The 45740-nt window shown below is 53.2% G+C and carries 40 protein-coding genes and 1 pseudogene; 22 read left to right on the forward strand and 19 right to left on the reverse strand.

Going from position 1 to position 45740, the window contains the following annotated elements:
• Positions 1-173: 173 nt before the first annotated feature.
• The 5 genes from rpsF to KQJ19_RS10000 all read left to right on the forward strand — a co-directional run bounded on the left by rpsF (position 174) and on the right by KQJ19_RS10000 (position 2680).
• On the forward strand, positions 174-569 hold the full coding sequence (gene rpsF / locus KQJ19_RS09980; protein ID WP_016151433.1) for a 30S ribosomal protein S6: 396 nt from the start codon (positions 174-176) through the stop codon (positions 567-569).
• Between the two features lie 6 nt (positions 570-575).
• Entirely contained in the window at positions 576-890 is a 315-nt protein-coding gene (gene priB / locus KQJ19_RS09985) for a primosomal replication protein N (protein ID WP_003025674.1), read from the forward strand.
• Positions 891-894: 4 nt separating this feature from the next.
• Positions 895-1122, forward strand: coding sequence for a 30S ribosomal protein S18 (rpsR, locus tag KQJ19_RS09990; protein ID WP_000135199.1), 228 nt, complete (start codon positions 895-897; stop codon positions 1120-1122).
• 41 nt (positions 1123-1163) lie between these two features.
• Positions 1164-1613, forward strand: coding sequence for a 50S ribosomal protein L9 (rplI, locus tag KQJ19_RS09995; RefSeq protein ID WP_003025676.1), 450 nt, complete (start codon positions 1164-1166; stop codon positions 1611-1613).
• Between the two features lie 143 nt (positions 1614-1756).
• Positions 1757-2680, forward strand: a complete 924-nt coding sequence (locus KQJ19_RS10000; protein ID WP_016151434.1) for a DMT family transporter — start codon at positions 1757-1759, stop codon at positions 2678-2680.
• A 54-nt stretch (positions 2681-2734) separates the two neighbouring features.
• On the opposite strand, the gene KQJ19_RS10005 is transcribed toward KQJ19_RS10000, so the two are convergent.
• A complete protein-coding gene (locus KQJ19_RS10005) occupies positions 2735-3364 on the reverse strand; it encodes an OapA family protein (RefSeq protein ID WP_216403611.1) in 630 nt (209 codons plus the stop codon).
• Between the two features lie 219 nt (positions 3365-3583).
• Between KQJ19_RS10005 and fklB the strand changes: the two genes are divergently transcribed.
• Both fklB and cycA read left to right on the forward strand, forming a co-directional pair.
• A complete protein-coding gene (gene fklB / locus KQJ19_RS10010) occupies positions 3584-4204 on the forward strand; it encodes an FKBP-type peptidyl-prolyl cis-trans isomerase (protein WP_003025685.1) in 621 nt (206 codons plus the stop codon).
• 309 nt (positions 4205-4513) lie between these two features.
• Positions 4514-5923, forward strand: a complete 1410-nt coding sequence (gene cycA, locus KQJ19_RS10015) for a D-serine/D-alanine/glycine transporter (protein ID WP_016151437.1) — start codon at positions 4514-4516, stop codon at positions 5921-5923.
• 80 nt (positions 5924-6003) lie between these two features.
• Here cycA and ytfE read toward each other — a convergent pair whose 3' ends face one another.
• Positions 6004-6666 carry an iron-sulfur cluster repair protein YtfE gene (gene ytfE / locus KQJ19_RS10020; RefSeq protein WP_003025690.1) on the reverse strand — a complete coding sequence of 221 codons (663 nt, stop codon included), beginning with the start codon at positions 6664-6666 and terminating at the stop codon, positions 6004-6006.
• Positions 6667-6910: 244 nt separating this feature from the next.
• Here ytfE and KQJ19_RS10025 point away from each other — a divergent pair, with 244 nt between their 5' ends.
• Positions 6911-8464 carry a methyl-accepting chemotaxis protein gene (locus KQJ19_RS10025; RefSeq protein WP_047499980.1) on the forward strand — a complete coding sequence of 518 codons (1554 nt, stop codon included), beginning with the start codon at positions 6911-6913 and terminating at the stop codon, positions 8462-8464.
• Positions 8465-8527: 63 nt separating this feature from the next.
• Here KQJ19_RS10025 and KQJ19_RS10030 read toward each other — a convergent pair whose 3' ends face one another.
• From KQJ19_RS10030 to KQJ19_RS10040, 3 genes are all read right to left on the reverse strand, one after another.
• Entirely contained in the window at positions 8528-9493 is a 966-nt protein-coding gene (locus KQJ19_RS10030) for a DMT family transporter (RefSeq protein WP_016151440.1), read from the reverse strand.
• Positions 9494-9569: 76 nt separating this feature from the next.
• Complete coding sequence (locus KQJ19_RS10035) at positions 9570-10394, reverse strand: AraC family transcriptional regulator (protein WP_216403612.1); 825 nt, start codon at positions 10392-10394, stop codon at positions 9570-9572.
• A gap of 81 nt (positions 10395-10475) precedes the next feature.
• Positions 10476-11324, reverse strand: a complete 849-nt coding sequence (locus KQJ19_RS10040) for an SDR family oxidoreductase (RefSeq protein ID WP_016155524.1) — start codon at positions 11322-11324, stop codon at positions 10476-10478.
• Between the two features lie 85 nt (positions 11325-11409).
• On the opposite strand from KQJ19_RS10040, the gene KQJ19_RS10045 reads away from it, so the two are divergent.
• Positions 11410-11814: a helix-turn-helix domain-containing protein gene (locus KQJ19_RS10045; protein WP_047358571.1), complete on the forward strand. Its 405-nt coding sequence runs from the start codon at positions 11410-11412 to the stop codon at positions 11812-11814.
• A gap of 48 nt (positions 11815-11862) precedes the next feature.
• Here KQJ19_RS10045 and cpdB read toward each other — a convergent pair whose 3' ends face one another.
• Positions 11863-13806 (reverse strand): 2',3'-cyclic-nucleotide 2'-phosphodiesterase, encoded by a 1944-nt coding sequence (cpdB, locus tag KQJ19_RS10050; RefSeq protein ID WP_216403613.1) that lies wholly within the window; start codon positions 13804-13806, stop codon positions 11863-11865.
• Positions 13807-13993: 187 nt separating this feature from the next.
• On the opposite strand from cpdB, the gene cysQ reads away from it, so the two are divergent.
• On the forward strand, positions 13994-14734 hold the full coding sequence (cysQ, locus tag KQJ19_RS10055; RefSeq protein ID WP_016151445.1) for a 3'(2'),5'-bisphosphate nucleotidase CysQ: 741 nt from the start codon (positions 13994-13996) through the stop codon (positions 14732-14734).
• On the opposite strand, the gene KQJ19_RS10060 is transcribed toward cysQ, so the two are convergent.
• A complete protein-coding gene (locus KQJ19_RS10060; RefSeq protein ID WP_016151446.1) occupies positions 14724-15281 on the reverse strand; it encodes a YtfJ family protein in 558 nt (185 codons plus the stop codon). The genes cysQ and KQJ19_RS10060 overlap by 11 nt on opposite strands.
• 327 nt (positions 15282-15608) lie before the next feature.
• Between KQJ19_RS10060 and KQJ19_RS10065 the strand changes: the two genes are divergently transcribed.
• On the forward strand, positions 15609-15815 hold the full coding sequence (locus KQJ19_RS10065) for a DUF1107 domain-containing protein (protein ID WP_003025710.1): 207 nt from the start codon (positions 15609-15611) through the stop codon (positions 15813-15815).
• Positions 15816-15882: 67 nt separating this feature from the next.
• Here KQJ19_RS10065 and KQJ19_RS10070 read toward each other — a convergent pair whose 3' ends face one another.
• The 7 genes from KQJ19_RS10070 to KQJ19_RS10100 form a co-directional block, all read right to left on the reverse strand.
• Complete coding sequence (locus tag KQJ19_RS10070) at positions 15883-17223, reverse strand: hemolysin family protein (RefSeq protein ID WP_003830418.1); 1341 nt, start codon at positions 17221-17223, stop codon at positions 15883-15885.
• Between the two features lie 145 nt (positions 17224-17368).
• A complete protein-coding gene (locus KQJ19_RS10075) occupies positions 17369-18439 on the reverse strand; it encodes a 1,4-beta-xylanase (protein ID WP_200108325.1) in 1071 nt (356 codons plus the stop codon).
• A gap of 10 nt (positions 18440-18449) precedes the next feature.
• Positions 18450-19994 carry an MFS transporter gene (locus tag KQJ19_RS10080; RefSeq protein WP_049283040.1) on the reverse strand — a complete coding sequence of 515 codons (1545 nt, stop codon included), beginning with the start codon at positions 19992-19994 and terminating at the stop codon, positions 18450-18452.
• Positions 19995-20074: 80 nt separating this feature from the next.
• A complete protein-coding gene (locus KQJ19_RS10085; RefSeq protein ID WP_049283039.1) occupies positions 20075-21097 on the reverse strand; it encodes a Gfo/Idh/MocA family oxidoreductase in 1023 nt (340 codons plus the stop codon).
• A gap of 11 nt (positions 21098-21108) precedes the next feature.
• Complete coding sequence (locus KQJ19_RS10090; protein ID WP_049283038.1) at positions 21109-22176, reverse strand: Gfo/Idh/MocA family oxidoreductase; 1068 nt, start codon at positions 22174-22176, stop codon at positions 21109-21111.
• Positions 22173-23357 carry a Gfo/Idh/MocA family oxidoreductase gene (locus tag KQJ19_RS10095; protein WP_216403614.1) on the reverse strand — a complete coding sequence of 395 codons (1185 nt, stop codon included), beginning with the start codon at positions 23355-23357 and terminating at the stop codon, positions 22173-22175. Before KQJ19_RS10095 ends, KQJ19_RS10090 begins: the two co-directional genes overlap by 4 nt.
• Before the next feature lie 16 nt (positions 23358-23373).
• Positions 23374-24528 (reverse strand): Gfo/Idh/MocA family oxidoreductase, encoded by a 1155-nt coding sequence (locus tag KQJ19_RS10100; RefSeq protein ID WP_216403615.1) that lies wholly within the window; start codon positions 24526-24528, stop codon positions 23374-23376.
• A gap of 190 nt (positions 24529-24718) precedes the next feature.
• Here KQJ19_RS10100 and KQJ19_RS10105 point away from each other — a divergent pair, with 190 nt between their 5' ends.
• Positions 24719-25774 (forward strand): LacI family DNA-binding transcriptional regulator, encoded by a 1056-nt coding sequence (locus KQJ19_RS10105; protein ID WP_047499954.1) that lies wholly within the window; start codon positions 24719-24721, stop codon positions 25772-25774.
• 7 nt (positions 25775-25781) lie between these two features.
• On the opposite strand, the gene msrA is transcribed toward KQJ19_RS10105, so the two are convergent.
• Positions 25782-26420, reverse strand: a complete 639-nt coding sequence (gene msrA, locus KQJ19_RS10110) for a peptide-methionine (S)-S-oxide reductase MsrA (RefSeq protein WP_047499953.1) — start codon at positions 26418-26420, stop codon at positions 25782-25784.
• A gap of 212 nt (positions 26421-26632) precedes the next feature.
• Here msrA and tamA point away from each other — a divergent pair, with 212 nt between their 5' ends.
• From tamA to KQJ19_RS10125, 3 genes are read left to right on the forward strand one after another with little or no spacing between them, the layout of a single operon-like run.
• Complete coding sequence (gene tamA / locus KQJ19_RS10115) at positions 26633-28366, forward strand: autotransporter assembly complex protein TamA (RefSeq protein ID WP_016155528.1); 1734 nt, start codon at positions 26633-26635, stop codon at positions 28364-28366.
• Positions 28363-32139, forward strand: a complete 3777-nt coding sequence (tamB, locus tag KQJ19_RS10120) for an autotransporter assembly complex protein TamB (protein WP_216403616.1) — start codon at positions 28363-28365, stop codon at positions 32137-32139. Before tamA ends, tamB begins: the two co-directional genes overlap by 4 nt.
• Positions 32140-32141: 2 nt before the next feature.
• A complete protein-coding gene (locus tag KQJ19_RS10125; RefSeq protein ID WP_016151451.1) occupies positions 32142-32486 on the forward strand; it encodes a gamma-glutamylcyclotransferase in 345 nt (114 codons plus the stop codon).
• A gap of 42 nt (positions 32487-32528) precedes the next feature.
• Here KQJ19_RS10125 and KQJ19_RS10130 read toward each other — a convergent pair whose 3' ends face one another.
• The 3 genes from KQJ19_RS10130 to ppa form a co-directional block, all read right to left on the reverse strand.
• Positions 32529-34538, reverse strand: a complete 2010-nt coding sequence (locus KQJ19_RS10130; protein WP_016155530.1) for a TonB-dependent receptor — start codon at positions 34536-34538, stop codon at positions 32529-32531.
• Positions 34539-34621: 83 nt separating this feature from the next.
• Complete coding sequence (locus KQJ19_RS10135) at positions 34622-35692, reverse strand: YncE family protein (protein ID WP_049283032.1); 1071 nt, start codon at positions 35690-35692, stop codon at positions 34622-34624.
• A 199-nt stretch (positions 35693-35891) separates the two neighbouring features.
• Entirely contained in the window at positions 35892-36419 is a 528-nt protein-coding gene (ppa, locus tag KQJ19_RS10140) for an inorganic diphosphatase (protein ID WP_003025726.1), read from the reverse strand.
• A 309-nt stretch (positions 36420-36728) separates the two neighbouring features.
• Here ppa and ytfQ point away from each other — a divergent pair, with 309 nt between their 5' ends.
• The 5 genes from ytfQ to KQJ19_RS10165 all read left to right on the forward strand — a co-directional run bounded on the left by ytfQ (position 36729) and on the right by KQJ19_RS10165 (position 42513).
• Positions 36729-37685 (forward strand): galactofuranose ABC transporter substrate-binding protein YtfQ, encoded by a 957-nt coding sequence (gene ytfQ, locus KQJ19_RS10145; RefSeq protein ID WP_016155532.1) that lies wholly within the window; start codon positions 36729-36731, stop codon positions 37683-37685.
• 85 nt (positions 37686-37770) lie between these two features.
• Positions 37771-39273, forward strand: a complete 1503-nt coding sequence (gene ytfR, locus KQJ19_RS10150) for a galactofuranose ABC transporter, ATP-binding protein YtfR (RefSeq protein WP_216403617.1) — start codon at positions 37771-37773, stop codon at positions 39271-39273.
• Between the two features lie 13 nt (positions 39274-39286).
• Positions 39287-40309 (forward strand): galactofuranose ABC transporter, ATP-binding protein YtfT, encoded by a 1023-nt coding sequence (ytfT, locus tag KQJ19_RS10155; protein ID WP_216403618.1) that lies wholly within the window; start codon positions 39287-39289, stop codon positions 40307-40309.
• Positions 40296-41297, forward strand: a complete 1002-nt coding sequence (gene yjfF / locus KQJ19_RS10160; RefSeq protein ID WP_016151457.1) for a galactofuranose ABC transporter, permease protein YjfF — start codon at positions 40296-40298, stop codon at positions 41295-41297. The genes ytfT and yjfF overlap by 14 nt, the downstream gene beginning before the upstream one ends.
• 103 nt (positions 41298-41400) lie before the next feature.
• Positions 41401-42513, forward strand: a complete 1113-nt coding sequence (locus tag KQJ19_RS10165) for a methyl-accepting chemotaxis protein (RefSeq protein ID WP_016155535.1) — start codon at positions 41401-41403, stop codon at positions 42511-42513.
• Positions 42514-42564: 51 nt separating this feature from the next.
• On the opposite strand, the gene fbp is transcribed toward KQJ19_RS10165, so the two are convergent.
• Positions 42565-43563, reverse strand: coding sequence for a class 1 fructose-bisphosphatase (fbp, locus tag KQJ19_RS10170; RefSeq protein ID WP_016151459.1), 999 nt, complete (start codon positions 43561-43563; stop codon positions 42565-42567).
• Between the two features lie 175 nt (positions 43564-43738).
• On the opposite strand from fbp, the gene mpl reads away from it, so the two are divergent.
• Complete coding sequence (mpl, locus tag KQJ19_RS10175; protein ID WP_016151460.1) at positions 43739-45115, forward strand: UDP-N-acetylmuramate:L-alanyl-gamma-D-glutamyl-meso-diaminopimelate ligase; 1377 nt, start codon at positions 43739-43741, stop codon at positions 45113-45115.
• A 287-nt stretch (positions 45116-45402) separates the two neighbouring features.
• A pseudogene (locus KQJ19_RS10180) lies at positions 45403-45740 on the forward strand (MurR/RpiR family transcriptional regulator); the annotation flags it as partial.

Consider the following 45740-nt stretch of genomic DNA (forward strand, 5'->3'; position numbering starts at 1 on the left):
TGGATATGTATTAATGGCGACATGATAAATAATCGTACAATTACCTTGAGTTTAGTGGCAGGCGCCAGTATTATGACGCGTCAATTTTTCAGCCGACCTTTAACACGTTCCTTGCCTCCCCGGGCCTCGGCTGACCCAGACAGGAGGCTGAATAATCCGTAAGGAGCAATTCGATGCGTCATTACGAAATCGTTTTTATGGTCCATCCTGACCAGAGCGAACAGGTTCCGGGTATGATCGAACGCTACACTGCTGCCATCACTGGTGCAGAAGGCACGATCCACCGTCTGGAAGACTGGGGCCGCCGTCAGCTGGCTTACCCGATCAACAAACTGCACAAAGCTCACTACGTTCTGCTGAACGTTGAAGCGCCGCAGGAAGTGATCGATGAGCTGGAAACTACCTTCCGCTTCAACGATGCCGTTATCCGCAGCATGGTTATGCGTACTAAACACGCTGTTACCGAAGCATCTCCGATGGTTAAAGCGAAAGACGAGCGTCGTGAACGTCGCGATGATTTCGCTAACGAAACCGCAGATGATGCTGAAGCTGGGGATTCTGAAGAGTAATTTCTGATGACCAACCGTCTGGCGTTGTCCGGCACCGTGTGCAGGGCTCCCCTTCGAAAGGTCAGTCCATCAGGAATTCCTCATTGCCAGTTCGTGCTTGAGCATCGTTCTGTGCAGGAGGAAGCCGGGTTTCACCGGCAGGCGTGGTGCCAAATGCCCGTTATTATTAGCGGACACGAAAACCAGGCCATTACTCACAGTATAACGGTCGGTAGCGCAGTGACCGTTCAGGGGTTCATCTCTTGCCACAAGGCAAAGAACGGCCTGAGCAAAATGGTTCTGCATGCCGAGCAGATTGAATTGATAGATTCTGGAGACTAGCCATATGGCACGTTATTTCCGTCGTCGCAAGTTCTGCCGTTTCACCGCGGAAGGCGTTCAAGAGATCGACTATAAAGATATCGCTACGCTGAAAAACTACATCACCGAAAGCGGTAAGATTGTCCCAAGCCGTATCACCGGTACCCGTGCAAAATACCAGCGTCAGCTGGCTCGCGCTATCAAACGCGCTCGCTACCTGTCCCTGCTGCCGTACACTGATCGTCATCAGTAATCGGTCACGGTCCATTAATACGACTTTGAGAGGATAAGGTAATGCAAGTTATTCTGCTTGATAAAGTAGCAAACCTGGGTAGCCTGGGTGATCAGGTTAACGTTAAAGCGGGCTATGCTCGTAACTTCCTGGTACCACAGGGTAAAGCTGTTCCTGCTACCAAGAAAAACGTTGAATTTTTCGAAGCGCGTCGCGCTGAGCTGGAAGCTAAACTGGCTGACGTTCTGTCCGCTGCTGAAGCTCGTGCTGAGAAAATCAACGCACTGGAAACCGTAACCATCGCGTCTAAAGCTGGCGACGAAGGTAAACTGTTCGGTTCCATCGGTACTCGCGACATCGCTGACGCTGTAACTGCAGCTGGCGTTGAAGTAGCTAAGAGCGAAGTTCGTCTGCCGAACGGCGTTCTGCGTACCACTGGTGAGCACGAAGTGAGCTTCCAGGTTCACAGCGAAGTGTTTGCTAAGCTGACTGTAAACGTAGTTGCAGAATAAGTTTTTATTCTGATTACCGCGTAAAAGCGCCGGCCTTGTGTCGGCGTTTTGCTTTTCTGTTCCCTCCGCTTTTCGCTCTGGCTATTCTTTATCCTTTTCGGGATAATCATAAAAATAAAACATTATTTCAAAGTGGTGATGGAATGGAACCAACGCACCAACCTCTGTTTGCGCGTAAAAATGTTGTCTACCTGAGCGCAGCGTTCTGCTGCCTGCTGTGGGGGAGCGCCTATCCGGCGATCAAAAGCGGATATGAGATCTTCCAGATTGCCACGGATGACATTCCTTCAAAAATTGTCTTTGCCGGCTATCGCTTCCTGTTTGCTGGATTATTGCTGCTATTGCTGGCGGTGGCGCAGCGTAAACCGATTGGCCGGTTAAGCCCGCGTCAGTACGGTCAGCTCACGCTGTTGGGACTGACGCAAACCTCGCTGCAATACATCTTCTTCTATATTGGCTTGGCGTTCACGACGGGTGTAAAAGGGTCGATCATGAACGCGACCGGCACCTTCTTCAGCGTGCTGCTGGCCCATTTTATCTATCAGAACGACAAGCTGAGCTACAACAAAGTGCTGGGCTGTATCCTGGGCTTTACCGGCGTAATGGTGGTGAACTTTAGCAGCGGACTGGATTTTAACTTCAGCCTGTTAGGGGACGGTTCAGTGGTGATGGCGGCCTTTATTCTTTCTGCCGCCACGTTATACGGTAAACGCATTTCTCAGACGGTAGACCCGACGGTAATGACAGGATATCAGTTGGGTGTCGGCGGTCTGGCGCTGGTTATCGGCGGCTACGCTTTTGGTGGCACGCTGACCGTACACGGCGCGTCTTCAGTGGCGATTCTGGGCTACCTGACGTTACTCTCTTCGGTCGCTTTTGCGTTATGGAGTATTCTGCTCAAGCATAACCGCGTGGGGATGATTGCGCCGTTTAACTTCCTGATCCCGGTTTCGGGGGCGGTTCTGTCGGCGATATTCCTCGGCGAAAACATTCTCGAATGGAAATATGCGCTGGCGCTGGTGCTGGTCTGTTCCGGGATCTGGTGGGTGAACAAGGTGAAGCGCTGACGCTTCACCTTGATGTCTGATGCGCTGTGTTTATCAGGTCTACAGGTGTGCTGGTTAACGGGCGCGAATAAAACTGCCGTTAGGTTGTCGAGTAAACAGTACCTGCTGACCATTACCGGTATCAATGGTTAATCCCGTTACCACGCCGTTGGCATTCTGCCTGATTTGTACCATCTGGCCGTCTTTCAGGTTGCTCAGCGGTTTTCCGGCACCTTCAACCTGCGCCATTGCGTATACATCGGTTGGCGGGAGGTTATGGTCACGGAATACCTGCGCCAGCGTTTTGCCCGAGTCTACGCGATAGGAGCGCCACTGCTGCTCAATTCCACTATCCTGTTGGAAAGGTTGCGTCTGCGGCTGCGCGTCTGGTTCTCCTTCCTGGATTGGCTCTGGGGCAAGCGGAGCGACCTGGCCCGGATCGTTTTGCGGGGCGACCAACTGTGCCTGCAGTTGAGCTTCGGTCGGCGGCTGCGACTGTGACTGTAAATCCAGCTGGGCAGTACGCGTAACCACAGGGGCATCGCTGGTGTCACTGGAGGGCAGCAGGAAGCCTATCACCAGCACGATAGCAGCAATTATAATGCCGCGTCGGTGCATAGGCGGTAGCGGATCCATAATGCGAAAATTGTCCGGTGCATGCCAGATTTTCGCCAGGGTTGGTTTTAATTCAAAGCGCCCGGGCATGGCTTTCCTCCTGCTCCGCGTCTCGTTCCTCGATCATAGAGTATAGATGGCTAATGCTATGATGTTCGTCATATTACCCGCTTTCGTGACGTCAACGCGGGGTATTCCTATTGTTTATGTTTCCTCGCGATTTGTCATCTGTTCCCGAGACAAAGTTTTACCGGATGCGGCATGGCTGATATGCTGCCCGCTACTTTACATCCGATGAAAGGAAATATGATGGCTAACCCGACTTTTGACACTATCGAAGCGCAAGCAAGCTACGGCATTGGTTTGCAGGTAGGACAACAGCTGAGTGAATCCGGACTGGAAGGACTGTTGCCTGAAGCGCTGGTAGCGGGTATCGCTGACGCGCTGGAAGGTAAGCACCCGGCAGTGCCGGTTGATGTTGTGCATCGCGCACTGCGTGAAATCCACGAACGCGCTGATGCAGTACGTCGCGAGCGTTTCCAGGCTATGGCGGCTGATGGCGTCAAATATCTGGAAGAAAACCGTGAGAAAGAGGGTGTGAACAGCACTGAATCCGGTTTGCAGTTCCGTGTTCTGACTCAGGGCGAAGGTGCTATTCCTGCGCGTACTGACCGCGTTCGCGTGCACTACACCGGTAAACTGATCGACGGTACCGTGTTTGACAGCTCTGTCGCACGCGGCGAACCGGCTGAATTCCCGGTTAACGGCGTGATCCCTGGCTGGATTGAAGCGCTGACCCTGATGCCGGTAGGTTCCAAATGGGAACTGACTATTCCTCAGGAACTGGCTTACGGCGAGCGTGGCGCTGGCGCGTCCATTCCTCCGTTCAGCACACTGGTGTTCGACGTTGAGCTGCTTGAGATCCTGTAAGCAGTGACTTCTGTTCCCTCCGAGGCCGGGGGGAACAAAAAAATAGCGTGAAAAGCTATAGTTACGTGGTTGTCGATATTTTATTTTGCAAATGCCTCGTTAGCGTGTATTTTTGTGAGCTGATTCGCGCTATCAGAGTGATATGACACTCACTTTAAACATTAAATTAACATTATATCTAAATCTTAGTATTCATCCCGCCAATTCTTACCTAATATCGATGAGTCCTGATAATCAGGAACGTCGTATCATAGACACACTAAAGGCCGTAGAGCCTGAACAACACAGACAGGTACAGGAAGAAAAAACATGGTAGATCAGGTAAAAGTCGACGCCGCTGAAGAGGCTTCGTCTGAACAGTCGCTACGGCGCAATCTCACAAACCGTCATATTCAACTTATTGCCATTGGTGGTGCTATTGGTACCGGCCTGTTTATGGGCTCTGGTAAAACCATCAGCCTCGCCGGACCGTCGATCATCTTTGTGTATATGATCATCGGTTTTATGCTGTTTTTCGTGATGCGTGCAATGGGTGAATTGCTGCTCTCGAATCTGGAGTACAAATCTTTTAGTGATTTCGCCTCTGATCTGCTCGGGCCATGGGCCGGGTATTTTACCGGCTGGACTTACTGGTTCTGCTGGGTTGTTACCGGGATGGCAGACGTTGTCGCCATTACGGCGTATGCGCAATTCTGGTTCCCCGAACTTTCAGACTGGGTCGCCTCGCTGGCGGTGATCGTGCTGCTGCTGAGCCTCAACCTTGCCACTGTAAAAATGTTCGGTGAGATGGAGTTCTGGTTTGCGATGATCAAAATCGTCGCCATCATCGGCCTGATTGTCGTTGGTCTGGTGATGGTGTTGACGCACTTCCAGTCGCCAACCGGCGTTCAGGCATCGTTCACGCATCTGTGGAATGACGGTGGCTGGTTCCCGAAAGGTCTGAGCGGCTTCTTTGCTGGCTTCCAGATAGCCGTGTTCGCGTTTGTGGGTATTGAGCTGGTGGGAACGACCGCTGCAGAAACCAAGGACCCAGAGAAATCTCTGCCGCGCGCCATTAACTCGATTCCGATCCGTATCATCATGTTCTACGTTTTTGCACTGATCGTGATTATGTCCGTAACACCGTGGAGCTCGGTAGTGCCAACCAAGAGCCCATTCGTTGAACTGTTTGTGCTGGTCGGTCTGCCTGCCGCGGCGAGCCTGATCAACTTTGTGGTGCTGACTTCAGCTGCTTCTTCCGCAAACAGTGGCGTGTTCTCTACCAGCCGTATGCTGTTCGGCCTGGCACAGGAAGGCGTAGCGCCTAAAGCATTTGCCAAACTGTCTAAACGCGCAGTTCCGGCGAAAGGTTTAACCTTCTCCTGTATCTGTCTGCTGGGCGGCGTGGTGATGCTTTACGTGAACCCGAGCGTGATTGGCGCGTTCACCATGATCACTACCGTGTCGGCGATTCTGTTCATGTTCGTCTGGACCATCATTCTTTGCTCGTACCTGGTGTACCGCAAGCAGCGTCCGCACCTGCATGAAAAATCAATCTACAAGATGCCGCTAGGCAAGCTGATGTGCTGGGTATGTATGGCGTTCTTCGTCTTCGTACTGGTACTGCTGACGCTGGAAGATGATACCCGCCAGGCGCTGATCGTGACGCCGCTGTGGTTCATCGCGCTGGGTCTGGGTTGGTTGTTTATCGGTAAGAAACGTATGGCTGGTATGCGTTAATTTTAGTGCCCGGTAGCGCGATGCTTACCGGGCCTGAATTCCGTAGGCCGGATACGCGTTAGCGCTATCCGGCGATATCTTTACTCCCCGGCGAGAGCTCGCGGGAACAATACATTATTTTCCAGACTGATGTGTTCCATCAAGTCGTCGATCATCTCGTTAATGCCGTTATACATGGCTTTCCAGGTGGTGCAGGCTTCTGGCGGCGGCGTCACGTTATGGGTGATGTGTTTGATCACTTCGACCAGTTCACCGGCATCGTCATGTTCGCTTTCCATCACGCTGATTGGTCCCATCGCCTGGCTACCCATGCCCTGTTTGATCATCGGGAACAGGATCTGCTCTTCTTTCATCATGTGGCTGGACAGCTCTTCATGCAGCATGGTCAGGTTTTTCGCCAGACCGCGTGGTACGTTCGGTTTATCTGCGTGAACGCGTTCAACTTTCGTGGCCTGCAGGATCAGTTCCGGTAGCTGTTCGCGGTGTCTGTCGTGATAACGCACGATGATATGATCGATGATTTCAGCCAGTGCCACGGTACGCCAGTCTTTCTCCAGCGGCTGTTCAGCCAACTGCGCGAGCTGTGCCTCAATAACGTCTAAATCCAGCTCTTTACGCGCAGCAGCGCGTGCCAGCGTTTGCTTACCGCCGCAGCAGTAATCCATATCGTATTTACGAAACAGGGCCGAAGCGCGAGGAATAGAGAGCGCCAGTTCACCTAAAGGTTGATCGCGATAAGACATTGCCGTTACCTCATTCTCAATAATATAAGATGTATTTTAAATGCAACTTATGGCGAAGGATATAACCCTTTCGGGGTGGGGTGTTTTGTGAGGAATGTCACGAAAATTTCTTGTTTCGTTAAGGTGCTGAATCTTATTAGAAAGGAGAGGGATGGCGAAAAAAGCCGCGCGACAGGATTAAATAAGCGCACGCCGCTGCCGATAGTTAGACCTCAGACAATACCTGCATAATAAAAGGCTACAGATGTTTAAACGAATCAAAGTGATAACCCTACTTATCACCGTGTTACTCGCCCTGGGCGCGATGCAGCTCATCTCCGCGGGCGTCTTTATTGGCGCGCTCAATAACGATAAGCAAAACTTTAACGTCTCTCAGCTTTCCAGCCAGAACGTGGCCGAGTTTACCGATGCGTGGATTAGCCTGAACCAGGCTCGCGTCACGCTCAACCGGGGCATGTTGCGTTTACAGGGAACGATGGCCAGCGAGATTAACGGCGGTCAGTTGAAGGAACTGGTGAACACGGCAAATCGCCTGTTGGCCGAATCGAAAGAGCATTACGATAAATACTACGCCCTGCCGGAAACGCCGGGGCTTGATGAACATCTGGCCGATCGACTGGAAGAGCAGTACGGCATCTATTCTGCGACGCTGGCTAAAATGAACGCGCTGCTGGCTGAAGGTAAGCTGGAAGAGATGTTCAAGCAGAATGCCGAGCAAAAGCAAACGGCCATGCAGGAAGTCTATCGGGAATGGCGTAGCGCGCAAACGGCGCTGGCCACTGCCGGGGTGCAGGACAATGAGAGTGATTACCAGAAGATAATCTGGATGCTGTCTGCCGTGATGCTGATTGTCGTCACCGTGATTATCGCCAGCTGGCTGGCGATGCAGCGAGTGCTGCTCAAGCCTCTCCACGAAGTGATGGAGCATATTCGCCACATTGCTGCGGGTGATTTGACGCACAGCATCAACGCCGATGGCAGCAATGAGATGGCGCTGCTGGCAGTCAACGTTCGCGACATGCAGCAGGCGCTGGCGAACACAGTCAGCGTGGTGCGTGACGGGGCTGACACCATCTATACCGGCGCAGGTGAAATTGCCGCCGGCAGTAACGATCTCTCTTCACGTACCGAGCAGCAGGCCGCCTCTCTGGAAGAGACTGCTGCCAGCATGGAACAACTCACCGCTACCGTGAAGCAGAACGCGGATAACGCGCGTCAGGCGACCAGTCTGGCAAAAAATGCCTCACAGACGGCGCAGAAAGGCGGAACCGTGGTTGATGGCGTGGTGCGTACGATGGATGAAATTGCCACCAGTTCCAGCAAAATCGCGCAAATTACCAATGTTATCGACGGCATTGCCTTCCAGACTAATATTCTGGCGCTGAACGCGGCAGTAGAAGCGGCGCGTGCGGGCGAGCAGGGGCGCGGGTTTGCCGTGGTCGCTGGCGAGGTCCGTACACTGGCACAGCGTAGCGCTCAGGCGGCGAAAGAGATTAAGGCGCTGATTGATGACTCGGGGAATCGGGTAAATGCTGGTACGGCGCTGGTGCATGAAGCGGGTGAAACGATGGCGGAAATTGTGAGCGCCGTGACCCGTGTGACCGACATCATGGGCGAGATAGCCTCGGCCTCTGATGAACAGAGCCGGGGTATCGATCAGGTAGGTCAGGCGGTTGCCGAGATGGATCGCGTGACGCAGCAAAACGCCTCGCTGGTGGAGGAGTCCGCTTCCGCCGCCGCCGCGCTCGAAGAGCAGGCAGCACGACTGAATCAGACCGTAGCGGTGTTTAAAGTTTAACGTCTACTCCGGCCTACAAAATAATACCTTGTAGGTCGGATTAGCGCAGCGCCGTCCGGGCCATTATGATTGTGGAACCACGACGACGCTTGGTTTCTGTGGTTTGGCTCTGACGGCTATCACCACCCCAACAATCAGCAGCGCAATGCCGCTTACCGTCAGCAGCGGCGGGAATTCCTGGCGCAGGATAAAGGTGTACACCAGGCCAGCCAGCGTTTCGAAGACAATCAGCGGGCCGAGGATCACCGTCGGCAATTTTTGGCTGGCGACGTTCCAGCACAGTGCGCCAACCCACGAACACAATACCGCAATCGCTATCATCAGGCCGATAAACACGCCCGGACGCGGGCCGAAGGGCAGGGCAAAGTCCGGCGTTTGCCCGTTCAGCCACAGGCAGGCTGCAATATAACCGAGCAGAGAAACAGGCAACGTTACCAGTGCCTGGGCCGTCGCCCACATCATCGGGTGCTTATCTGGATTCTCGCGCAGCCAGCGGGCATTACGCAGCGCATACCACGCCCAACACACTACCGAGATCAGCGCCAGCGCGATTCCAGAACCATAACGCCAGCCGCTAAAGTCGGGTAAGCCTTGATTCAGCTCCGAGATATTCACGCACAGCAGACCGATACCAATCAGCACCAGCGCAGGCGACAGACGCCACCATGATAATTTGCCGTCGCGCTGGCTGTAGAGCAGGTTAGCGAAGACCGGGATCACAACCGGCAATGTACCAATAATCATCGTTGAAACCGGCGCGCCAGTGCGCTGGATAGCGCTTGCCAGGCAAACGTAATAAATCAGATTACCCATCATCGTTAACGCCAGCGCAGTGACCCAGTCTTTGCGCGTCAACTGACGCAAGCGCACACGCCCCAGCCAGGCAATCGGCAACGCTATTAGCCCCAGCGCCAGATAGCGCCCCATCGACTGCAATACCGCCGGATATTCCGGTACGATCAGCGGCCCAACAAAAATTAATCCCCACATTAGCCCAGCCAGCAGGGCATACAACACGCCGCTAATCATTTTTGACATCCACATCGCTTAACAATAAGTCGAGTGTAGGCAGGAAAAATGCAGCCGTATTGTATGAGATTGCTGTTCAACGCCGGACGACTTGTTTCTGATAACGTACCGGCGTAATACCATAGCGATGGGTAAACGCGCGGGTGAGATGCGACTGGTCGGTGAGGCCGGTTGCGGCAGCGACCTCCGCGGCTGGCATTCCGTGAGTGAGAAAACCTTTGGCTCGCCACAGGCGGATCGCCATCAGCATCTGGTGCGGCGTGACGTGGAAATGAGATTTAAACTGGCGCTGAAAATGCCAGGGGCTCAGCGCTGCAACCCGCGCCAGTTCGTCGAGCGTGACCGGGTGCATATAATTATCGTGCAAATACTCGCGTACCCGCTCAAAGCGATGCGATCCCTCCAGTAATACCGGCGCATGGCGGGCCAGCGGCTGGAACGTGTCGATCAGATCGAGTAATAGCCCTTTTTGCGCCAGCGGATCCTCAGTGTTCCACAGGCCATGGATCAGCGAGCAGATCTGGCGCGAGCGTAGCGGATCGTGACGCGTTACGTCATGAAACCACCAGTGGCGGATCCCGGTGACTTCTTCCAGAAGCTCTGGCTCAAGATAGATCATCCGATAGCGCCAGCCGTCGGCGGTTTCCGCTTCGCCGGTATGTAGCTCATCGGGATTCATGGTGACGACGGAATGGGCGGGGGCCACGTACTGCGTGCCGCGATAGCGAAAACGTTCGGCTCCGGCTTCTATCGCGCCAATACCAAACGCTTCATGGGTGTGGGGTTCAAAGGCGTAACGCGAGATGTGCGCATGATACAGCTCAACGCCCGGCACCTGTGCCAGATGGCGAAAGCGAGCGCTGTCTTTCTCATCAATAAACTGCTCAGGTACACCTTGCACGTCTTCTCTCCCCACGCATCATCATGTCATTATCAGAGAGGATGCGCGGGGATGCCACCACAATTAACCAATTTTTAACACTTACACGATGCCTTTGACGCTGTCTGCCAGCGACGTGGTTGGGCGACCAATCAGTTTGCTCAGCGTATGGCTGTCGTCGAAGAGGCCACCTTTAGAGGCACCAACGTCTGAGTCAGCCAGCATGTCCGCCAGTCCGGCAGGCAGACCAACACTTTTCAGCGCGGCGGCAAAATCAGCTTCGCTCAGATTTTGATACACCACTTTTTTACCGCTCTGTTTTGCCAGTTCGGCCGCCAGCTGGCTCAGGGTCCAACCTGCGTCGCCCGCCAGTTCATAGATTTTACCGGCATGACCGTCTTCACTGATGACGCGCGCAGCGGCAGCGGCATAGTCGGCACGGGTCGCCGAGGCGATTTTGCCTTCTCCCGCCGCCCCAATAAACACGCCGTGTTCCAGTGCGGCTGGTGCGCTGGCGAGATAGTTTTCGGTGTACCAACCGTTACGCAGCAGCGCGTACGCGATACCGGATTCAGCCAGCATCTTCTCGGTTGCGACATGCTCATCAGCCAGCCCCAGCGGGGAGCGATCGGCGTGCAGCAGGCTGGTGTAGGCGATAAATTTCACGTGGGCCGCTTTCGCCGCGTTAATCACGTTGCGATGCTGCGGGGCACGTTGTCCCACTTCGCTGGAGGAGATTAGCAGTAACTTGTCTATCCCCTGTAAGGCCGTGGTAAAGGCAGCTTCATCACTGTAATCCGCCTGCCGAACGGTAATGCCCTGCTGGCTAAGCGCCGTCGCTTTAGCAGGATTACGCACAATAGCCACAATCTGGCTGGCAGGAACGGTTTTCAGTAGCGTTTCAATAACGTGTTGGCCCAGTTGGCCAGTGGCACCAGTAATCGCGATCATAGGATAACTCCTTTGGTATTGGTCTTGTGTTTAATCACATTAACACCTAAACTTACTTTTAGTAAGTACGTACAAAAAGGTTAGTATGAAAATGACAGCTTTGACGCTCTCCCAGCAATTACGTGATGGCAATTTGTTTGCCGAGCAGTGTCCCTCCCGCGAGGTGTTAAAACACGTCACCAGCCGCTGGGGTGTATTGATTCTGGTGGCGCTGCGCGACGGTACGCACCGCTTCAGCGATTTGCGCCGTAAGATGGGCGGCGTCAGTGAAAAAATGCTGGCGCAATCCCTGCAGGCCTTAGAACAGGACGGGTTTATCAATCGGGTGTCATATCCGGTGGTACCGCCGCATGTGGAGTATAGCCTGACACCGTTGGGTGAGCAGGTGAGCGAAAAAGTCGCAGCGCTGGCGGACTGGATAGAGGTGAATTTGCCGCAGGTTTTGGCAAATCATACCGTTAAGAACGAAGACGTCCCGGCATCGACGTAAACGACCCGGTCGGGCTTGCCGGATGGCGCAGTGCCACCCGGCGTGGTCTTACTTACTCAAATCCAACTGATAAATGGCGAAGCCGATGTCATCGGTAGCGACTTTCTTCAGTGGATACTGGCCTTTCTCTTTGATAAACGTAGCGGCTTTATCAGACGGTGATGTTTCAAAGCGAATATCCAGTTGTGTCTCGCTGTGAATCGGCGCCAGACGCCAGTTGTTATCTGCCGCTGGATGAATTTCGCCTGCGCTCTTTGTCTGGGAACCTATCCATGCTGCCAGCACCGAGCGGTTTTCATCTGGTGATGCAAACGCGATGTGGCTGTCGCCGGTCCCGGCAAACTTACCGCCGTAGGCGCGGTAGTTGTTGGTCGCGACGAGGAAGATTGCGTTCGGATCGATCGGTTTGCCGTTAAAGGTCAGATTTTTAATACGCTCCGCTTGCGGGTTAATCGTCTGGCATTCACCGTCATAGCGAGCGGGTTGTGAAACATCAATCTGATAATTCACGCCGTCAATCACGTCGAAGTTATAGGTACGGAAGCCATCCCAGTTAATTAACGACTGTGGTTTGCTGCTGTGGATATCAATCTGATTAAACTGCCCGGCGGAACATTCCAGCCACTCTTTCACCTCTTTACCGCTGGCTTTCACCACGACCAGGGTATTGGGATAGAGATACAAATCAGCGGCGTTACGGAAGGTAAGCTGACCTTTTTCGACTTCGACAAAGCTGGCCGGATCGTTCTTGCGTCCACCGACTTTAAACGGCGCAGCGGCGGAAAGTACCGGTAGTTTTGCCAGGTCCGGATCGCCCTGGATAAAATGTTCCACATAGGCTTTCTGCGCGTTATTCACCACCTGCACGGTCGGGTCGTCCTGAACCAGCGCCAGATAGCTGTACATGTTGTCGGCAGATTTACCGATTGGCTTGCTGACAAACTCACGCGTGGCATCGTGATCGGCTTTTAGGATCTCAACGATTTTTTGGTCTTCGCCAGCCAGTGATTTTTTGGCCGCGGCGTCATAAATCGGGCGCGCCTGCGCTTTCCCCTGCGTAACCTGCCATTTACCGCTATCGTTATTCAGCACTAAATCTACTACGCCCAGGTGATCGCCCCACATGCCCGGCATCACCGCAGGAACGCCATTGAGCGTACCTGTTGTGATATCTGCGCCTTTGATGTTGGCAAAGTCTTTCCCCGGGAAAACGGCGTGAGCGTGACCAAACATAATGGCATCCACGCCCGGAACTTCACTGAGGTAGTAAACGGAGTTTTCCGCCATCGCCTGGTATGGGTCGGCAGAAAGCCCGGAGTGAGCAACCACCACCACGACATCGGCACCTTTGGCTCGCATTTCCGGCACGTATTTACGTGCGGTTTCCGTAATGTCATTCACGGTCACTTTGCCGCTGAGGTTGGCTTTATCCCAGGTCATGATCTGCGGCGGCACAAAACCGATATAGCCAATTTTCAGCGTCTGCTTGTTTCCTTCCTGATCGACAACCTCAGTCTCTTTGATCAGATAAGGAGTAAACAGCGGCTTTTTGGTCTTAACGTCGATGATATTGGCGTTAACGTAAGGGAACTTCGCCCCGGCTAGCGCGTTGTGCAGATACTCAAGACCGTAGTTAAATTCATGGTTGCCAAGGTTACCCACTGCGTAATCCAGCGTATTCAGTGCCTTATATACCGGATGCGTTTCGCCCGCTTTCAGCCCCTTGGCCGCCATATAATCCCCGAGCGGGCTGCCCTGAATCAGATCACCGTTATCAACCAGCACGCTGTTTTTGACTTCACCACGTGCTGCGTTGATCAGGCTTGCCGTACGAACCAGGCCAAATTTTTCAGTCGGCGTATCTTTGTAATAATCGAAATCCATCATATTGCTATGTAAATCAGTGGTTTCCATTATGCGCAGATCGACGGTCGCGGCATTGACGCTGGCTGCAATCAGCGTGGCCAGAAACGTTGCACTAAACTTAATCATCAGGGGCATCCTTTTAAGATCTAAGCCACAAAAGAAAATGTATATAAATCTTCTTGCTTACAGAACTGTGAATCATGACATGAATATAGCGTTTAAAACCGCAGACGCTATCACAGTTGGCGGATCCTTTGGCGATCGGGTATAAGTAAAACAACGAGTTAACACCACGACAGAAACGAGGTGGAGAATGTTAGAACATGTATGCCAGCTTGCACGGAATGCGGGCGATGCCATTATGCAGGTCTACGATGGAATCAAACCGATGGAGATTACCAGCAAGCAGGACGATTCTCCGGTCACGGCGGCGGATATCGCCGCGCATACGGTGATCCTCGAAGGATTACTGGCGCTGACGCCGGATATTCCGGTCCTGTCTGAAGAAGCGCCTCCTGGCTGGGATGTTCGCCAGCACTGGCAGCGCTACTGGCTGGTAGACCCGCTGGACGGTACCAAAGAGTTCATTAAGCGTAACGGTGAATTCACCGTCAATATTGCGCTTATCGAGCAAGGAAAGCCGGTACTGGGCGTGGTTTACGCGCCGGTGATGAAAGTGATGTACAGCGCGGCAGAAGGTAAAGCGTGGAAAGAAGAGTGCGGCGTGCGCAAACAAATCCATGTTCGCGACGCGCGTCCGCCGTTGGTGGTGATTAGCCGCTCGCATGCTGACAATGAGTTAAAAGAGTATCTGCAACAGTTGGGTGAGCACCAGACCACGTCGATTGGCTCATCGCTGAAGTTCTGCCTGGTGGCGGAAGGGCAGGCACAGCTGTACCCACGTTTTGGGCCAACTAACGTATGGGACACCGCCGCTGGCCACGCTGTTGCCGCCGCAGCCGGGGCGCACGTTCACGACTGGCAGGGGAAATCTCTGGATTACACCCCACGTGAATCATTCCTCAACCCCGGCTTTCGCGTCGCTATTTACTGAGTAATTTGTGCAGCAGGGCAATAACCTGCTGCACCTCTTCCTGCGTCAACGCACCATCTTTTGCCCACTGAACGCGTCCGTCCTTATCAAGTACGGCGATAGCGGAGCTCTCTTCATCCAGTTGCCAGGCTTTACGCGCAATGCCATTGCTGTCGACAATAAATTGTGACCACGGGTAGAGCTTCTTATTGCTCTCCAGACTGCTGCGCACAAACATACCGGAGCCAGGAATAGCGTCATCGGTGTTGACGATCGTGGTGGTCTGGTATTTGTCGTGCGGCAGGTTGGCCGCCTTGATTGCCTCGATCAGCGTAGCATTTTTCTCTTTGGCGGAGGTGCGTCCGGCAATGTGTTGCACAATTCGCACTTTCCCTGGCAGCTGCGCGCTATTCCAGCTTTTGTAGCTAAACTTATCGTTATCGAGAATCAGTTCGCCACGATCGGCGATCCCCACCGGCGGTACGCGCTGGTTAGTCTCAAACGAATGCGCACAGGCAATCATCGGCAGCAGCAGGCACGATAGCGCCAGCAGTTTTTGTAAGGTCATAGGTTTTCCTTCTTTCTTTATTTTGCAGGTGATCCGACCACTTGGGTCTGGAATTTAATCATATGTGCGATTGATGCTTTTTCCCGCAAGCGCGATGCCAGTTTGCGGACGGGCGCACAAATCCTGCGAAAAATGAAGGCTTATACTGAAGACAGCGAAGCGTTGAAAAGATAATTCTGAATATTTGTAACCTGAAGGTAAATAAACTTATACACGCTGGAAACATGAGCGAGATAGTCTATAGTCATAGGGCATTAAAATTTGCGCCTGAGGATTGTCGGACCGATTGTGGTACCGCAAAGGCGTAATGCTCAGCAGGAGACAACAATGAAAATTTTCCAACGATACAACCCGCTGCAGGTGGCGAAGTACGTGAAGATCCTGTTTCGTGGACGGTTATATATCAAGGATGTAGGCGCTTTTGAATTTGATAAGGGTAAGATTCTTATCCCAAAAGTGAAGGACAAACTGCATTTTTCCGTGATGTCCGAAGTTAACCGTCAGGTCTTGCGTCTGCAAACTGAGATGGCTTGATCAAAGTGCTATGCGGTAGTTAAAAAAACGGCTCCTGGATGGGAGCCGTTGATGTTTCTGCAGGACGCTAAGACGCCTTTGCCTCTTCTTTTGCATCCGGCAGTTTCGGTACCAGTACGGTAGGTTTACTGTCCAGACGCGTCACCAGCAGCTGATCAATCTTGTAGTTATCGATATCCACCACTTCAAATTTGTAGCCTGAATACTTCACCGAGTCGGTGCGTTTCGGGATTTTACGCAGCATGAACATCATAAAGCCGCCGATGGTTTCATAGTTGCCGGACTGCGGGAACTCATCGATATCCAGGACGCGCATAACGTCATCAATCGGCGTACCGCCATCGACTAACCATGAGTTTTCATCGCGCGCCACGATCTGCTCTTCCAGACCCTGACCGACTAAATCGCCCATCAGCGTAGTCATAACGTCGTTGAGCGTGATAATCCCCACCACCAGCGCGTACTCGTTCATGATGACGGCAAAGTCTTCGCCTGCGGTTTTGAAGCTTTCCAGCGCTTCAGAGAGCGTCAGCGTATCCGGCACAATCAGCGTATTGCGGATCTGTACGCCACTGTTCAGCGCCATGCTTTGGTTCGCCAGTACGCGGTTGAGGAGATCCTTTGAATCGACATAGCCAATGATGTGGTCGATATCTTCGTTACACACCAGGAATTTGGAGTGTGGGTGTTCCGCCACCTTGTTCTTCAGGCTTTGCTCATCTTCGTGGAGATCGAACCAGATAATATTCTCGCGCGAGGTCATGGAAGACGGTACGGTACGGGATTCCAGTTCGAACACATTTTCAATCAGCTCATGTTCCTGCTTACGCAGAACCCCTGCCAACGCACCCGCTTCGACCACGGCGTAAATATCGTCCGAGGTGATGTCGTCTTTACGCACCATCGGGATCTTAAACAGACGGAAGATGTTATTTGCCAGACCGTTAAAGAACCACACCAGCGGGCGGAAGACGAGCAGGCAGAAGCGCATCGGGTTGATGATACGCAAAGCCACAGCTTCTGGCGCAATCATACCGATGCGTTTCGGAGTTAAATCCGCGAACAGGATGAACAGGCCAGTAACCAGCGAGAACGACAGAATAAAACTTAACTGTTCGGACAGCTCTGGAGTGAAGTACTTCGAGAAAAGGCTGTAAAACGCCGGGGAGAATGCCGCATCACCGACAATACCACCGAGAATAGCGACCGCGTTAAGGCCAATTTGCACGACGGTAAAAAACATGCCGGGGTTTTCCTGCATCTTCAAAACACGTTGTGCGTTTACGTTGCCTTCATCGGCAAGCAGTTTAAGTTTTATTTTGCGTGATGCAGCAAGCGAGATCTCGGATATCGAGAAAAACGCACTCACGGCGATCAGGCAGAGAATGACTAAAATACTGTTTAACATATCTTATCCGACCGTTAAGGCCAGATCCTCGGAAGGGAGAAGTTGATAAATCCATGTGAAAACCGGCTCGTGGCGTTGAGCCGGTAAATTCAGAAGCTAGTATAGCGTAAGGTACTGTAAAGTCGCCAGAGGAGCTTTTTTGGCCTTATTCTGCGGGGTTAAGCCTACGTACCATCTGCATCTCACTTTCGCTATAAGGCGAACCATCCGGCTTCAGCACATCATGAAACCATAGCGATGCCGTCGCTTCGTCAAGCGGGATATCCGGCCACGGCAACCAGGTTTGCGTTTTCCCTTGTACCAACCCCCAGTGAAAGCTGGAAACGCGCTGGGCGCTAAACAGCGGTAGCTGCTCTTCTATTCGGCTATCAACATGGCGTGCCAGCCATTCGGTACAAAAGAGCGGCCTGCCAAATTCGGCCAACTGCGACAGAAGAGACAACTGGCCTGGGGTATCGACGTAGGCATGGTAGCTAATCACATCGGAAAGCCGCAGCGCGGCGATATCAACAGGATGCGTAAACGCATTCCCGCACGCAGTGCGATCGTCAATATGCCAGGCCGCTACGGTCAACGGTTGAGACGGTGACTCCTGCCGTGCCCAGCCAAACAGATGGGTCATCAAGGTTAAGGCGTAAATTTCCAGCCTATCGTCATAGTGGGTAAATTCGCCAGTATGACAAAAAATCCCGCCGTTGCCTGGCTCATTATATAAATCCCAGACGCTGATACGTGAGTCATGGCGAAAGTAACGGATGATATCTCTGACGTAGGCTTCAATTTGCGGCCAACAGCGTCGGTCCAGCACGCAGGCACGGCCTGGGCTACCCGCTGCCTGGCTATTGTGAACGCCGGGAACTGGGGCCTTTTGCTGGCCGATAACGGGCTCATCACCGGAAAAAGCGCAGTCGTCGAGCAGCGTCAGCATCACTTTTATGCCGTGGCTACGGGCAATGTTCAGGAAGAGATCAATGCGCTCGAGCAGCCCATCGCGGTCATGCTGCCAGACGGTAAACGGTAAATTTGTTCGTAGCTGGTTATAGCCATACTGGCTGGCCCAGCCGAGTTCCTGATCGATAGTGCTGCTATCGAAACTCTCTGCCTGCCACATTTCGAGCCAGTTAACCGCGGTGCGCGGCAAATAGTTAAAACCGCAGCCCCAGGGTTGATCTTGATACCAGCTTTGCGCTCGTGTTTTGCTCCATGGGTTATACATGATGCGCTCCTTATTCGGCATCTGAGAGACTGACGCGTCCTGCCGTACGCTGCGTGGCGCTGCCACCCCAAACTTCATCGTATTCGTAGCCGGTAAGCTGTTTTATCACCACCCGGGTTTCTTCATCGCAGTCGCGATAGTTGCCACCCAGCTTGCGGCGGGCGATCTCTTTGAGCAGAACTTTGTGGGTTTCGCGGGTAAGTTTAAATTTGTAGGTGGCGTAGAAACTCACCGCCAGCAGCGCCGCAGTAGCAAAGATCATCAATCCGATAATGGCGTGTAATGCGCTTTCCGGCTGTGCGCCGCTGCCTTTTACAAAGCCTGCCTCTTCCAGCACCATGCCGATAAGCAAAATAGCGATTGCCACCGTACTTTTACGGGTGAGTACCATAACACCCGCAAAAATCCCTTCGCGGCGCTGTTGGGTCACCATCTCATCGATATCAGGAATAAAGCTGTAGATATTCCACGGGATATAGTAAAGACCGGAACGTGCCATACCAAGCAGAATAAATATCGCAGAGAACAGAATATTGGACACCTGGGTTTCGGTGTAATAAATAACAAATAAAAATACCAATACGCTAAATATACAGGTGTAAGCGAGGCGTAGTGCTGCTGATGGGGTTATATTGAGTTTGTTCAGTAATAGCATAAACCCATAGGTGCCAAAAACTGAAGCGAAGGCGGCAATACTTAACCAGCCAGAAACGGAGGCTACATCCTGACTCAAGCAATAAACTACGTAATAGGTAAATACTGACCCGAATACATCCATAGCGGTAAATGAGAAAATATAAATAATAATATGCAGGCGAAATGCCCGGATCCTGAAAGAAGAAAACAGATCGAGTATCAAATATTTAAGGTGATTCAGTATCCCGCTATTGCGCTGCAGGTTAGTTTGAAATGTCTCTTCCTGAACGTCTTTGGCCTCCCACGTGCAGCGCCAGGTTATGAACACGGCGAGGCAGAACACGACGGAAAATATCAGCCCGGTTAGTGTATAGGTAAATGGGTTATCTTTGCCCGTAAACTGCATCAGGATACCGGGTACCGATACGGCAAGGAATCCGCCCAGCTGCGAGCAGATCATGCGCATACCGGAGAGGCGGCTGCGTTCTTCGTAGCGGTTAGTCATTTCTGCGGCCAGGGTTTCCCACGGCACTAGCACCATCGCTGACAGCAGCTCAATCGACAGATAGGTTCCCAGGTAGTACCAGTAACCCATGTCGGTCAGCCATAGCAGGGCATAGAGAAACATTAAAGGACAACTGAGTAATAAAAAGAAGCGGCGACGGCCAAATCTTCGACCTAGCCAGGTGTTGCCAAAGTTATCGGTGATATAACCCATAATTGGGCTAAGTACAGCATCAATCACGCGGGCAATGGCAAATATTGATCCTGCTTCCAGCACGCTTAAACCGCAGTAGGTTGTGTAAAAAAATAAAAGCCATGTTCCGATAATGGCGAAAGCACCGCCGCCAAATAAATCAGTAATGCCATAGCCGATCGCTACACCATAACTGACTCTGCGTTCAGTTGGTTTGACCATAATATTTTCCAGTATGTAGGGTATGCGTAATCCGGTATTATCCGGCTGTTGTTATTTAATTCTTCAGCGCTGAGTTAATTTTAATTATTAATGGTTATCCATTGTCGTGTTTTAGATGAATGATAAATAGCATCGACTATCGCCAGTGATTTTCGGGCTTCATTAATATTGATATATTCTGTCTGACCTCCATGAGTAATAGCATGATAAAACTGACGAATAGCCTGTTGGTGGCCCAGGCCCCAGTAACTTTTGACGTGGCCGTCCGGCGAACCATCGCAATCCAGCTTCAGGCGTCGGTCCGCTGTAACGCGCCACAGGGTGTTATCGGTGAGCTGGAGCATGCCTTGCTCGCAATGGATCTCCAGCAGCAGCGGTGAATCGAGGGTGTTACAGTTGCTGGCGTAAAACAGACCGCGGGCGCCGTTGGCAAAGTGCAGGGTCGCCATCGCGCTGTCTTCGGCTTCAGTGACGTCCGCCAGTTCACTGCTATCCACTACGCCTTTCAAACGCGTCACGCCGCCTGCGAACCACTGCATCAGATCGAGGGTATGAATAGCCTGGTTGATTAGTAAACTGCCGCCTTCGCTGGCAAAACGCCCACGCCACGGACTTTCGCTGTAATAAGCCCGGGAGCGCGACCAGGTCAAAACCGCTTTAATGCTTAGCATTCTGCCGAGCGTATTTTTCGCCAGTTCGTCGCGGATACGTAAACTGGTTGGATTAAGGCGGTTTTGATAGCACACGCCCAGTAAGCCTTGGGCAGACGCCGCCGCGTAAGCTATGTCTGCTACCTCTGTGCAATTCAACCCTACCGGTTTTTCGCAAAACACATGTTTCCCGGCGGCAAGCGCGGCCGTAATCATGTTTTTGTGCTCGAAGTGAGGCGTACAGATATGGACGACGTCAATGTCATTATCCAGCAGCATTTCCCGGTAATTCTGGTAATAGCGGCAGTTATACGCGATGGCCTGTTGCAAACCGTTGGCGCTATCAATATCGACCAGCGCGCGCAGCGTGACCCCCGGCAAAAGCCGGAGGGCGTTTACGTGGCTGCTGTGGATAGCCCCCGCGCCGATGATGGCGGCATTTAGCGTTGTCATGTCACCTCCGGTTATGTGCGGGCATTCGCCAGCATTTGTGCCTTCACGCACAGTTCTGCGGCTTTAAAGGCGTGGGCCTGAGTCATGGCGTTTTCCGTGCGATTCAGACAATCGAGAATGAATTCGCCGAAGAAAGGAAAACCAACTTTGCCCGCGACTGGGTAGCGGAATTCCCCTTCTTTATTCACCAGATACACCACGTCCTGTTCACCTCGGGTGATATCCACATACTTGCGGATCTCAATGTAACCTTCGGTACCCAGCAAGGTCAGGCGTCCATCCCCCCAGCTACTGAGCCCCTGCGGCGTGAACCAGTCGCAGCGGAAGTAGCCGGTCGCCCCGTTGTCGCCCGCCAGCATGGCATCGCCAAAGTCTTCGAACTGCGGATACTGCGGATGATTGACGTTACGCACATGGCTGGCGACGATATGCGCCTCGCTATTGCCGGTATAAAAGAGAAATTGTTCGATTTGATGGCTGCCGATGTCGCACAGAATGCCGCCAAAATAGCGTTTGTCGTAAAACCAGTTCGGGCGACCGTTGCCTTCGCGGTGCGGACCGGTGCCCAGAGTTTGCATCACGCGCCCAATAGCCCCTTGATGGATTAGCTGGCCGGCAAACACGGCGCTTTCAACGTGCAGACGCTCGCTGTAATAGACCGCGTATTTACGTCCGGTCTTCGCCACCATTGCTTTGGCGTCTTCCAACTGTGCGAGGGTGGTTAACGGAGCCTTGTCGGTGAAGTAGTCTTTACCAGCCGCCATTACCTTCAGCCCCAGCGGGCAGCGTTCAGAGGGAATTGCCGCCCCGGCAACCAGCCGGACCTCGCGATCGTTCAGGATAGTCTCGAGCGAATCGGCAACCTGCGCTTGCGGATAATGCTGCAGAAATTGATCTATTTTGAGCGGGTCGGGATCGTAAACCCATTTCAGCGTGGCACCTGCTTCAATCAACCCGTTGCACATGCCGTAGATATGGCCGTGATCGAGTGAGGACGCGGCAATGACAAACTCGCCAGGCTCCACGACCGGCTGAGGCTTCCCGGTAGGGGCGTAGTGCATTCCATCTTGCTTGTTCATTTTTTAACTCCTGAATCTAAGTCTTTACCCAGGGGGATAGCGCCCACCTCCGTGAAATTGCTCACGGAGGCGGATTTCTCATAAAAATGTGGGGCGATTTCAATCAGCCCGCTGGTGCGATAAAACGCATCGGTGTGGTGGATGGGCAGTGTTACCACCGTGCGGTTGATGGCGGATTTATAGATAGCGGTAATCAGCTCCAGCGAGCGCTTGCCTTGTTCGCCATCGACCAGGGGACATGTCCGTTTGTCGATAGCGTTAAGCAGGTTATCGATTTGTCCGGTATGTAGCGTCCATTGCAGCGCTGGCGTAGCGCGAAAAAGTGTCTCCAGATGCTGTTCCAGTTCGCCGTTATTGTTTGGTTGCGGGAAGCCGTTATCCGCCGACTGGCTGGCATGAACCTGCCACGGCGCAGAAATACGCGCCTTTTCGCCTTGAATGACAATCTTTTGGTCTTCGCCGTGATGCACCACGGAGGCGGTCACCTGTGTCAGTGCCCCGTTGGGGTATTTGAAGATAGCCGCGCTAAGGTCTTCGACTTCCGCATTGTCATGAGCAACGTTGGTCATCATCGCCACCACTTCGGCCGGGAAACCCAGCATCCATTGAATGGCGTCAATGTGGTGCACTGCGTGATTCAGCGTGCAGCCGCCGCCTTCTTTCTGCCACGTGCCGCGCCACCATAAGTCGTAATAGCAGTGTCCGCGCCACCAGAATGAATCCACCTGCGCATGGCAAATCTTGCCCGCCAGCCCGGAATCAACAACGGTTTTCAGACGCCAGAAGGCATCGGTAAAGCGGTTTTGCGCGATGACCGATAAGGTTTTCCCGCTGGCCTTTTGCGCGGCGATCATCGCATCGCACTCTTCGAGTGAGGCGGCCATCGGTTTTTCGCACAGCACATGTTTTCCGGCCTGCAGCGCATCAATGCTGATAGCTGCGTGCACGTACGGCGGAGTGCAGACATCGACCACATCTACTTCGATGCCCGCGTCCAGCATCGCCTGATGACTGTGGTAGACCCGCGCTTCGCCTAGGCCATAGCGTGATTTCTTCTCTTCGGCTTTCTCCGGGTAGATATCAACCAGGGCGACAATCCGGCAACGATCGGTGAACTGTAAATACCCCTGAATGTGGTTGTGGGAGATATTCCCGGTTCCAACAATGGCAATATTCAGCATGATTTTCTCCTGCGCGTTACCAGCTACCGGAAGCGTCCAGCGTGCGGCTGGCCGTGGTTTTTTCCACTGAAGAGGCGATACGTTGTTGGAGCAACTGGAAGTAACGCTGTTCATCGATCGGTAGCTCGACCCAGTCATCGGTCCAGGTAGAGAGGTGCATCGCATTGGAAAGCGTCAGGCCGCGAATGCCTTCCAGACCGGGGGCAATCAGCGGCTCGCCGTGCAGAATCGCGGCGGTGAAATTGCGGGTAATGACATAGTGCTCGCTGCATTCTGGTTCGGTAGGGATAGTCACCTCCCAGCATTCCGGCTCACCAAAACCGTTTTGCCAGCGGGCGTTAAAGTCGGTTTCGGATTCCCGTAGTTTCCAGAAGCGCAGGCGGCCTTCTTCCACTACCACTTTTCCCCGGCTGCCGACAATTTCCAGGCGATTTGTGCCGGGTGTTTCGGCGACGGTGGTGATGAACACGCCGGTCGCGCCGTTGGCGTATTCCGCGTAGGCCGTGACGTCATCTTCAACTTCAATCTGGCGGTGTTTGCCAAACTGGCAAAAGGCACGCAAGCGTACCGGCATGCCGACCAGCCATTGCCATAAATCGAGTTGGTGTGGATCCTGATTAAGCAGCACGCCGCCGCCTTCACCTTTCCAGGTCGCGCGCCAGCCGCCGGAGTTGTAATAGCTCTGCGAACGATACCAGTTGGTAATGATCCAGTTAGAGCGACGCAGCTCGCCGAGTTCGCCATTGTCGATCAGATCTTTAACTTTCTGATACAGCGGATTGGGGCGCTGGTTGTACATCAAGCCGAACACCACATCGCATTCGCGCGCACAGGCGTTCATCTCTTGTACCTGCGCGGTGTAGACCCCAGCAGGCTTCTCGCACAGCGTATGGATGCCAAGACGCATGGCCATCATCGATAAACCTGGATGGTCATAGTGCGGTGTGGCGACGATAACGGCGTCGATCAGCCCGCTTTCCAGCATCTCACGCGCATCGCTGAACAGTGTCACCTCTTCACCGACCAGCCGTTGGATCGCCGCATGCTGATCAGGATTGTTATCGCATACTGCGGCGAGCGCTGCTTCTTGTACCGTTCCGGCCAGCAGGTAGCGCGCGTGGACGGTACCAATGTTGCCAACCCCAATAATGCCAAAGCGTATTTTTTTCATGTCGTGCCTTTTTCATGAGAAAGAAGGGATATGCGGAACATATGAAACGCCTGGAATATCGACAATGTGATTTTGTGAGAACGGTTGCAGGATGAAAAAGAAGTTCATCCAGTCATTGAAAAAGTGTTTTAGAGTCAATGAACTACGTTTGCAAAAAATTGCAAAGATTGATTGCGAGTGAGGTCACAGAATGTCTGGCAAGCTAAAAATGGACGAAATTGCTGCCCTGACAGGGTACTCGGTGAGTACGGTGTCGAGAGTACTTAGCGGAAAGTCATATACCAGCGACAACGCGCGCGATGCGATTGTCAGCTGCGCGCGCAGGCTGGGCGTTCTGGACTCGCTGTCCAGTGGACGGCTATTGATCAACGGCATCGCCATTTTCGCCCCGTTGCGTACCTTTACCGCCCGTGGCGATGCATTTTACCTCGAAGTGACGCGCGGAATTGCTGAGGCGATAGCGCCGCATGATGTCTATCTGAGTTACTGCGGGCTGGATGAGCAACGCGCGGACATAAAGGTCTTTCAGGAAAAGGCCAACAGTAAAAATATCAATGCCATTATTCTCATCGGCATTGATGACCCGACGGTGCATAAACTGGCGCTACTGCTGGATAAACCCTGCGTGTTGATTAACTCGCAGGACAAAGAAGGGTTACTGGATGCGGTATCCCCCGATCACCGGGCAATTGGCAACCGTGCTGTGCAATATCTTTTTGATCAGGGACATCGGCGTATTCTCCATGTCACCAGCCTGCGCCGGGAAACCTTGTACTGGCGTCTGGAGGGCATTAAGGAGGTCTACCGACAATATCAGATACCGTTTGATACCGGGCGTGATCTGCTGGTGACGGAAGGGTTTTCTGAGGATGAATCAGAACGTGCGATGGACCACTGGCTACGTGAGACGCCGCGTGAAGCGTGGCCAGAGGTCATTTTCTGCGCCGGGGCATCAATGTCGACGGGCATCCAGCGGGTGCTGGAAAACGGTGGCGTGGAGATACCCGGTGAGATGTCGCTGATGACGACGGATGTTCAGGAGCTGGATGCGCATATCGTCGCCGCGGTAACCAGTATCACTATCCCCTGTCGGGCACTGGGCGTGGAGGCGGTGCATTTGCTACAGAACCGTCTTAATCGCCCCTCTGCGCCCGTGTTTAACCTGTTGTTGAAGGGAAAGGTGACGGATCGGGGAACCGTTACCCACGCAACGCGCCATGCCGCGCGGGTGACGGTAGCGCGTTAATCGCGGATCAACGTTCTGGCGGCAGGCAAACGCCAATCCCGCCAATGCCACAGTACCCATAAGGATTTTTATGCAGATACTGCTGGTGGTCGTCCTCGGCATAGTAGAACGGGGTTGCGGTAGTGATTTCCGTTGTAATAGTGCGCTCGTCGCCAGCGGCGGTCATTGCTGCCTGAAAACGCTCAAGGCTTGCCTGTGCCGCGACGGTTTGCTCCGGTGTTAACGGGTAAATGGCGGAGCGATACTGCGTCCCCTGGTCGTTCCCCTGACGCATGCCCTGCGCCGGGTCGTGATTTTCCCAGAACACCTGCAGCAGTTGCTCGTAGCTGATAACATGCGGATCATAGACGACGCGTACCGCTTCGGCGTGTCCGGTATCGCCGGAACACACTTCCCGATAGGTTGGGTTAGGGGTGTAGCCGCCGGTATATCCAGCCGCCGTGCTGTATACCCCGGGTAATGACCAGAATAAACGTTCAACGCCCCAGAAACATCCCATGGCGAAAAAGGCTATCTCCATACCGTCGGGCACGTTGGTCATCGAATGTTGGTTAACCGCATGCAGCGTTGCCACTGGCATCGGGGTGTTGCGTCCAGGTAGGGCATCTGCTTGAGTAACAAGATGCTTTCTATCAAATAAACTCATGGCCGTTCTCCCGAAATCAGTCATTTGGGTTAAGGTTGTAACGAGACGCGTCTTTGCCCACAATAAACGGCGTGATTACGTCTAGAGTTAAACATAAGAAATATTTGGGTTGTCGTCTGTTTTTCAACTCTTATTGTTGATTTTTTGTTAAGCCGAGGAACGGCATAGTATTTTTTTCCAGGGGTGGGAAAAAAGGATATTCAGGAGAAAATGTGCCACATATCCGTCAGTTATGTTGGGTGGGATTACTGTGCTTAAGTGGCTCCGCCGCCGCAGCGAATGTTCGCTTACAGGTCGAGGGATTATCAGGACCGCTGGAGAAAAACGTCCGTGCGCAGCTATCCACGATTCAAAGTGATGAAGTCACTCCAGACCGACGCTTTCGTGCGCGCGTTGATGATGCCATCCGCGAAGGGCTAAAAGCGCTGGGCTACTTTGAGCCCACCATTGATTTTGAGCTGCGTCCGCCGCCGGCGAAAGGACGCCAGGTGTTGATTGCCAAAGTGACCCCTGGTGAGCCGGTGCTGATTGGCGGCACCGAAGTGATTCTGCGCGGTGGCGCACGTACGGATAAAGATTACCTGGATCTGCTGAAAACGCGACCGGCAATCGGCACCGTGCTGAATCAGGGGGACTATGATAACTTCAAAAAGTCACTCACCAGCGTGGCGCTGCGCAAAGGCTATTTCGACAGTGAATTTAATAAAAGTCAGCTTGGAATAGCGCTCGAACGCCGCCAGGCATTCTGGGATATCGATTACAACAGCGGTGAACGCTATCGCTTTGGGCATGTCACTTTTGAAGGCTCGCAAATTCGCGATGAGTACCTGCAAAATTTGGTGCCCTTTAAAGAGGGTGAAGAGTACGAGTCGAAAGATCTGGGCGAACTGAACCGTCGTCTGTCGGCGACCGGATGGTTTAATTCCGTGGTCGTCGCACCGGAATTTGATAAAGCCCGTGAAACCAAAGTGCTGCCGCTGAAAGGCGTGGTGTCGCCGCGAACTGAAAATACCATCGAAACCGGGGTCGGTTACTCAACTGACGTCGGTCCACGGGTGAAGACCTCGTGGAAAAAGCCGTGGATGAACTCCTATGGCCACAGCCTGACCACCAGCGCCAGCATCTCTGCGCCAGAGCAGGTTCTTGATTTCAGTTATAAAATGCCGCTATTAAAGAACCCGCTGGAGCAGTATTACCTGGTGCAGGGGGGCTTTAAGCGTACCGATTTAAACGATACCGAGCAGGACTCCACTACGCTTGCGGTTTCCCGCTACTGGGATCTCTCCAGCGGCTGGCAGCGCGCGATTAACCTGCGCTGGAGCCTCGATCACTTTACCCAGGGTAACGTCACTAACACCACCATGCTGCTCTATCCGGGCGTGATGATCAGTCGGACGCGCTCGCGCGGCGGTCTGATGCCAGTCTGGGGCGACTCCCAACGTTATTCTATCGATTACTCCAACACGGCCTGGGGTTCAGACGTTGATTTCTCCGTCTTCCAGGCGCAAAACGTCTGGATTCGCACGCTGTACGATCGTCATCGCTTTGTAATGCGCGGCAACCTCGGCTGGATCGAAACCGGGGACTTCGACAAAGTACCGCCGGATCTGCGTTTCTTCGCCGGGGGCGATCGCAGCATTCGCGGCTACAAATACAAATCTATTTCGCCTGAAGGCAGCGACGGCAAGCTGAAAGGGGCCTCTAAACTGGCTACCGGCTCGTTGGAATATCAGTACAACGTGACCGGAAAATGGTGGGGCGCGATGTTTGTCGATAGCGGCGAAGCGGTCAGCGATATCCGCAGAAGCGATTTCAAAACCGGTGCCGGGGTCGGCGTACGCTGGCAATCGCCAGTGGGACCCATCAAGCTCGACTTTGCTGTCCCTGTGGGCGACAAAGATGAACATGGTTTACAGTTTTACATCGGTCTGGGGCCTGAATTATGAGTTTATGGAAGAAGATAAGCCTCGGCGTGCTGATTTTTATCCTGCTGTTGTTAGGCACGGTGGCGTTCCTCGTCGGCACCACCTCGGGCCTGCATCTGATCTTCAAAGCGGCGAATCGTTGGGTTCCGGGGCTGGAGATTGGTCAGGTCACCGGCGGCTGGCGGGATTTATCGCTCAAAAATATTCGTTATGACCAACCTGGTGTGGCGGTGAATGCTGGCGAAGTGCATCTGGCCGTGGGGCTTAACTGCCTGTGGGACAGCAGCCTGTGCGTCAACGATCTGTCGCTGAAAAATATCAACGTGGCGATCGACAGCAAAAAGATGCCGCCATCAGCGCCGGTTGAAGAGGAAGAGAGCGGTCCGCTTAACCTTTCCACACCTTACCCAATCACGCTTTCGCGCGTGGCGCTGAACAACATCAATATCAAAATCGATGACACCACGGTTTCGGTGCTGGAATTTACCTCCGGCCTGAACTGGCAAGAAAAAACGCTAACCCTGAAGCCAACGTCATTACAGGGGCTGCTGATTGCCCTGCCTAAAGTGGCGGAAGTGGCGCAGGAAGAGGTTGTCGAACCAAAGATTCAAAATCCGCAACCGGATGAAAAACCGCTCGGCGAAACGCTAAAAGATCTGTTCTCAAAGCCGGTGCTGCCGGAAATGACCGATGTCCATCTGCCGCTCAATCTCAACATTGAAGCGTTTCGCGGCGAGCAGCTGCGCGTGACCGGGGATACGGATTTAACGGTACATAACATGCTGCTGAAAGTGAGCAGCATTGACGGCAACATGAAACTCGATGCACTGGATATCGACTCGAATCAGGGGACGGTAAAAGCCAGCGGCACGGCGCAACTGACCGACACGTGGCCGGTCGATATTACGTTAAACAGCACGCTCAACGTCGATCCGTTAAAAGGCGAAAAGATGAAGCTGAAGGTCGGCGGCGCGCTGCGTGAACAGCTGGAAGTCGGCGTAAATCTGTCTGGTCCGGTGGATATGGACCTGCGGGCGCAGGCGCGTCTGGCGGAAGCCGGATTGCCGCTCAACCTTGAGGTGGTGAGTAAGCAGGTTTACTGGCCGTTTACTGGCGACAAACAGTTCCAGGCTGATGACATCAAGCTCAAACTGACCGGTAAGATGACCGACTATACGCTGTCGATGCGTACCGCTGTGAAAGGTCAGGATATTCCTCCGGCTACCATCACGCTGGATGCCAAAGGCAACGAACAGCAGATCAATCTCGACAAACTCAGCGTTGCGGCGCTGGAAGGGAAAACTGAGCTGAAAGCGCTGGTGGACTGGCAGCAGGCGATCAGCTGGCGCGGGGAGCTAACGCTGGATGGCATCAACACGGCGAAAGCGATCCCGGAGTGGCCATCAAAACTGAATGGCCTGGTGAAAACTCGCGGCAGTCTGTACGGCGGAAGCTGGCAGATGGAGGTGCCCGAGCTGAAGCTGACCGGCAACGTGAAGCAGAACAAGGTTAATGTGCACGGTTCGCTGAAGGGTAACAGCTACCTGCAGTGGACGATCCCGGGCCTGCATCTGGAACTGGGACGCAACAGCGCGGATGTGAAAGGGGAACTGGGGGTCAAAGACCTCAATCTCGACGCGACGATTGATGCCCCGAGCCTGGATAACGCGCTGCCGGGACTGGGCGGTACGGCGAAAGGGCTGGTAAAAGTTCGCGGTACGGTTGAAGCGCCACAGCTGCTGGCGGATATCACCGCCCGGGGTCTGCGCTGGCAGGAGCTGTCCGTCGCTCAGGTGCGCGTCGAAGGCGACGTGAAATCGGCAGAGCAAATCGCTGGTAATCTCAACGTTCGCGTAGAGCGGATTGTACAGCCTGACGTGAATATTGGCCTGGTGACGCTCAATGCCAAAGGTAGCGAAAAGCAGCATGAGCTGCAGTTGCGCATTCAGGGGGAACCGGTCTCCGGGCAGCTCTCCCTGGCAGGTAGCTTTGATCGCAAAGAGCAGCGCTGGAAAGGTGCGTTAAGCGATACCCGCTTCCAGACGCCGGTCGGTCCGTGGTCCCTTAACCGCCCTGTCGCGCTGGATTATCGCAATCAGGAACAGAAAATCAGCATTGGGCCACACTGCTGGAACAACCCGAATGCGGAACTGTGCGTACCGCAAACCATTGATGCCGGTGCACAAGGACGCGCGGTGGTGAACCTTAACCGCTTCGACCTGGCGATGCTAAAACCGTTTATGCCGGATACAACCCAGGCCAGCGGTGTTTTCACTGGCAAAGCAGATGTGAGCTGGGACACCACCAAAGAGGGGCTGCCGCAGGGGCAGGTTACGCTGAGCGGACGTAACGTGAAGGTCACGCAAAGCGTGAACGATGCGCCGCTCCCTGTGGCGTTTGAAACGCTGAATCTGACCGCCGACCTGCACAATAACCGTGCCGAGCTGGGCTGGCTGATTCGCCTGACCAACAACGGGCAGTTTGACGGCCAGGTGCAGGTGACGGATCCGCAAGGACGCCGCAGTCTCGGCGGCAACGTCAACATCCGCAACTTCAATCTGGCGATGGTGAACCCCATTTTCTCGCGCGGTGAAAAAGCGGCTGGGGTGATCAACGCCAACCTACGTCTGGGCGGTGATGTGCAAAGCCCGCAACTGCTCGGACAACTGCAGCTGAGCGGTCTGGATATCGACGGCAACTTTATGCCGTTTGACATGCAGCCAAGCCAGTTAGCCGTTAACTTCACCGGAACACGCTCAACGCTGGCGGGCGTGGTGCGTACGCAGCAGGGCGAAATTAACCTGAGCGGCGATGCCGACTGGAGTCAGATAGACAACTGGCGGGCGCGCGTTGCGGCTAAAGGCAGCAGGGTTCGTATAACCGTGCCGCCGATGGTCCGCCTGGACGTATCGCCGGACGTGGTCTTTGAAGCCACGCCGAGCCTGTTTACCCTCGATGGCAACGTGGATGTGCCGTGGGCGCGTATCGTGGTACACGACCTTCCGGAGAGCGCGGTAGGGGTTTCCAGCGATATGGTCATGCTTAACAACAATCTGCAACCGGAGAAACCGCAGACAGCAGGTATTCCGATCAACAGCAACCTGAACATCCACGTCGGTAACAACGTGCGTATTGACGCCTTTGGTCTGAAAGCGCGTCTGACGGGCGATCTGAAAGTGGTGCAGGATAAGCAGGGGCTGGGGCTGAACGGACAAATTAATATTCCGAGCGGGCGTTTCCATGCCTATGGTCAGGATCTGATTGTGCGTAAGGGCGAGCTGTTGTTCTCCGGTCCGCCTGATCAGCCGTTACTCAACATCGAAGCAATTCGTAACCCGGAAGCCACCGAAGACGACGTGATCGCCGGGGTTCGCGTCACGGGCACCGCCGATGAACCGAAGGCGGAGATCTTCTCCGACCCGGCGATGTCGCAGCAAATGGCGCTTTCCTACCTGCTACGCGGACAAGGGCTGGATAGCGAACAGAGCGACAGCGCGGCAATGACTTCAATGCTTATTGGTCTGGGGGTTGCACAAAGTGGTCAGGTTGTGGGTAAAATCGGGGAGACATTTGGCGTAAGCAATCTGGCACTGGACACACAAGGGGTGGGTGATTCATCTCAGGTGGTTGTCAGCGGATACGTACTGCCAGGTCTGCAGGTGAAATATGGTGTGGGTATATTTGACTCCTTAGCGACACTCACGCTACGTTATCGTCTGATGCCTAAGCTATATCTGGAAGCAGTGTCTGGCGTAGATCAGGCACTTGATTTGCTCTATCAGTTCGAGTTTTAGCAATGCGAATATTTGTCTACGGCAGTTTACGAACCAAACAAGGCAACAGCCACTGGATGACCAATGCCCTGTTGCTGGGAAATTTCAGTATCGACAACTACCAGTTGTATAGCCTGGGCCACTATCCAGGCGCCGTTCCAGGAGAGGGAACAGTACACGGGGAAGTTTATCGTATTGATAACGCCACGCTGGCAGAGCTTGACGCTCTGCGTACCCGTGGCGGTGAATACGCACGCCAGTTAATTCAAACGCCGTACGGAAGTGCATGGATGTACGTGTACCAACGTCCGGTTGATGGCTTAACGCTGATTGAAAGCGGTAACTGGTTAGACCGAGACCAGTACTGATATGAACACGCCACCCTCGGGTGGCGTTGTTTTATTCTGGATTTAAAACTCCACGCGCGCGCCGAGGTTATAGCGGCGTCCTTCCACCTGTGCGGATTCGTTCCACGCGGTTGTCAGTTTCGGATCCTCATCCAGCACGTTGTAGACCCCAGCCATCAGTTGCGTGTGCTTATTGAGCTGATAACGTACGCCTACGTCCACCATCGTGTAGTCATCGTATTTATAGTTATTGCCGCTGTTGCGGTTACTGCTGCGATAATTCACCGTACTCCATACGTCCAGGCTTTGCGTTGCCGCCCAGTTCAGCGACAGATTCGCCATATGGCGCGGATAATCGTTTAGCGCGTAGCCTTTGTTAACGCCGCTTTTTTGTTCGCTGTGGTTCCAGGTGTAGTTAGCGTTGGCTTTTACATCGGCGGTAATCTGCCAGTCGGCATTCAGTTCTATACCGTATACATCCGCCTCGCTGACGTTGAAGTATTTACTGACGGAATCCGCGTTGTAGCCGTTGACGGAGCACTGGTTCGTCGACGTGGTTTCACAAATAGTTTGTTCAGCAATTTTGTCTTTGAACTGCGTATAGAAGACGGTGCTGTCGAGCGATAGCGCATCTCCCGTCCAGTAGAGGCCCAGTTCAGAGTTAACGCTTTGTTCAGGTTTCAGGTCGTCGTTACCAACGGTGAGGAAGGGGTAAGGTACGGTTGAGCCGTAAGGGGTTACGAAGTTGCTGGACGTCGCGCGCAGCTCCGGTTTTTTATAGCCTGCGGAAACGCCGCCTTTCAGCGCCCAGTCATTGCTAAAGGCCCAGTTACCGTACATTTTCGGCGTAATATGTGTGCCAAAATTGTCATCCTGGTCCATCCTCGCTGACGTGGTCAGGATGAAATCGCCAATGCTCCAGCCGTCTTCAGCAAACAATGCCCAACCGTTACGGCTGATTTTGGTCACCGGGTCAGATCCGGGCAGCGTTTTGTTGGCCACATCAAAGCGGTCATTCAGCTCTTCGCGCGTGAAATTCGCCCCAACGGTCAGTTTATGGGTGTCGAGCGTGAAAGTGGTTTGCGAATTGGCGACGTAGTTCTCCATCTGCACATACTGCGGGGACTGTCCGTCATAAACATACTTCGAACGGCCTTTTTCATAGTTTATGTAGTTGGTCGTCGCGATGGTGTCGTCTGCATACCAGCCGGTATGCGTCAGGGTGGCGGCGTTACGATCGAACAGCCATGACCACGGCGCACCGCGTTTCTGGGTACGGTTTTTTTCCTGTTCACCGGTGACCACGTTAAGATCGAACAGGTTATTCTCGCTGGCGGCCAGGCCCAATGTCATATCAACGGATTTACGATTGTGTTTGCCAAAATAGTTATTGCGATCGTCATCGCGACGGTCAAGCCAGTCGGCCGCCACGCTAAGGCCGAGAACATCGGGCACAATCGGCCCCATGGTAAACAAATTCATCTGGCTGGTATTACCTAAATACTGGTGTTCCTGCAGCCAGGTATTGGCAGCAATTGCCGTGGTCCACTCTTTTGCGCCGTACGGTTTTTTGGTAATGACGTTAACCACACCGCCGATGGCGTCTGAACCGTACAGCGAGGACATCGGCCCACGGATAACTTCAATACGCTCAATGGCCTCCATTGGCGGTAAGAAGTTGGCTTCAGTACCAATATCATGTCCGTAAGGACGAGATTCACCGGTATTTTGTTTGACGCTGTTGACCATAAAAGCGGTATAGGACGGGTCCATGCCGCGGATCATAATGCTACCGGCGTTCATGCCACTGCTGTTGGTGACCGAGACGCCGGGAAGGTTTTTAATGGCTTCACCGATGCTACGGTCCGGCTGAATATCCAGCGTGTTACGATCGATAACTGAAATAGTGGCCGGCGCTTCGCGTTTTTGCTGCGAGAATCCGGATGCGGTGATCACCATTTCATCTTCGCTAGTGCGTGAGGTCTCGGTGAGTTCTTCTGCCTGGGTGGGGAAAATAACACCGCCTGAGAATGCAACGATCCCTGTCAGCGTAATAAGTTGACGCGTTTTCATAATATAGACACCTGAAAAGTAAAAAATAAAAACATCACCTTGCAGCTCAAAAAAGCTGCAAGGTGCAGATAGTTTTTTAATTATTAATATTTAGAGAGATCGATTTTCAGCACGTAGTCGGGCTTCACACCTGTCATTTTTTCCGACTGTTTGACGCTGACGTACAGGGTGTTAGCATCTGCCGAGAGCGCCAGGCTGTTAGGTAATGCATTGGTTTCAATGCTTTGTTTTACCTGATAGGTCTTGCTGTTCACAATGCTGATGCGTTTAGCATTACGGTGGGTGATATAAACTTCCTGGCGTTTTTCGTTATATATCACTGCCAGCGAGTTAATAACCTTAATTGGTGCAATAACCTTACCGGTATTAAGATCAACAACCAGTACGTCCGCTAAATCCGGATCGGTCAGGAATGCGCGGTTATTTTTTGCATCCAGGGCAATATTCAGGAAAAAATGTTTTTTATCTGGCTCAATGGTAAAGCGATTAATAATTTGATGGTTGGTGGTATCCAGCGTAATAAGCTCGTTTCGGCCATTCACAACATACAGGCGGTTCTTATTTGCATCCACGGCCATGCCGGTCGGGTACTGGCCCATGTTCTCGAGGGTGGCGATTTTCTCGCGCTTTTGTGTGTCCACCACCCAGACTATGCCTTTTTCAGCCACGCCGGAAACGTACAGACGGTGGTGCTGTTTATCGAGCACCATTTCACGCGTATGAACAATATCTTTCGAGTTTTTGGCTTCGCTCAGTTGCAGTATCGCCAGCTCTTTACCGCTGCGGGTATCGACTAGCGTTACTGAACCTTCCAGCGTGTTGCCGACATACAGCACCTGGTTTTCTTCATCCAGCGCGGTGGCAAAGGCACGACGGCTGGTGTCGATGACTTCAGTCGTCGTGAGTTTCTCCAGATCGAGTTTATAGATAAGCCCGCTGGTTTTATCTTTATCAAACGACGGCGACGAGGCGACAAAAAGCGCATTCTGCTGGCTATCTACCGCCAGTTCATACACGCCGTTACCGACATCGCGAGTCAGAAAATCTTTCTCAGGTAGCGTCTGCGCCACGCTGGACAGGCTGGTAAATAACAGCGCTGTGGCGAGTGCCACGCAGGAATAGCGTTTCAGGGACTTCACATTGTGGAGGTTCATTGACTTTTATTCACATTTATTTACATGATGAGAATGATAATGAGATCTAATATCATTCGCAATTAAGATAAATGAAATGTGACTACCCATTCTGGTAGGTCAAAAAGAAAACAGCGAAGGGGAGAGGTGGTAGAACGTAGAAATTTAAAAACCCTTACTAACCAGAGACTGGCGTTCAGGGTTTTAAGCAAACGCGAACTTACTTCTTCGCGCGCTCGAAAGAAGCAACGATTTCAGCTTTAGCGGCTTCAGCGTTGTCCCAACCGTCAACTTTCACCCATTTGCCCGCTTCGAGATCTTTGTAGTGTTCGAAGAAGTGGGTGATCTGCGCTTTCAGCAGTTCCGGCAGGTCGGTCACATCTTTGATGTGATCGTATTCTTTGCTCAGCTTAGTGTGCGGAACCGCAACCAGTTTCGCATCTTCACCGGATTCGTCAGTCATTTTCAGCACGCCAACCGGACGGCAGCGGATCACTGAACCTGGCTCCAGCGGGTACGGAGTCGGGACAAGAACGTCTACCGGGTCACCGTCCAGAGACAGGGTGTGGTTGATGTAACCGTAGTTGCACGGATAGAACATCGCGGTGGACATGAAGCGGTCAACGAACAGGGCGCCGCTCTCTTTGTCAACTTCGTATTTGATCGGATCTGCATTGGCAGGGATCTCGATAACAACGTAGATATCTTCCGGCAGGTCTTTACCGGCAGGGACGTTGAGTAAGCTCATGTCTGTTTCCTTTAAATAAGCTATGGCAAACAAGTGGCGGGTATTATAGCCAACTCGCGCTGAATGTCTCCGCTTGTTTTCGCTTTCTCTGCGCTCATTTTCTTCTTTTTACCCCTCTCTCGTGACAGAAAAATCCATATCTTCAGCCGCATTTTTCATAGCGAGATGAAAGCGATTACAAAGTTGTGATTAACGTTTTATTTACTTTTTTGAAGTGTGATGTAACGCAATTCGTTACATGCTCAATTGTCTATAGTTTTTTCGCGACGGTTTATTAACCAACAATAATCACCCTACGAGGACGCACTTATGTGGAAGCGCTTACTTTTAGTCACAGCAGTTTCGGCAGCCATGTCGTCTATGGCAATGGCAGCCCCTTTAACCGTAGGATTTTCGCAAGTTGGCTCTGAATCCGGCTGGCGCGCCGCAGAAACCAACGTTGCGAAAAGCGAGGCTGAAAAGCGTGGTATTACGCTGAAAATCGCTGACGGCCAGCAAAAGCAGGAAAACCAGATTAAAGCTGTTCGCTCATTTGTTGCGCAGGGCGTTGACGCCATCTTTATTGCACCGGTCGTGGCAACGGGTTGGGAACCGGTTTTAAAAGAAGCTAAAGATGCCGACATTCCGGTCTTTTTGCTCGATCGTTCCATCGATGTAAAAGACAAATCTCTCTATATGACCACGGTCACCGCCGACAACGTGCTGGAAGGTAAATTGATCGGCGACTGGTTGATTAAACAGGTGAACGGCAAGCCGTGTAACGTCGTTGAGCTGCAAGGGACTGTCGGGGCCAGCGTGGCCATCGATCGTAAAAAAGGGTTTGCTGAAGCCATCGCCAGCGCACCAAACATTAAGATTATCCGCTCACAGTCCGGCGACTTCACCCGCAGTAAAGGGAAAGAAGTGATGGAGAGCTTTATCAAAGCGGAAAACAATGGCAAGAACATCTGCATGGTTTACGCCCATAACGATGACATGGTGATCGGGGCAATCCAGGCGATTAAAGAAGCGGGCCTGAAACCCGGCAAAGATATTCTGACCGGTTCCATCGACGGCGTACCGGATATCTACAAAGCAATGATTGATGGTGAAGCCAACGCCAGCGTCGAGCTGACGCCGAATATGGCAGGCCCGGCATTCGACGCGCTGGAGAAATTCAAAAAAGACGGCACGATGCCTGAGAAGCTGACCATTACCAAGTCGATCCTCTATCTGCCGGATACGGCGAAAGAAGAGTTAGAGAAGAAGAAAAACATGGGCTACTAGTTTTGCTGCCGGTCTTCCGTAGGCCTGATGGCGTTGCGCTTATCAGGCCTACGAAAAGGCCGTGATTTCGTACCGGAGGAATGCCATGACCACCGACCCCCATCAGGAAATCCTCTGCACCGAAGGATTAAGCAAATTCTTTCCCGGCGTCAAAGCGCTGGATAACGTGGATTTCAGCTTGCGTCGCGGTGAGATTATGGCGCTGCTGGGAGAAAACGGAGCCGGTAAATCGACGCTGATCAAAGCGCTGACCGGCGTTTACCATGCAGATCGCGGCACGATCTGGCTCGAAGGCCAGCCTATCTCCCCCAAAAATACCGCCCATGCCCAGCAGTTGGGGATCGGTACCGTGTATCAGGAAGTGAACCTGCTGCCCAATATGTCGGTAGCGGATAACTTGTTTATTGGCCGTGAACCGCGGAGTTTTGGCCTGCTGCTGCGCAAGCAGATGGAAAAACGCGCGACGGAGTTGATGGCGTCATACGGTTTTTCCCTCGACGTGCGCGAGCCGCTGAACCGCTTTTCCGTGGCGATGCAGCAGATCGTCGCCATCTGTCGGGCGATCGATCTCTCCGCGAAAGTGCTGATCCTCGATGAGCCCACCGCCAGTCTTGATACCCAGGAAGTAGAAATGCTGTTCGGCCTGATGCGGCATCTGCGCGATCGGGGCGTCAGTCTGATCTTCGTTACCCATTTCCTCGATCAGGTCTATCAGGTCAGCGATCGCATCACCGTCCTGCGTAACGGCGGCTTCGTTGGCTGCCGTGAAACCCGCGAACTGCCACAGATCGAACTGGTCAAAATGATGCTGGGTCGCGAACTGGATACCCATGCGCTACAGCGTGCGGGCCGTACGCTGCTGAGTGATAAACCAGTGGCGGCCTTTAGCGACTTTGGCAAGAAAGGCACCATCGCGCCGTTTGATCTACAGGTGCGTCCTGGTGAGATCGTCGGTCTCGCTGGACTGCTGGGATCCGGGCGAACGGAAACGGCGGAGGTGATCTTCGGTATTAAACCCGCCGACAGCGGCAGTGCGCTGATCAAAGGCAAAGCGCAGACCTTGCGATCGCCGCATCAGGCTTCGTGTCTGGGGATCGGCTTCTGTCCGGAGGATCGCAAAACGGATGGCATTATCGCCGCCGCCTCGGTGCGTGAAAACATCATTCTGGCATTACAGGCGCAGCGTGGCTGGCTGCGGCCTATTCCGCGGAAAGAACAAAATGAGATTGCCGAGCGTTTTATCCGCCAGCTCGGAATTCGCACCCCCAACGCTGAACAGCCGATCGAATTCCTCTCCGGCGGCAATCAGCAAAAAGTATTGCTCTCGCGCTGGTTACTGACCAAACCGCAGTTCCTGATCCTCGATGAACCTACGCGTGGGATCGACGTCGGCGCGCATGCCGAGATCATCCGCCTGATCGAAACGCTGTGCGCGGATGGTCTGGCGCTGCTGGTGATTTCATCCGAACTGGAAGAGTTAGTGGGCTATGCCGATCGGGTCATTATTATGCGCGATCGCAAACAGGTTGCCGAGATCCCGCTGGCTGAATTGTCCGTACCGGCGATCATGAACGCCATTGCGGCCTAAGGAGACTATGGTGATGCCTCAATCTCTCCCTCAATCCACTCCGCCGCAACGGCGATTCCGCTGGCCAAAGGGCATGCCACAACTGGTGGCGCTACTGCTGGTGCTGCTGGTGGATAGCCTGGTCGCGCCGCACTTTTATCAGGTGATTTTGCAAGATGGTCGGCTGTTCGGTAGCCCGATTGATATTCTCAACCGTGCCGCCCCCGTGGCGCTGTTAGCGATTGGCATGACGCTGGTGATTGCCACCGGCGGCATCGACCTTTCCGTGGGCGCTGTCATGGCCATTGCCGGTGCCACCACCGCGGCGATGACGGTGGCCGGGCACAGTTTGCCGGTGGTGGTGCTTGTCGCCTTAGGCTCCGGCATTCTGGCAGGGTTGTGGAACGGGATTCTGGTGGCAATTCTCAAGATCCAACCGTTCGTTGCCACGCTAATCCTGATGGTGGCCGGACGCGGAGTGGCGCAGCTTATCACCTCCGGGCAAATCGTCACCTTCAATTCGCCCGAACTGTCGTGGTTTGGCAGCGGCTCGCTCTTACTGTTCCCCACGCCAGTGATCATTGCCCTGCTAACGCTGGTGGTGTTCTGGCTACTGACGCGTAAAACGGCGCTGGGGATGTTTATTGAAGCGGTAGGCATCAACATTCGTGCGGCAAAAAACGCCGGGGTGAACACGCGCATTATCGTGATGCTCACCTATGTGCTGAGCGGTCTGTGTGCGGCTATCGCCGGCATTATCGTCACGGCGGATATCCGCGGGGCAGATGCCAATAACGCCGGATTGTGGCTGGAACTGGATGCCATCCTGGCGGTAGTCATCGGCGGCGGCTCGCTGATGGGCGGGCGCTTTAATCTGCTGCTGTCGGTGGTCGGGGCATTGATTATTCAGGGCATGAACACCGGGATTTTACTGTCGGGCTTCCCGCCAGAACTAAATCAAGTGGTCAAAGCCGTGGTGGTGTTGTGTGTGCTGGTCGTGCAATCACAACGCTTTATCAGCCTGATAAAAGGAGTGCGTGGTCATGATAAAACGTAATTTACCGCTGATGATCACCCTAGGCGTGTTTGTGCTGGGTTACCTCTACTGCCTGACACAGTTTCCGGCTTTTGCTTCAACCAGAGTTATCTGCAATATCCTGACCGATAACGCTTTTCTGGGCATCATCGCCGTGGGCATGACCTTCGTGATTCTCTCTGGCGGGATCGACCTGTCCGTTGGCTCGGTGATCGCGTTTACCGGCGTATTTCTGGCGAAGGCCATTGGCTACTGGGGTATATCTCCGCTGTTGGCGTTTCCCCTGATTCTGCTGATGGGCTGCGCGTTTGGCGCGTTTATGGGGTTACTGATTGATGCGCTGAAGATCCCGGCATTCATTATTACCCTGGCGGGAATGTTCTTCCTGCGCGGCGTCAGTTATCTGGTGTCTGAAGAGTCGATCCCAATTAACCATCCGGTTTATGACATGCTCTCAAGCCTGGCATGGAAAATTCCCGGCGGCGGCCGCCTGAGTGCAATGGGATTGCTGATGCTGGCGGTAGTCGTCATTGGCATATTCCTGGCGCACCGTACGCGCTTTGGTAATCAGGTTTACGCGATTGGCGGCAACGCCACCTCTGCCAACCTGATGGGGATCTCAACCCGCAGCACGACCATCCGTATCTATATGCTGTCGACCGGGCTTGCGACGCTTGCTGGCATTGTCTTTTCAATTTACACCCAGGCGGGTTATGCGCTGGCGGGCGTCGGCGTTGAGCTGGATGCGATTGCCTCAGTCGTGATTGGCGGAACCCTGTTGAGCGGTGGGGTCGGTACGGTGTTAGGAACGTTGTTTGGTGTCGCCATTCAGGGGTTGATCCAGACCTACATTAATTTTGATGGCACATTAAGTTCCTGGTGGACGAAGATCGCGATTGGCATTTTATTGTTTATTTTTATTGCCTTACAGCGCGGTCTGACGGTACTTTGGGAAAATCGTCAAAGCTCGCCAGTAACCAGAGTGGGGACGGCGGCAACACCAAAGTAACATCCTGATTTTTCAATAAACATTTAAATACCTAAACTTTTTCCGGTTGTAGTCGATAGGTTCTGTACAGGTCTGTTTTAACCCTACAACCGGAAATATAACGATGCCAAAATCCCTTTCAATTCGATCAAGTTTGTTGGTGTTATTGTCTCTGCTAACGTTCCTTCTGTTGCTGACCGGCGGTATGGGGCTGTATGCCTCTACCCGTATCATAACTTCGTTGATTTACCACGGTATTATGAGCGCCTCGATGTTGGCTGCCCTCGCATTGCTGGCGGTGATTTGGTTCATGCTGCGAAATAAGTTTCTCAAGCCGCTGGATAATATGGTTGAGCAACTGGAACGTCTGGCGACAGGGGATTTGTCGCCGGTTACCGCGCTGTCGGCCAGCGCCGAATTCAACCGTCTGAACGCGGCAATGGATGAAATGCGCCATGCGCTGGGCGACTCGGTACAGCGTGTCCGCGATGCCAGTTTACAAATTGATATTGGTAGCCGTGAGCTGACGGCCGGGAACCAGCATCTGGCACAACGTACTGAATCGACAGCCACTTCGCTGGAGCAGACCGCCGCCAGTATGGAAGAACTCACGGCAACCGTGAAACAGAATGCGCAAAACGCGGAACAGGCACACCAGTTGGCAAAATCGGTGTCGGATACCGCCGATCGCGGCAGTGAGATGGTGTGCTATGTGATTGAGAAAATGCGCGATATTTCCGGCAGTTCCAGCCGAATCGCCGACATCCTCAGCGTAATCGACGGTATTGCTTTCCAGACTAATATCCTTGCGCTCAATGCTTCTGTTGAAGCGGCACGTGCCGGTGAGCAAGGGCGGGGCTTTGCGGTCGTTGCGGGGGAAGTGCGTAATCTGGCCAGCCGCAGCGCCGAGGCGGCAAAAGAGATCCGCACGTTAATCAGCGATTCACACACCCATGTGGGAGAAGGCAGCGAGCTGGCGCAGCAGGCGGGCGAAACCATGGATGAGATTGCCAATGAAGTGATGCGCATGACCAAACTGATGCGTGAAATTGCCAGCGCGTCGCAGGAACAGAGTCGCGGCATTGAGCAGGTGAATATCGCGGTGATTCAGATGGATGAAACGGCGCAGCAAAATGCGGCGCTGGTACAGCAATCTTCAGCGGCTACCCGCTCGCTGGAAGAGCAGTCACATGCGCTGCTCGAAGCAATGGCGGCGTTTAAAGTACAAACGGCGTAGGGTTAAATTTGCCGGATGATGGCGTTAACACGTCTCATCCGGCAAAGCGTATTACGCGTCCGGGAATTCGCGGATAAAGCGTTCTACATCTTCAACCATATGGTCGTTACCTACGAAGAAGGAGCGACGCTGGTGCAGGCTTTCCGGGGTGATATCCAGAATGCGATCCTTACCATCGCTCGCTTTGCCGCCCGCCTGCTCGGCCAGGAAGGCCATCGGATTGCATTCGTACAGCAGACGCAGCTTCCCTTGCGGGTGGCTGGCTGTGCTTGGGTACAGGTAGATCCCGCCTTTGAGCAGATTACGATGGAAATCCGCAACCAGAGAGCCAATGTAGCGCGAGGTGTACGGGCGCTGAGTTGACTTATCTTCTTCCTGGCAGAATTTAATGTACTTCTTCACGCCGTTCGGGAATTTAATATAGTTGCCTTCGTTAATGGAGTACGTGCTGCCTTTCGCTGGGAAGCGCATACGTTCCTGGCTGAGGCAGAATACGCCCAGAGAAGGATCGTAGGTGAAGGCGTGTACGCCACAGCCGGTGGTATACACCAGCATGGTGGAAGAACCATAAACAACGTAGCCCGCAGCAACCTGCTTGTTGCCTGGTTGCAGGAAATCCTCTTCCGTGACCGGCGTGCCGACTGGGGTTACGCGGCGATAAATAGAGAAAATCGTACCGACAGAGACGTTAACATCGATGTTGGATGAGCCATCCAGAGGATCCATCAGCACAACATATTTTGCGTGTTCACAGCCTTCAAAGACGACGATTTCATCTTCTTCTTCCGAGGCAATGCCCGCCACAATGTCGCGCGCCTTCAGTGCAGCTTTCAGTTTTTCGTTCGCGAACAGATCGAGTTTTTGCTGAACCTCTCCCTGCACGTTCTCAGCACCGCTGGCACCCAGGATATCGACCAGACCGGCCTTGTTGATATCGCGGTGGATGATCTTGGCGCCCAGCTTTATTGCCGACAACAAAGCAGTGAGTTCACCGGTAGCATGAGAAAACTCGTGCTGCTTTTCGACAATAAATTCACCTAACGTTTTCATAACACTTTCCCTGCAATTTATGTGGAGTAAAGCGACCGCAACAATATTAACAAATATTTCCATTGCCGCGCTTAGGTGAATCGCGCCAGCAAACTACGGAATATCCTGAAATGCGTTTCTCACTTGCCGGACATGTGCGTAAAATGGCCCCCAGATTAAAAAAGGATAGTGACGTATGCGCATTCATATTTTGGGAATTTGTGGCACTTTCATGGGCGGTCTGGCGATGCTGGCGCGCTCACTCGGTCATGAAGTAACCGGTTCGGACGCCAATGTGTATCCGCCGATGAGTACCTTACTTGAGAAGCAAGGCATTGATCTGATTCAGGGTTACGATGCCAGCCAGCTCGATCCGCAGCCGGACCTGGTGATCATTGGCAATGCCATGACCCGGGGTAATCCGTGTGTGGAAGCAGTGCTGGAAAAGAACATTCCGTACATGTCCGGCCCGCAGTGGCTGCATGACTTTGTATTGCGCGATCGTTGGGTACTGGCGGTTGCGGGGACGCACGGCAAAACCACCACCGCCGGAATGGCGACCTGGATCCTCGAAGCCTGCGGCTATAAGCCTGGCTTTGTTATCGGCGGCGTACCGGGTAACTTTGAGGTTTCCGCGCGCCTGGGTGAGAGCGACTTCTTCGTGATTGAAGCGGATGAGTACGATTGCGCCTTCTTCGATAAGCGTTCTAAATTCGTACATTACTGCCCGCGTACGCTGATCCTCAACAACCTTGAGTTCGATCACGCGGATATCTTTGACGATCTGAAAGCGATCCAGAAACAGTTCCACCACCTGGTGCGTATCGTGCCGGGCCAGGGACGCATTATCTACCCGGAAAACGACATCAATCTGAAACAGACGATGGCGATGGGCTGCTGGAGCGAACAAGAGCTGGTTGGTGAACAAGGTCACTGGCAGGCGAAAAAGCTGACCACTGATGCATCCGAATGGGAAGTGTGGCTGGACGGTGAAAATGTTGGCGTGGTGAAGTGGGGCCTGGTAGGCGAGCACAACATGCACAACGGTCTGATGGCGATTGCTGCCGCGCGCCATGTTGGCGTCGTGCCTGCGGATGCAGCCAATGCGCTGGGCTCGTTTATCAACGCCCGTCGTCGTCTTGAGCTGCGCGGCGAAGCCAATGGCGTGACGGTGTATGACGATTTCGCCCATCACCCAACGGCCATTCTGGCAACGCTTGCGGCGCTGCGCGGTAAAGTAGGTGGCACGGCGCGCATCATCGCGGTGCTGGAACCACGCTCGAACACCATGAAAATGGGCCTGTGCAAAGATGACCTGGCGCCGTCGTTAGGGCGTGCGGACGAAGTGTTCCTGCTGCAACCCCCGCATATTCCGTGGCAGGTAGCAGAAGTCGCTGAAGCCTGCGTTCAGCCTGCGCACTGGAGCGGCGATGTGGATGCGCTGGCAGATATGGTGGTGAAAACTGCACAGCCTGGCGATCACATCCTGGTGATGAGTAACGGCGGGTTTGGTGGCATCCATCAAAAACTGCTGGATGGCCTGGCGAAGAAAGCCCAGGCAGAAGAAGAGTAAAAAAATGCCCGGTGGCGCTACGCTTACCGGGCTTACGATCCGTTGTGGGCCGGATAAGGTGTTTACACCGTTATCCGGCACTTTCTCAGGAGCACGATCTCCGTTGCCATCCGGCCTTCTGGTTACGCCATACTTCTCAACGGAATGGGAAGCCTCCATATGGAAATTTATAACTCAGATCGCAGAAATTAATTTCTAAATCATAAAATCTATTTCCGCTTTTCCCTTGCTAATATCCCCTCGAGAGCCAATGTGGCGTAAGTGCCACATAATAAAAGGTGCGCTCCATGCGAAAAAATTTAACCAATAATGAACTGCGAGTTTATAAATTCTGTCAGGAGAATCCTGCTGATGTTTATAAAATGAAAATTCATGAACTGGCAGATCGCGTTTATACTACCGCGCCATCTATTTCTAAGCTGGTAAAGAAATTAGGCTTTAATAATTTCCAGGAGTTTAAGGTCAACATTCGGGACGTATTCTCCAGAACGCAAAACTCGCAGCACCATAACGCGTTTGTTAGCGAATATATACAAGAAATGCAGGATGCTTTAACCAGAGTGTCTGAGAATAAAGTCAAAGTCTTTTGTGATTTTTTGTCCGACTGCAATACGATTATCACCTG

The organism is Citrobacter sp. S46_ASV_140, assembly GCF_018919545.1.
GTDB lineage: Bacteria > Pseudomonadota > Gammaproteobacteria > Enterobacterales > Enterobacteriaceae > Citrobacter > Citrobacter braakii.

What these genes read in the sequence shown, in the direction of transcription:
- KQJ19_RS10000 (WP_016151434.1), top strand. Translation starts at nt 1,757, where the DNA reads ATGGAACCAACGCACCAACCTCTGTTTGCGCGTAAAAATGTTGTCTAC.
- cysQ (WP_016151445.1), top strand. Translation starts at nt 13,994, where the DNA reads ATGTTAGAACATGTATGCCAGCTTGCACGGAATGCGGGCGATGCCATT.
- rpsR (WP_000135199.1), top strand. Translation starts at nt 895, where the DNA reads ATGGCACGTTATTTCCGTCGTCGCAAGTTCTGCCGTTTCACCGCGGAA.
- ytfR (WP_216403617.1), top strand. Translation starts at nt 37,771, where the DNA reads ATGACCACCGACCCCCATCAGGAAATCCTCTGCACCGAAGGATTAAGC.
- KQJ19_RS10070 (WP_003830418.1), bottom strand. Translation starts at nt 17,223, where the DNA reads ATGTTAAACAGTATTTTAGTCATTCTCTGCCTGATCGCCGTGAGTGCG.
- KQJ19_RS10125 (WP_016151451.1), top strand. Translation starts at nt 32,142, where the DNA reads ATGCGAATATTTGTCTACGGCAGTTTACGAACCAAACAAGGCAACAGC.
- msrA (WP_047499953.1), bottom strand. Translation starts at nt 26,420, where the DNA reads ATGAGTTTATTTGATAGAAAGCATCTTGTTACTCAAGCAGATGCCCTA.
- KQJ19_RS10130 (WP_016155530.1), bottom strand. Translation starts at nt 34,538, where the DNA reads ATGAAAACGCGTCAACTTATTACGCTGACAGGGATCGTTGCATTCTCA.
- yjfF (WP_016151457.1), top strand. Translation starts at nt 40,296, where the DNA reads ATGATAAAACGTAATTTACCGCTGATGATCACCCTAGGCGTGTTTGTG.
- fklB (WP_003025685.1), top strand. Translation starts at nt 3,584, where the DNA reads ATGGCTAACCCGACTTTTGACACTATCGAAGCGCAAGCAAGCTACGGC.
- KQJ19_RS10025 (WP_047499980.1), top strand. Translation starts at nt 6,911, where the DNA reads ATGTTTAAACGAATCAAAGTGATAACCCTACTTATCACCGTGTTACTC.
- ppa (WP_003025726.1), bottom strand. Translation starts at nt 36,419, where the DNA reads ATGAGCTTACTCAACGTCCCTGCCGGTAAAGACCTGCCGGAAGATATC.
- mpl (WP_016151460.1), top strand. Translation starts at nt 43,739, where the DNA reads ATGCGCATTCATATTTTGGGAATTTGTGGCACTTTCATGGGCGGTCTG.
- cpdB (WP_216403613.1), bottom strand. Translation starts at nt 13,806, where the DNA reads ATGATTAAGTTTAGTGCAACGTTTCTGGCCACGCTGATTGCAGCCAGC.
- ytfE (WP_003025690.1), bottom strand. Translation starts at nt 6,666, where the DNA reads ATGTCTTATCGCGATCAACCTTTAGGTGAACTGGCGCTCTCTATTCCT.
- KQJ19_RS10090 (WP_049283038.1), bottom strand. Translation starts at nt 22,176, where the DNA reads ATGAACAAGCAAGATGGAATGCACTACGCCCCTACCGGGAAGCCTCAG.
- KQJ19_RS10080 (WP_049283040.1), bottom strand. Translation starts at nt 19,994, where the DNA reads ATGGTCAAACCAACTGAACGCAGAGTCAGTTATGGTGTAGCGATCGGC.
- KQJ19_RS10100 (WP_216403615.1), bottom strand. Translation starts at nt 24,528, where the DNA reads ATGAAAAAAATACGCTTTGGCATTATTGGGGTTGGCAACATTGGTACC.
- KQJ19_RS10060 (WP_016151446.1), bottom strand. Translation starts at nt 15,281, where the DNA reads ATGACCTTACAAAAACTGCTGGCGCTATCGTGCCTGCTGCTGCCGATG.
- rplI (WP_003025676.1), top strand. Translation starts at nt 1,164, where the DNA reads ATGCAAGTTATTCTGCTTGATAAAGTAGCAAACCTGGGTAGCCTGGGT.
- KQJ19_RS10005 (WP_216403611.1), bottom strand. Translation starts at nt 3,364, where the DNA reads ATGCCCGGGCGCTTTGAATTAAAACCAACCCTGGCGAAAATCTGGCAT.
- KQJ19_RS10095 (WP_216403614.1), bottom strand. Translation starts at nt 23,357, where the DNA reads ATGCTGAATATTGCCATTGTTGGAACCGGGAATATCTCCCACAACCAC.
- KQJ19_RS10135 (WP_049283032.1), bottom strand. Translation starts at nt 35,692, where the DNA reads ATGAACCTCCACAATGTGAAGTCCCTGAAACGCTATTCCTGCGTGGCA.
- cycA (WP_016151437.1), top strand. Translation starts at nt 4,514, where the DNA reads ATGGTAGATCAGGTAAAAGTCGACGCCGCTGAAGAGGCTTCGTCTGAA.
- KQJ19_RS10065 (WP_003025710.1), top strand. Translation starts at nt 15,609, where the DNA reads ATGAAAATTTTCCAACGATACAACCCGCTGCAGGTGGCGAAGTACGTG.
- KQJ19_RS10030 (WP_016151440.1), bottom strand. Translation starts at nt 9,493, where the DNA reads ATGATTAGCGGCGTGTTGTATGCCCTGCTGGCTGGGCTAATGTGGGGA.
- KQJ19_RS10165 (WP_016155535.1), top strand. Translation starts at nt 41,401, where the DNA reads ATGCCAAAATCCCTTTCAATTCGATCAAGTTTGTTGGTGTTATTGTCT.
- ytfT (WP_216403618.1), top strand. Translation starts at nt 39,287, where the DNA reads ATGCCTCAATCTCTCCCTCAATCCACTCCGCCGCAACGGCGATTCCGC.
- KQJ19_RS10045 (WP_047358571.1), top strand. Translation starts at nt 11,410, where the DNA reads ATGAAAATGACAGCTTTGACGCTCTCCCAGCAATTACGTGATGGCAAT.
- KQJ19_RS10085 (WP_049283039.1), bottom strand. Translation starts at nt 21,097, where the DNA reads ATGACAACGCTAAATGCCGCCATCATCGGCGCGGGGGCTATCCACAGC.
- KQJ19_RS10105 (WP_047499954.1), top strand. Translation starts at nt 24,719, where the DNA reads ATGTCTGGCAAGCTAAAAATGGACGAAATTGCTGCCCTGACAGGGTAC.
- KQJ19_RS10040 (WP_016155524.1), bottom strand. Translation starts at nt 11,324, where the DNA reads ATGATCGCGATTACTGGTGCCACTGGCCAACTGGGCCAACACGTTATT.
- priB (WP_003025674.1), top strand. Translation starts at nt 576, where the DNA reads ATGACCAACCGTCTGGCGTTGTCCGGCACCGTGTGCAGGGCTCCCCTT.
- rpsF (WP_016151433.1), top strand. Translation starts at nt 174, where the DNA reads ATGCGTCATTACGAAATCGTTTTTATGGTCCATCCTGACCAGAGCGAA.
- KQJ19_RS10075 (WP_200108325.1), bottom strand. Translation starts at nt 18,439, where the DNA reads ATGTATAACCCATGGAGCAAAACACGAGCGCAAAGCTGGTATCAAGAT.
- tamB (WP_216403616.1), top strand. Translation starts at nt 28,363, where the DNA reads ATGAGTTTATGGAAGAAGATAAGCCTCGGCGTGCTGATTTTTATCCTG.
- ytfQ (WP_016155532.1), top strand. Translation starts at nt 36,729, where the DNA reads ATGTGGAAGCGCTTACTTTTAGTCACAGCAGTTTCGGCAGCCATGTCG.
- fbp (WP_016151459.1), bottom strand. Translation starts at nt 43,563, where the DNA reads ATGAAAACGTTAGGTGAATTTATTGTCGAAAAGCAGCACGAGTTTTCT.